General features: G+C 42.1%; 53 protein-coding genes and 1 riboswitch (2 of these 54 running past the window's edge). Of the genes, 10 read left to right on the top strand and 43 right to left on the bottom strand.

Translation table 11 applies throughout. The features are described 5' to 3' along the window. Both GOM47_RS09185 and GOM47_RS09190 read right to left on the bottom strand, forming a co-directional pair. Window positions 1–1,362, bottom strand: partial view of an alpha-mannosidase gene (locus GOM47_RS09185; RefSeq protein ID WP_235080610.1) — the 5' portion only. 1,284 nt of this gene lie to the left of the window's left edge; the window shows 1,362 of its 2,646 coding nt (coding positions 1–1,362); it begins with the start codon at window positions 1,360–1,362; its stop codon lies off the left edge, out of view. A gap of 90 nt (window positions 1,363–1,452) precedes the next feature. Continuing rightward, a complete protein-coding gene (locus GOM47_RS09190) occupies window positions 1,453–2,733 on the bottom strand; it encodes a glycoside hydrolase family 125 protein (RefSeq protein ID WP_235080611.1) in 1,281 nt (426 codons plus the stop codon). Window positions 2,734–2,904: 171 nt separating this feature from the next. On the opposite strand from GOM47_RS09190, the gene GOM47_RS09195 reads away from it, so the two are divergent. After that, a complete protein-coding gene (locus GOM47_RS09195) occupies window positions 2,905–4,992 on the top strand; it encodes a GH92 family glycosyl hydrolase (protein WP_235080612.1) in 2,088 nt (695 codons plus the stop codon). A gap of 36 nt (window positions 4,993–5,028) precedes the next feature. On the opposite strand, the gene GOM47_RS09200 is transcribed toward GOM47_RS09195, so the two are convergent. Next, a complete protein-coding gene (locus GOM47_RS09200) occupies window positions 5,029–6,708 on the bottom strand; it encodes an alpha-L-fucosidase (RefSeq protein ID WP_235081289.1) in 1,680 nt (559 codons plus the stop codon). A 742-nt stretch (window positions 6,709–7,450) separates the two neighbouring features. Here GOM47_RS09200 and arcA point away from each other — a divergent pair. From arcA to GOM47_RS09225, 5 genes are all read left to right on the top strand, one after another. Continuing rightward, complete coding sequence (gene arcA, locus GOM47_RS09205; protein WP_235080613.1) at window positions 7,451–8,680, top strand: arginine deiminase; 1,230 nt, start codon at window positions 7,451–7,453, stop codon at window positions 8,678–8,680. Window positions 8,681–8,736: 56 nt separating this feature from the next. Continuing rightward, window positions 8,737–9,753 (top strand): ornithine carbamoyltransferase, encoded by a 1,017-nt coding sequence (argF, locus tag GOM47_RS09210; RefSeq protein ID WP_061418624.1) that lies wholly within the window; start codon window positions 8,737–8,739, stop codon window positions 9,751–9,753. Between the two features lie 293 nt (window positions 9,754–10,046). Next, complete coding sequence (gene arcC, locus GOM47_RS09215; protein ID WP_235080614.1) at window positions 10,047–10,994, top strand: carbamate kinase; 948 nt, start codon at window positions 10,047–10,049, stop codon at window positions 10,992–10,994. 97 nt (window positions 10,995–11,091) lie between these two features. Then, complete coding sequence (locus GOM47_RS09220; RefSeq protein WP_235080615.1) at window positions 11,092–12,603, top strand: YfcC family protein; 1,512 nt, start codon at window positions 11,092–11,094, stop codon at window positions 12,601–12,603. Window positions 12,604–12,625: 22 nt separating this feature from the next. Continuing rightward, window positions 12,626–13,954 carry a dipeptidase gene (locus tag GOM47_RS09225; RefSeq protein ID WP_235080616.1) on the top strand — a complete coding sequence of 443 codons (1,329 nt, stop codon included), beginning with the start codon at window positions 12,626–12,628 and terminating at the stop codon, window positions 13,952–13,954. A 56-nt stretch (window positions 13,955–14,010) separates the two neighbouring features. Here the strand turns inward: GOM47_RS09225 and GOM47_RS09230 are convergent, their stop codons facing one another. From GOM47_RS09230 to GOM47_RS09290, 13 genes are all read right to left on the bottom strand, one after another. Continuing rightward, the gene (locus tag GOM47_RS09230; protein ID WP_235080617.1) at window positions 14,011–15,516 is read right to left on the bottom strand and encodes a zinc ABC transporter substrate-binding protein AdcA; all 1,506 of its coding nucleotides are present in this window, start codon (window positions 15,514–15,516) and stop codon (window positions 14,011–14,013) included. Between the two features lie 9 nt (window positions 15,517–15,525). Then, window positions 15,526–16,332 carry a metal ABC transporter permease gene (locus GOM47_RS09235; protein ID WP_235080618.1) on the bottom strand — a complete coding sequence of 269 codons (807 nt, stop codon included), beginning with the start codon at window positions 16,330–16,332 and terminating at the stop codon, window positions 15,526–15,528. After that, complete coding sequence (locus tag GOM47_RS09240; RefSeq protein WP_001269482.1) at window positions 16,325–17,029, bottom strand: metal ABC transporter ATP-binding protein; 705 nt, start codon at window positions 17,027–17,029, stop codon at window positions 16,325–16,327. The genes GOM47_RS09235 and GOM47_RS09240 overlap by 8 nt, the downstream gene beginning before the upstream one ends. Then, complete coding sequence (gene adcR, locus GOM47_RS09245) at window positions 17,029–17,469, bottom strand: zinc-dependent transcriptional regulator AdcR (protein ID WP_001249322.1); 441 nt, start codon at window positions 17,467–17,469, stop codon at window positions 17,029–17,031. The genes GOM47_RS09240 and adcR overlap by 1 nt, the downstream gene beginning before the upstream one ends. 140 nt (window positions 17,470–17,609) lie before the next feature. Beyond that, complete coding sequence (gene dltD / locus GOM47_RS09250) at window positions 17,610–18,878, bottom strand: D-alanyl-lipoteichoic acid biosynthesis protein DltD (RefSeq protein ID WP_235080619.1); 1,269 nt, start codon at window positions 18,876–18,878, stop codon at window positions 17,610–17,612. After that, window positions 18,871–19,110 carry a D-alanine--poly(phosphoribitol) ligase subunit DltC gene (dltC, locus tag GOM47_RS09255; RefSeq protein ID WP_000351970.1) on the bottom strand — a complete coding sequence of 80 codons (240 nt, stop codon included), beginning with the start codon at window positions 19,108–19,110 and terminating at the stop codon, window positions 18,871–18,873. The genes dltD and dltC overlap by 8 nt, the downstream gene beginning before the upstream one ends. A 12-nt stretch (window positions 19,111–19,122) precedes the next feature. Next, window positions 19,123–20,367: a D-alanyl-lipoteichoic acid biosynthesis protein DltB gene (gene dltB, locus GOM47_RS09260; RefSeq protein ID WP_235080620.1), complete on the bottom strand. Its 1,245-nt coding sequence runs from the start codon at window positions 20,365–20,367 to the stop codon at window positions 19,123–19,125. Continuing rightward, entirely contained in the window at window positions 20,364–21,914 is a 1,551-nt protein-coding gene (gene dltA, locus GOM47_RS09265) for a D-alanine--poly(phosphoribitol) ligase subunit DltA (RefSeq protein ID WP_235080621.1), read from the bottom strand. The genes dltB and dltA overlap by 4 nt, the downstream gene beginning before the upstream one ends. Before the next feature lie 20 nt (window positions 21,915–21,934). Beyond that, entirely contained in the window at window positions 21,935–22,066 is a 132-nt protein-coding gene (locus GOM47_RS09270) for a teichoic acid D-Ala incorporation-associated protein DltX (protein ID WP_025168981.1), read from the bottom strand. A gap of 231 nt (window positions 22,067–22,297) precedes the next feature. Beyond that, window positions 22,298–23,002, bottom strand: coding sequence for an MIP/aquaporin family protein (locus tag GOM47_RS09275; protein ID WP_235080622.1), 705 nt, complete (start codon window positions 23,000–23,002; stop codon window positions 22,298–22,300). Window positions 23,003–23,070: 68 nt separating this feature from the next. Beyond that, a complete protein-coding gene (glpO, locus tag GOM47_RS09280; RefSeq protein WP_235080623.1) occupies window positions 23,071–24,897 on the bottom strand; it encodes a type 1 glycerol-3-phosphate oxidase in 1,827 nt (608 codons plus the stop codon). A gap of 63 nt (window positions 24,898–24,960) precedes the next feature. Continuing rightward, window positions 24,961–26,469 carry a glycerol kinase GlpK gene (glpK, locus tag GOM47_RS09285; RefSeq protein WP_235080624.1) on the bottom strand — a complete coding sequence of 503 codons (1,509 nt, stop codon included), beginning with the start codon at window positions 26,467–26,469 and terminating at the stop codon, window positions 24,961–24,963. 156 nt (window positions 26,470–26,625) lie between these two features. Continuing rightward, window positions 26,626–28,053, bottom strand: a complete 1,428-nt coding sequence (locus tag GOM47_RS09290; protein ID WP_235080625.1) for a helix-turn-helix domain-containing protein — start codon at window positions 28,051–28,053, stop codon at window positions 26,626–26,628. A gap of 164 nt (window positions 28,054–28,217) precedes the next feature. Between GOM47_RS09290 and hslO the strand changes: the two genes are divergently transcribed. Both hslO and dusB read left to right on the top strand, forming a co-directional pair. Next, the gene (gene hslO / locus GOM47_RS09295; protein WP_235080626.1) at window positions 28,218–29,090 is read left to right on the top strand and encodes an Hsp33 family molecular chaperone HslO; all 873 of its coding nucleotides are present in this window, start codon (window positions 28,218–28,220) and stop codon (window positions 29,088–29,090) included. Further along, the gene (gene dusB / locus GOM47_RS09300; protein WP_235080627.1) at window positions 29,077–30,057 is read left to right on the top strand and encodes a tRNA dihydrouridine synthase DusB; all 981 of its coding nucleotides are present in this window, start codon (window positions 29,077–29,079) and stop codon (window positions 30,055–30,057) included. Before hslO ends, dusB begins: the two co-directional genes overlap by 14 nt. Before the next feature lie 65 nt (window positions 30,058–30,122). On the opposite strand, the gene GOM47_RS09305 is transcribed toward dusB, so the two are convergent. The 19 genes from GOM47_RS09305 to GOM47_RS09395 form a co-directional block, all read right to left on the bottom strand. Beyond that, window positions 30,123–30,806, bottom strand: a complete 684-nt coding sequence (locus tag GOM47_RS09305; protein WP_235080628.1) for a hypothetical protein — start codon at window positions 30,804–30,806, stop codon at window positions 30,123–30,125. A 220-nt stretch (window positions 30,807–31,026) separates the two neighbouring features. Continuing rightward, window positions 31,027–33,879, bottom strand: coding sequence for a GAG-binding domain-containing protein (locus GOM47_RS09310; protein ID WP_235080629.1), 2,853 nt, complete (start codon window positions 33,877–33,879; stop codon window positions 31,027–31,029). 97 nt (window positions 33,880–33,976) lie between these two features. Further along, window positions 33,977–34,504, bottom strand: a complete 528-nt coding sequence (locus GOM47_RS09315) for an isoprenylcysteine carboxyl methyltransferase family protein (protein ID WP_235080630.1) — start codon at window positions 34,502–34,504, stop codon at window positions 33,977–33,979. Between the two features lie 101 nt (window positions 34,505–34,605). Beyond that, the gene (locus GOM47_RS09320; RefSeq protein ID WP_235080631.1) at window positions 34,606–35,961 is read right to left on the bottom strand and encodes a sensor histidine kinase; all 1,356 of its coding nucleotides are present in this window, start codon (window positions 35,959–35,961) and stop codon (window positions 34,606–34,608) included. Then, window positions 35,958–36,611 carry a response regulator transcription factor gene (locus GOM47_RS09325; protein WP_235080632.1) on the bottom strand — a complete coding sequence of 218 codons (654 nt, stop codon included), beginning with the start codon at window positions 36,609–36,611 and terminating at the stop codon, window positions 35,958–35,960. The genes GOM47_RS09320 and GOM47_RS09325 overlap by 4 nt, the downstream gene beginning before the upstream one ends. 318 nt (window positions 36,612–36,929) lie before the next feature. After that, entirely contained in the window at window positions 36,930–39,362 is a 2,433-nt protein-coding gene (locus GOM47_RS09330) for an ATP-dependent Clp protease ATP-binding subunit (RefSeq protein ID WP_235080633.1), read from the bottom strand. Window position 39,363: 1 nt separating this feature from the next. Beyond that, window positions 39,364–39,822, bottom strand: a complete 459-nt coding sequence (locus GOM47_RS09335) for a CtsR family transcriptional regulator (RefSeq protein WP_235080634.1) — start codon at window positions 39,820–39,822, stop codon at window positions 39,364–39,366. A gap of 674 nt (window positions 39,823–40,496) precedes the next feature. After that, window positions 40,497–41,327 carry a hypothetical protein gene (locus tag GOM47_RS09340; protein WP_084856435.1) on the bottom strand — a complete coding sequence of 277 codons (831 nt, stop codon included), beginning with the start codon at window positions 41,325–41,327 and terminating at the stop codon, window positions 40,497–40,499. A gap of 3 nt (window positions 41,328–41,330) precedes the next feature. Continuing rightward, window positions 41,331–42,482: a phage major capsid protein gene (locus tag GOM47_RS09345; protein WP_414930277.1), complete on the bottom strand. Its 1,152-nt coding sequence runs from the start codon at window positions 42,480–42,482 to the stop codon at window positions 41,331–41,333. Between the two features lie 92 nt (window positions 42,483–42,574). After that, a complete protein-coding gene (locus GOM47_RS09350; RefSeq protein ID WP_001003898.1) occupies window positions 42,575–42,721 on the bottom strand; it encodes a DUF2292 domain-containing protein in 147 nt (48 codons plus the stop codon). Window positions 42,722–43,051: 330 nt separating this feature from the next. Then, on the bottom strand, window positions 43,052–44,506 hold the full coding sequence (locus tag GOM47_RS09355; RefSeq protein WP_235080635.1) for a virulence-associated E family protein: 1,455 nt from the start codon (window positions 44,504–44,506) through the stop codon (window positions 43,052–43,054). After that, complete coding sequence (locus tag GOM47_RS09360; protein ID WP_084856430.1) at window positions 44,499–45,014, bottom strand: hypothetical protein; 516 nt, start codon at window positions 45,012–45,014, stop codon at window positions 44,499–44,501. The genes GOM47_RS09355 and GOM47_RS09360 overlap by 8 nt, the downstream gene beginning before the upstream one ends. Next, the gene (locus GOM47_RS09365) at window positions 45,005–45,274 is read right to left on the bottom strand and encodes a hypothetical protein (protein ID WP_084856428.1); all 270 of its coding nucleotides are present in this window, start codon (window positions 45,272–45,274) and stop codon (window positions 45,005–45,007) included. Before GOM47_RS09365 ends, GOM47_RS09360 begins: the two co-directional genes overlap by 10 nt. 1 nt (window position 45,275) lies before the next feature. Beyond that, window positions 45,276–45,485 (bottom strand): hypothetical protein, encoded by a 210-nt coding sequence (locus GOM47_RS09370; RefSeq protein WP_084856425.1) that lies wholly within the window; start codon window positions 45,483–45,485, stop codon window positions 45,276–45,278. Continuing rightward, window positions 45,482–45,913 carry a hypothetical protein gene (locus GOM47_RS09375; RefSeq protein ID WP_084856423.1) on the bottom strand — a complete coding sequence of 144 codons (432 nt, stop codon included), beginning with the start codon at window positions 45,911–45,913 and terminating at the stop codon, window positions 45,482–45,484. Before GOM47_RS09375 ends, GOM47_RS09370 begins: the two co-directional genes overlap by 4 nt. A gap of 232 nt (window positions 45,914–46,145) precedes the next feature. After that, on the bottom strand, window positions 46,146–46,295 hold the full coding sequence (locus GOM47_RS09380; protein WP_180383029.1) for a hypothetical protein: 150 nt from the start codon (window positions 46,293–46,295) through the stop codon (window positions 46,146–46,148). A gap of 3 nt (window positions 46,296–46,298) precedes the next feature. Then, on the bottom strand, window positions 46,299–46,727 hold the full coding sequence (locus GOM47_RS09385) for a hypothetical protein (protein WP_084856421.1): 429 nt from the start codon (window positions 46,725–46,727) through the stop codon (window positions 46,299–46,301). Window positions 46,728–46,845: 118 nt separating this feature from the next. After that, window positions 46,846–47,094 (bottom strand): hypothetical protein, encoded by a 249-nt coding sequence (locus GOM47_RS09390; protein ID WP_084856419.1) that lies wholly within the window; start codon window positions 47,092–47,094, stop codon window positions 46,846–46,848. Window positions 47,095–47,108: 14 nt separating this feature from the next. Further along, the gene (locus tag GOM47_RS09395; protein ID WP_084856417.1) at window positions 47,109–47,309 is read right to left on the bottom strand and encodes a helix-turn-helix transcriptional regulator; all 201 of its coding nucleotides are present in this window, start codon (window positions 47,307–47,309) and stop codon (window positions 47,109–47,111) included. Between the two features lie 202 nt (window positions 47,310–47,511). Here GOM47_RS09395 and GOM47_RS09400 point away from each other — a divergent pair, with 202 nt between their 5' ends. Further along, on the top strand, window positions 47,512–47,970 hold the full coding sequence (locus GOM47_RS09400; protein WP_084856416.1) for a helix-turn-helix domain-containing protein: 459 nt from the start codon (window positions 47,512–47,514) through the stop codon (window positions 47,968–47,970). A gap of 150 nt (window positions 47,971–48,120) precedes the next feature. Continuing rightward, window positions 48,121–49,287: a tyrosine-type recombinase/integrase gene (locus GOM47_RS09405; protein ID WP_084856415.1), complete on the top strand. Its 1,167-nt coding sequence runs from the start codon at window positions 48,121–48,123 to the stop codon at window positions 49,285–49,287. A 156-nt stretch (window positions 49,288–49,443) separates the two neighbouring features. Here the strand turns inward: GOM47_RS09405 and GOM47_RS09410 are convergent, their stop codons facing one another. The 8 genes from GOM47_RS09410 to dnaB form a co-directional block, all read right to left on the bottom strand. Further along, complete coding sequence (locus GOM47_RS09410; RefSeq protein ID WP_235080636.1) at window positions 49,444–50,172, bottom strand: ABC transporter ATP-binding protein; 729 nt, start codon at window positions 50,170–50,172, stop codon at window positions 49,444–49,446. Then, window positions 50,172–51,179 carry an ABC transporter substrate-binding protein gene (locus GOM47_RS09415; RefSeq protein WP_235080637.1) on the bottom strand — a complete coding sequence of 336 codons (1,008 nt, stop codon included), beginning with the start codon at window positions 51,177–51,179 and terminating at the stop codon, window positions 50,172–50,174. Before GOM47_RS09415 ends, GOM47_RS09410 begins: the two co-directional genes overlap by 1 nt. A 38-nt stretch (window positions 51,180–51,217) precedes the next feature. Then, window positions 51,218–51,976: an ABC transporter permease gene (locus tag GOM47_RS09420; RefSeq protein WP_235080638.1), complete on the bottom strand. Its 759-nt coding sequence runs from the start codon at window positions 51,974–51,976 to the stop codon at window positions 51,218–51,220. Continuing rightward, window positions 51,939–52,229, bottom strand: coding sequence for an MTH1187 family thiamine-binding protein (locus GOM47_RS09425; RefSeq protein WP_235080639.1), 291 nt, complete (start codon window positions 52,227–52,229; stop codon window positions 51,939–51,941). The genes GOM47_RS09420 and GOM47_RS09425 overlap by 38 nt, the downstream gene beginning before the upstream one ends. Before the next feature lie 70 nt (window positions 52,230–52,299). Continuing rightward, window positions 52,300–52,402, bottom strand: a riboswitch (TPP riboswitch). A 103-nt stretch (window positions 52,403–52,505) separates the two neighbouring features. Next, window positions 52,506–55,139, bottom strand: coding sequence for a DNA polymerase I (gene polA / locus GOM47_RS09430; protein WP_235080640.1), 2,634 nt, complete (start codon window positions 55,137–55,139; stop codon window positions 52,506–52,508). Window positions 55,140–55,223: 84 nt separating this feature from the next. Beyond that, complete coding sequence (locus GOM47_RS09435; protein ID WP_235080641.1) at window positions 55,224–56,333, bottom strand: SH3 domain-containing protein; 1,110 nt, start codon at window positions 56,331–56,333, stop codon at window positions 55,224–55,226. A 90-nt stretch (window positions 56,334–56,423) separates the two neighbouring features. Beyond that, the gene (locus GOM47_RS09440; protein WP_235080642.1) at window positions 56,424–56,699 is read right to left on the bottom strand and encodes a Veg family protein; all 276 of its coding nucleotides are present in this window, start codon (window positions 56,697–56,699) and stop codon (window positions 56,424–56,426) included. Window position 56,700: 1 nt separating this feature from the next. Further along, window positions 56,701–57,671: the 3' portion of a replicative DNA helicase gene (dnaB, locus tag GOM47_RS09445; protein ID WP_235080643.1), read on the bottom strand. It continues 382 nt past the right edge of the window; only the last 971 of its 1,353 coding nucleotides appear in the window; its start codon lies off the right edge, out of view; its stop codon occupies window positions 56,701–56,703.

The following is a 57,671-nucleotide window of genomic DNA, read 5'->3' on the forward strand; positions in this document are numbered from 1 at the left end:
AGCGTGTCCTTCCAAGTCTTCGACACGGTAGTTTGGCAAGGTCAAAGCTGCCATCTTCTTATAGCCTTCTGTTGGGTGCAATTCCTTGAAATCACAAGTCGCCACATCAATCACTGTGCTGACTGTATCAACCTTGTCATGCAAGCCTGTGTTAATGACGGTAAAGAGATAGTCGCTTTGGGCTTCATGAGTTGCGATTTTGCCCTTCCATTCGTTGAGAAGATTGGTCTTAACGAAATTTCCAACTTGGTTGACCTTGGCAAAACGTGTTTCCATCTCACGGTGAACTTCGTCAATACTGCATCCACAGATACTATCATGGGGCGCATTTTGTAGAAGGACTTTCCAAGCATAGGTCAACTGGTCCTTGTGGTTGTGGCCACCAGTGATGACGGTCAATGGCTCCACTACTTGCTCTAGGAGGTTGCTATTTTCTTGGAAGGCTTGTTTGAGGTAAATGCGTGATGAAGAAGTGTTGGCAAGTGTGTACCAGCCATCTGTTTCCTGACTTGTCAACTCACCTGTAACCGTAGATAGTTGCTCAGGTAGAGCACTTTCTACTGCATGGACATAGTCGTCAAATGAACTATGCACAAAGGTCACATCTGGGAAGAGTTCATTAGCCACACGAATGGCTTCACTCAGATTGCGCTGTACAGGCTGGTGGTCACATCCGTTCATCATCAACCATTGGTTGGTCGAAGCGTAGTCACGCACGTCTGACAATTTTTGTTTCCAGAAAGTTAGGGCCTCGTCCTTATCAACTGGGATTTCATTCCCGTTACTGTACCAGTTGGCAAAGAGGATACCGAGGACGCGGCTTCCGTCCGCACCCTGCCAGTACATTTCTGAAAACTGGGAAGTAAACTGCTCATCTTCGAGAACTTGGTTGTCAAATCCAATCGGCTTGACACCACGCCCAAAGGCTGCTACATGAATGCCTGATTTTTGAAGGATTTGAGGCGCTTGTCCCATATTTCCAAAGGTATCTGGGAAGTAACCAATCTGAGTGGATTTGCCCCATTTTGCACATTCAGCTTGACCAATCAAGGTATTGCGGACGTTGGCTTCACTTGAAATCAAGTAATCATCCTGCAAGATGTAAAAGGGACCAATTTTGAGTTTGCCTTGGTCGATGTAACCTTGGACTTTGTCGCGATTTTCAGGGCGAATTTCCAAATAGTCATCGAGGACAATGGTTTGTCCATCTAAGTGGAAACTCTTGAACTCAGGGTCATTTTCAAAGAGATCAAAGAGATTGTCAAACAATTCCACCAACTGCATACGGTGGCTTTCAAAAGGCAAGTACCACTCACGGTCCCAGTGACTATGTGAGATAATATGTACAACAACATTTTCCATGAAGTAAAACCTCATTCTAAATTTAAATTTTAACGTTTTAAATGTAAAGGTGTGATTCTGACACGAATCGGTGAAACTAAAGTGAGCTCCTTAGCGGATATCCAAGTAATCCAAGACTAACTCACAGAACATCATGTTGGCCCAGGAGAACCATTCGCGGGAGTAGAGCGTTGGATCATCTACGTGGAAGCTTTCGTGCATGACACCTGTGCCACCATTGCAGGCAACGAGCTGATCGAGCAAGAATTTCTTCTCCGCCTTATCTCTTGTTGTCAAGCCTTGGATAGAAAGGGCGATTGGCCAGATATAGCGATAGAAGGTATGAGAACTTCCGAGACCGCTAGCGTATTCTCCTTGGTAGAAGTATGGATTTTCAGGGCTCAGAATGGTCCGACGAGTTGCTTGGTAAACCTCATCGTCAATCGCACAGTAACCAAGATAGGGAGCAGCCAGTAGACTTGGGACGTTTGGATCATCCATGATGCTAGCATTTCCTAGACCATCCACTTCAAAGGCGTAAATCTTTTCGCCCTTACTATTGGTGGTGTAGGCATAATTTTCGATGCCTTCTTGAATCTCTGCTTGGAGACGCTTAGCGTCTGCCACGATGTTATGGCTATCAGCTAGGTCTAGTTCTGCAAAGATTTCTTGCACATACCCCAAGACAACTACTGCAAACATATTGGACGGAATCAAGTAGCTATACTGGCAGCAGTCATCACTCGGTCGGAAAGCTGACCAGGTCATACCTGTCACTGCAAAGTCAGGTCCAAATCCATCATTTACCAAGGTGTCTTCCTTGCGGTCCGTATCACGGACAAAACGATAAGGAGAATTCTTGTGGTCTTGCTCCACTGTCCATAGATGAAGAATTTCCTTGGTCGCTGCGACAAAAGTCTCATCAAACTGACTGGTCTCGCCAGTCTCTTTCCAAAGGAGATAAGCCAACTGCAAAGGATAGCAAAGCGAGTCCACCTCATACTTGCGTTCCCAAATCCAACCATTAAGGTCGGTATGGTCAGTCTCGTGGTGGCCCTTCCAGTTTTCCTCAATGTTAAAGGAGTTGGCATAGGGATCCTTGAGGATCAAGGTCATCTGACGCTTAACCAAACCTGCAATGGTCTGACGCAAGAGAGGATCTTTTTTTGCCACATGCAGGTAGGGTCTGAGTTGGGCTGTCGAATCCCGAAGCCACATAGCAGGAATATCCCCAGTCAAGACAAAAGTTGAGCCATCTTCTAGAATCTCGACTGTATTGTCCAAGGTGTCTGTATAGCAACGCTCAAAGACATCCACCCACTCCGGATGGTCCTTAGCCCGCTCTGCTACTTCATCCAGCCATTCTCTAACAATTTCTTTCGAATAAACCATTTTTAATTTTTCCTCTTTCAAACAAGTTTCATGTTCAGTATATAGTTTTTGAGACAGAAAATACATACACAAATGATAGTCATTTTTCTACAAAATTGCTTACTTTCGAACCCCATCTCTAAAGGTCTCATTTTTCTGATATAATGTAGAAAAACAGCTAAAGGAAAGACTATGAAACCACTACTTGAAACCATCGATACCCGCTTTGGGACTGCTAGCAAGCATGCCTTTTCTCGAGGAAATACCCTGCCTTACACGGGCGTTCCTTTTGGGATGAATTACTTTGTGCCTCAGACCAGCGACCAGGAGGGAGCTTGGTTTTTCGATCCGCATCTGCCTATCTTTCAGGGGATTCGATTAACCCATCAGCCCAGTCCTTGGATTGGCGACTACTCTTGGCTCCTTCTGACACCTGTCACCGGCCAGCTTGGGGGTGACAGCCTCTTTCATCGCCAGTCTTCTTATGATATCGAAAAAGCCTCCTTCCACCCCCATTATCTGAAGATTTTCTCCCTGCGCTATCAGATTGAAACCCAGCTCACACCGACTTGCTATGGCGCTTCTATTCGTTTGGAGCAAAAGCAAGGCAAAGCCCTCTCCCTCTATCTTCACGCAGTAGATGAACTGACAGTAGAGCAAGTAGATAAGCGAACTCTTGCCCTGCGACAAGAAGGTAAAACTGAGACCAACAAAAATCCACTAACGATGTTCACATCCCTGAAAATGAACACGGATTTTCTTGCCATCAGCCAAGAAGGTGGAGACTGGCGAATTGACTTAGCAAGCAGTCATGCTGAGATTCAGCTAGCAACTTCTTTCATCTCGCCTTCTCAAGCTCTGCTTAATCTACCTCAAAAGGACTTTGGCAGCTGTAAAGCAAGTGCCCAGGCGGACTGGGAAAATCTCCTCCATCGTTTTGACATACTAGAGACAGGAGAAGCTGACCGAACCTTCTTTGACCACTGCCTTTACAGACTCTTCCTCTTCCCACAGACTTTTTATGAAGTGAACGAGTCAGGGCAAGCCATCCATATGGACCTGACTACTGGTACTGTCAAGCCCGGTGTCCTCTTTAGCAATAATGGCTTCTGGGATACCTTCCGCACCACCTTCCCCCTCTTTGTGCTTGTCATACCGGAACACTATCGTCTCTTTTTAGAAGGCTTTCTCAATAGCTACCGCGATACTGGATTCCTTCCAAAATGGCTAGCTCCAGACGAACGGGGTATAATGCCTGGTACCCTTTTAGATGGCATTATCGCAGACAGCGCCTGCAAGGACATGGCCCCCGACCTAGAAAAAGAACTCCTTCAAGCCATGCTTGAAACAGCCACTAAGTCCGACCCTCTCGGCATCAATGGCCGCCACGGACTAGCCCAATACCAAGAACTGGGCTACCTCTCTACCGACCACCACGAAAGCGTCAGCCATACCCTAGACTATGCCTATAGTGACTTTTGTATCGCCAGCTGTGCCGAAAAGCTTGGTCAGAATGACATCGCGGAAACTTATAGAACTGCGTCTCAAAATTACCGCCATCTATTTGACGCTGAGACAGGTTACATGCGAGCGCGAGACAGCCAAGGCAACTTCCGCCCTGACTTCTCTCCTTATAGTTGGGGACGAGACTACGCCGAATGCTCTGCCATTCAAGCGACTTTAGGCGTCCTCCACGACATCCCAGGCTTAATCCAACTTATGGGCGGAAAAGAAGCCTTTAGCAACTATCTTTTGAAAGCCTGTCAGGATGCTCCACTCTTTGAGACGACTGGCTATGGTTACGAGATTCATGAAATGAGCGAGATGGCTACTGCTCCCTTTGAACAAGTCGCCATCTCTAACCAGCCTAGCTTCCACATTACATATCTCTTTCGCTACAGCGACTACCCTGACTATACCGCTCTTCTCATCAAGACGCTCCGTCAGAAAGCCTTTCACCCAAGCTGGGAAGCCTATCCTGGCGATGAGGACAATGGTAGCCTCTCGGCTTGGTACATCTGGTCAGCTCTCGGATTCTATCCGACCTGTCCAGGCAAGCCCGGCTATGATCTCGGAATTCCTCTCTTTGATCACCTCCGTGTCTACCTGGCTAAGGAAAATAAATGGCTGGATATCCATGCCGAGCAAAACTACAGTCATTTCAACTTTGTAAAAGAATGCCGACTGGACAAGACCCCAGTATCTAGCATTCAACACCAAGACCTCTTGAAAGCTGAGCAACTGACCTTCACTCTCAGCTGGTTGCCAAGTCACTCATAACCAAAAGAACCTTTGCATCGCGCAAAGGTTCTTCTTTTATGAAACTTGGACCTGAAGCTGGTCAACCAGCTGCCCATCTACCGTCAGATTCAGATAAAAATCTAAGCTTTTATCTCCTGCAAAATACAAGGTTGGTATCGTCAGCCTTTTTTCAGTCTCGCCAACTTGAAACGCAAGGACTTGAATCTCGTCCCGATAAGCGACACCATGCACACCCGTCCCTGGTTGAATCGAAATCTTAGCTTCTAAAGGGCTGCTAGATTCTCTGCGTTTCACTGTATAGTGCACATTTTCTCCCTTGGTCACAGCCAGACTTTTTTCTGAGAACTCTAGTTGCTGAACAGCTTCTTTTTTCGACAAAGTAGGAGTTTTATAGAGAGAAATCTTAGTTAACAAAGGCAAAGTCTGGGCCTCTGTAATGATGACACGAATCTTCTGCGCCTCAACTACTGATCCTCGTAAGAGGCGTTTATAGCCAACAGTATAGCCGGATCCAAACTCCTGCCAGACACCGTCCAACTCTACCTGAACATGAAAAGCGGCGATGCGTTGCCCCAGCTTCAAATCTTCTCTTAACTCAATCACATCAAAAGTTTTAGGTGATCCTAAATCGAGCTCTAATTGGATTGGCAACTCTGCATCACTTGCCCAAGAACTGGTCTTCCGTCCATCTGTCAGATGATGACAGGCAAAGTCTGGTGATAGAGCCGGACCAGATACCTTGGCTCCCAGAGCCAAATCTTCTTTGTAGAACTCGTCACGGTAGGCAGCAAATTCATAGAGACGCTGGATATCCTTTTCGTCAAAGAGGCCATCTTGGTTCGGTGGGATATTAAGCAAGAGTGGAGTTCCCCGCCCTACCGAGTGAAAGTAGATTTCGACCAACTCCTCGAGAGACTTGGGATCCTGATCCTCATGGTAAAACCAGCCTGGCCGAAGAGAAACATCTGCCTCGCCGATTGAAAATAGCGTTCCAGAGGGGTCTCCGTGCTGTAGATAATCTAATTCCGCTTCTGTTCCTAACTGGCCTGGTTTGACTTTTTGCCACAAGGGATCCCCTGCATAGCCTCGTTCATTTCCAATCCAGCGAATACTGGTCCCTTCAGTTGAGAAAATCAAACAATCGCCCTGCAAGTCACGAATGGTTTCAAACCAAGTCACAAACTCATAGTTGACCTTCTGGGCCCCTTCGCCTCGAGCACCATCCATCCACACCTCAGCGAACTTCCCGACATTCCCATAGGCAGGATTTGACAAAATTTCCTTCAATTGAGCCAGATAGTAGGCATTGTAGTCCGCTTCTTTGTCCACGTGATAGAGGGGACTGTGAGCATCCCAAGGAGACAAATACACTCCCAAATCCATGTCAAGCTCAGTCGCAGCTTGAGAAACTTCGAGAAGCAAGTCCCCCTTTCCATCCCTCCAAGGACTAGCCTTGACCGAATAATCTGTATGGGCTGTTGGGTAGAGGACAAAACCATCGTGGTGCTTAACCACCAAAATCAGTTTTTTAAAACCCGTTTCTTTGAGCACTCGAACCCATTCACGCACATCCAACTTGGTCGGGTTAAAACGCATAGGATCCTCTTGACCACTTCCCCATTCTTGGTCATAAAAGGTATTGGGACCAAAATGGATAAAGGCAGCTAGTTCATCCTCTAAATAAGCTAGCTGGGCCTGGCTTGGTAATGGTCCATGCGGTTTTATTTTCGTCATCATCTCACATCTCTTTCTCTTGTTCACAAAGTTATCCACACGTTGTGGATAAGAAAACATGCCTAAAAACTAGCTTTTCTAGACTCCAGCTCTTTGACTTTGAACCTATCACCTTCAGCAAACTCTGCTCAAATCCCCACTGCACTAGGATTTCTACTAGAAAGCTGACCAGTTACTAGTTGCCGGTACTATTATTAAGAACCCTCTAGGATATTAGCTGAATGTCCTGCTCTCCCCAGACTTATCCACAACTTGTGAATAAACCATTCTTCCTAGTTGTTACCTCGTTGACTATAACAAAAAATCTAGGTACCGTCAATAAGACAAGGCTGTCTTCCTAAATACTCAGAAAAGATTCTATAATTTGTACAATATACATTTTATGCCATTCAAAAGAAAGGTTTTCAGATAGATTTCATATAATTTTCTAAGCGACTTTCAATCACTGCTCCTCTCAATTCCTCGTCAGAACTGAATTAAAATCTGGACATTTCTTCTTAAAATGTGAAATTTAGCATAATTTTTTCAAAAAATATTATATTCTTTTTAGTAGAAGTTTATACATTTATTTCCTGTAATTCCTTTTACTATCGTATAATAACATAAAATACTACTAAAACCTTGTTTTGTCCGAATTTTTAATCATTTTTTACTATTGACACGCCTCTGAGAATATGATATAACGTAAATGTAAGCGGTACCAAAAAGGTGCCACCGTGAAAATTTTTAAGGAGGAAAACACATGTCTTCACATCCAATTCAGGTATTCTCAGAAATTGGGAAACTGAAAAAAGTTATGTTGCACCGTCCAGGCAAAGAGTTGGAAAACTTGTTGCCGGACTATCTCGAAAGGCTTCTTTTTGATGACATTCCATTCTTGGAAGATGCTCAAAAAGAACATGACGCATTTGCTCAAGCTCTTCGTGATGAAGGAATTGAGGTCCTTTACCTAGAGCAATTGGCTGCTGAATCATTGACTTCCCCAGAAATCCGCGATCAATTTATCGAGGAATATTTAGACGAAGCCAACATCCGTGGTCGTCAAACCAAGGCGGCTATTCGTGAATTGCTTCACGGTATCAAGGACAACCAAGAATTGGTTGAAAAAACTATGGCAGGGGTTCAAAAAGTTGAATTGCCAGAAATTCCTGAAGAAGCAAAAGGCTTAACTGACTTGGTTGAGTCAGACTATCCATTTGCTATCGACCCAATGCCAAACCTCTACTTCACTCGCGACCCATTTGCAACCATTGGTAATGCCGTATCGCTTAACCACATGTATGCAGATACTCGTAACCGTGAAACTCTTTATGGTAAATACATTTTCAAACACCATCCAATCTATGGTGGAAAAGTAGAATTAGTCTACAACCGTGAAGAAGATACACGTATTGAAGGTGGAGATGAGCTCGTTCTTTCTAAAGACGTTCTCGCAGTAGGTATTTCTCAACGTACAGATGCAGCTTCGATTGAAAAACTCTTGGTGAACATTTTCAAGAAAAATGTTGGCTTCAAGAAAGTATTGGCATTTGAATTTGCTAACAACCGTAAATTCATGCACTTGGATACTGTCTTCACCATGGTTGACTATGACAAATTCACAATTCACCCAGAAATCGAAGGCGATCTTCGTGTGTACTCTGTCACTTATGAAGATGAAAAACTCAAGATTGTTGAAGAAAAAGGTGACTTAGCTGAACTTCTTGCGAAGAACCTCGGCATAGAAAAAGTTCATTTGATCCGTTGCGGTGGTGGCAATATCGTAGCAGCTGCGCGTGAACAATGGAATGACGGCTCCAACACTTTGACCATCGCACCTGGTGTAGTCGTCGTTTATGCCCGCAATACCATTACCAATAAGATCCTAGAAGAATACGGGCTTCGCTTGATTAAGATTCGCGGAAGCGAATTGGTTCGGGGCCGTGGTGGACCTCGTTGTATGTCTATGCCATTTGAACGTGAAGAAGTATAATCGCTGTTCAGTATTTGTCAATAAAAAATGTAAAAATAGAAAGAGGAAATAATAGAATGACACATTCAGTATTCCAAGGACGTAGCTTCTTAGCAGAAAAAGACTTTACCCGCGCAGAGTTAGAATACCTAATCGGACTTTCAGCTCATTTGAAAGACTTGAAGAAACGCAATATCCAACACCACTACCTTGCTGGTAAAAATATCGCTCTCCTGTTTGAAAAAACTTCTACTCGTACACGTGCAGCCTTTACAACTGCAGCTATTGACCTTGGTGCTCATCCAGAATACCTCGGAGCAAATGACATTCAGTTAGGTAAAAAAGAATCTACTGAAGATACTGCTAAAGTATTGGGACGCATGTTTGACGGGATTGAATTCCGTGGTTTCAGCCAACGCATGGTAGAAGAATTGGCAGAATTCTCAGGTGTTCCAGTATGGAATGGTCTAACTGACGAATGGCACCCAACTCAAATGCTCGCTGACTACTTGACTGTTCAAGAAAACTTCGGTCGCTTGGAAGGCTTGACATTGGTATACTGTGGTGATGGACGTAACAACGTTGCCAATAGCTTGCTCGTAACAGGTGCTATCCTTGGTGTTAACGTTCACATCTTCTCACCAAAAGAACTCTTCCCAGAAAAAGAAATCGTTGAATTGGCTGAAGGATTTGCTAAAGAAAGTGGTGCACACGTCCTCATCACCGAAGATGCAGACGAAGCTGTCAAAGGTGCCGATGTACTTTACACAGACGTTTGGGTATCTATGGGTGAAGAAGACAAATTCGCAGAACGCGTTGCACTTTTGAAACCTTACCAAGTCAATATGGACTTAGTGAAAAAAGCAAACAATGAAAACTTGATCTTCCTCCACTGTTTACCAGCATTCCACGACACTCACACTGTTTATGGTAAAGATGTTGCTGAAAAATTTGGCGTAGAGGAAATGGAAGTAACAGACGAAGTCTTCCGCAGCAAATATGCTCGCCACTTTGACCAAGCAGAAAACCGTATGCACACTATCAAAGCTGTTATGGCTGCTACTCTTGGAAATCTCTACATTCCTAAAGTATAAAACTTACTCGTATACACAACACAGGGGTTGAGACGAAAGCTATGATAGCTTATCAGTTCTAGCGAAAGAAAGCAAGGATCCTCTTTGACAAATTTGCCACCTTACTCTTGTCATCTTCCTGCTTCCTAGTCTCATTCTGATAAACGTCGGCTGTGCGTTCAGCCCCTTTTATTAGTAGCAATGACTAATTTGTCTTTTAAAAAGACGCTACCTCCACTTCATATTTTATCATCATACCTGCCTGTAGCTCTTGGAGTTCTGTCAGGTTTACCATATTAAAGAAAGGAGAGCTCATGTCTCATAGAAAAATCGTCGTTGCTTTAGGCGGAAATGCCATCCTCTCCACTGATCCATCTGCCCAAGCTCAACAAGCTGCTCTGGTGGAAACAGCTCGTCATCTGGTCAAGTTGATTCAAAACGGAGATGAACTGATCATTACTCACGGAAATGGTCCTCAGGTGGGTAACCTCTTGCTTCAACACTTGATGGCAGATTCGGAAAAAAACCCTGCCTTCCCCCTTGATTCTTTGGTTGCCATGACCGAGGGTAGTATCGGTTTTTGGCTACAATGTGCTCTTGATAACGCATTGCTCGATGTAGGACTTGATAAAAATGTCGCTTCTGTTGTTACCCAAGTTATAGTAGACAAAGAAGACCCTGCCTTTATCAATCCAACCAAACCAATCGGTCCATTCTACTCAGAAGAGGATGCCAAAGCTGAGAGCGAAAAAACAGGAGCAACCTTCAAAGAAGATGCCGGTCGTGGCTGGCGTAAAGTGGTGGCTTCACCAAAACCAATCGACATCAAAGAAATCAACAGCATCCGCACCTTGCTCGATAATGGTCAAGTTGTCATCGCAGCAGGTGGAGGAGGTATCCCTGTTGTCAAAAATGAAAACGGTTACTTACGTGGGGTCGAAGCCGTTATCGACAAAGACTTTGCGTCTCAACGACTAGCAGAACTCGTCGAAGCTGACCTCTTTATCGTCCTTACTGGCGTAGACTATGTTTATGTCAACTACAATAAGCCAGAACAAGAAAAACTTGAACACGTTACTGTCAGTCAACTAAAAGAATACATCAATCAAGGACAATTCGCGCCGGGTAGCATGCTACCAAAAGTCGAAGCTGCTATCGATTTTGTAACCAACCGCCCAGAAGGCAAGGCTGTTATCACTTCCCTCAGCAATCTAGGCGCCTTGATCGAGTCCGAAAGCGGAACAATTATTGTTAAAGACTAGCCATTTTAACCCAAGTACAAGCTCTAACTAGGAGTACTCAGGTAAACCAACATCATTCGTTTTTATACTTTGTGGCATAGTTTAGGAGGAAAAACAAATGAGTGAAAAAACAAAAAAAAGGTTCCAAATGCCTTCATCTTACACTGTTTTGATCATTATTATTGCTATCATGGCAATCTTGACTTGGATCATTCCAGCAGGTAAGTATGACACGAACGAAGCAGGTGGCCTCATTGCAGGCACCTATCAAACTGTTGACTCTAATCCCCAAGGGATTTACGATATTCTAATGGCTCCAATCCGGGCGATGCTCGGTCACGAGCCTACCAGTGCCGCTATTGACGTAGCCTTCTTCATCCTCATGGTTGGGGGATTTCTCGGCGTTGTCAATGCTACAGGCACACTCGATGTTGGTATCGCCTCTATCGTTAAAAAATATAAGGGTCGCGAAAAAATGCTGATCCTCATCCTCATGCCCCTCTTTGCGCTTGGAGGAACAACTTATGGTATGGGTGAAGAAACCATGGCATTTTATCCACTCCTTGTCCCTGTTATGATGGCTGTTGGTTTTGATAGCATTACTGCCGTTGCCATCATCCTACTCGGTTCACAAGTCGGCTGTCTTGCCTCTACTCTCAATCCTTTTGCTACTGTTATCGCCTCTGATACAGCGGGTGTATCATCTATGGACGGGGTTATCCTTCGTATCATCTTCTGGTTTGTTATGACAGGTATTAGCACATACTTTGTTTACCGCTATGCGGAAAAGATTCAAAAAGATCCTACAAAATCACTTGTTTATTCTCAACGTGAAGAAGATCTTAAACACTTCAACGTCTCTGAAAATGAGGATGTTCCAGCTGTCTTGAGCAAGAAACAAAAACATGTTCTTGCCTTGTTCATCTTGACTTTCATTATTATGATTGCCAGCTTTATCCCTTGGGTAGACTTGCATATCACTATATTTGAAGACTTCAAGAATTGGTTGATTGGTCTTCCTGTTATCGGTGGAGCCATCGGTTCATCTGCTCTACCATTCGGTAGCTGGTACTTCCCAGAAGGGGCTATGCTCTTTGCTGTGATGGGTATTCTTATTGGTGTTGTTTACGGTCTCAAGGAAAGCAAGATTATCTCTACTTTTATGGCTGGTGCAGCAGATCTTCTCACCGTAGCCTTGATTTGTGCAGTGGCTCGTGGTATCCAAGTTATCATGAACGACGGTATGATTACTGCAACTATTCTACACTGGGGTGAAGTCGGACTTCAAGGTCTCTCTTCTCAAGTCTTCATCGTTTTGACTTACCTCTTCTACCTTCCTATGTCATTCCTTATCCCATCTTCATCTGGACTTGCTAGTGCTACAATGGGAATCATGGCACCACTTGGTGAGTTCGTTAACGTAAAACCTAGTCTCATCATCACTGCCTATCAATCTGCATCTGGTGTACTAAACCTTGTCGCTCCAACTTCTGGTATCGTTATGGGGGCTCTCGCGCTCGGCCGTATCAGTCTAGGAACTTGGTGGAAATTTGTTACTAAACTCATTGTCGTTATTGTCATTGTGAGCATACTTCTTCTTATCCTAGGTACCTTCCTACCATTCCTTTAGAACAAAGTGTGAGGTAAAACGAATGACCGTCTACATCACTGACTCCATTAAACAGAGCTTTATACAGAGTCTAAAGACTCTCATCTCCTACCCATCTGTCCTCCAAGAAGGGGAAAATGGGACACCTTTTGGACAAGCTATTCAAGACGTTCTAGAAAAGACGCTGGAAATCTGCCGTGAACTTGGCTTTAAAACTTATATTGATTCCAAGGGCTATTATGGTTATGCAGAGGTTGGTGAGGGAGAACTCCTTGCCATCCTCTGCCACTTGGATGTTGTGCCTGCAGGAGAGTTGTCAGATTGGCAATCTCCTCCATTTGAAGCAACTATCAGAGAAGGCAAACTCTATGGACGAGGGGCACAAGACGACAAAGGTCCTTCACTCGCAGCTCTCTACGCAGTGAAAAGCTTGCTGGACCAAGGCATCCAATTTAAGAAGCGCGTGCGTTTTATCTTTGGTACGGATGAAGAAACTCTTTGGAGATGTATGGCACGCTACAACGCCCTCGAAGAACAAGCCAGCATGGGATTTGCACCGGATTCGTCATTTCCTTTGACATACGCTGAAAAGGGGCTCCTTCAAGTCAAGCTTCATGGCCCCGGTTCTGATCTTCTCAAGCTCGATGTCGGAGGTGCCTTTAATGTCGTACCAGATAAGGCAAATTATCAAGGTCCTCTTTATGAAGCGGTTTGTAGAGGTTTGAAGGAAGCAAATTTTGATTACCAAACCACAGACCAAACCGTGACCGTACTCGGGGTACCTAAACACGCCAAAGATGCTAGTCAAGGTGTCAATGCAGTCATTCGGCTTGCTAGTGTGCTCGCACCTCTCCAACCCCACCCTGCCCTCCATTTTCTAGCCGACAAAGCAGGGCAAGATGGTAGAGGGCTTGGAATCTTTGGAGAAGTTGCTGATGAACCGTCTGGTTCCCTTTCCTTTAATGTTGCAGGGTTGACCATCAATCCCGATCGCTCCGAAATTCGGATCGACATACGTATACCTGTGCTAGCAGATAAGGAGAAACTGGTGGCACAGCTCACTCAGTGCGCCAAAGACTACCAACTTGACTACCAAGAATTTGACTATCTAGCCCCCCTCTATGTCGCAAGAGATAGCCAACTTGTTGCTACCCTTATGCAAGTCTACCAAGAAAAAACCGGAGATAAAACTCCTCCTCTCTCATCAGGTGGTGCTACCTTTGCCCGCACCATGCCAAACTGTGTAGCCTTTGGCGCTCTTTTTCCAGGAGCACAACAAACTGAACATCAGGCAAATGAAGCAGCTGTCCTAGACGATCTTTATCGCGCTATGGACATCTACGCAGAGGCGGTTTACCGTCTCGCAACCTAACCGGATAATCGTTTCTCCCCAAAAAATCCCGCAGATTTGCGGGATTTTTTCTTACATCAATGCGCCAACATTTCTTGGGCGATTTCTTGACCAGATAGGTTATCTGGATAGTAGGTTGGCCAGTTATCCATCTCCTCAAAGAGAGCTTCTTGACTGGTGCCCCCAAAGAAGATATGGAAATGTTCTGCCTTGACTGGGGCGATATTGTGGTCGCTAAACTGAACATACTTGAATTGTCCAGCATCTGCATCTGTCGCTTCAAAGAGGAAGCGCACGCCACGATTGCCTTTCTTATAAGTCAAGATTTTCTTGCCGACATACTTGTAGGTGAATTTCTTGCTTTGGCCACCTTGAACAAATTCCATAGTGTTATCCGTAATGTTGATCTTAGTCACATCAGTCTGATAGCCTTTTCTATAGTAAGCCTTATACTCATCTTTGGTCATCTTGCCAGTCAATTTAGCCTTGTAATCAAAGACTTGATCGAAAGTCCCATCCTCAAGGAAAGGATAGACCGACTGCCAGTTGCCTGCATAGTCACTCAAGGTGCGGTCTTTGACATCTGCATCCTCAAAGTAACCATTGTGAACTGTCTTAGTGTTTTCTTCCTTCTCTGGCTCAATTTCCGGTCCTTCTTGATCTGTTGTCTGCTTGAGAGCCTTGAGGTTTTTCTCCATGATAGAGATATAGTCCTCACCAGCCTTGGTTGCTTCTTCGGTCAGACTTTCCAGCGGATTGAGCACATCTAGTTTGACACCCGTTTCTTTGGAAAGGGTATTGGCAAGGGCTTGGGAGGCATTTTCTTCAAAGTAGATATAAGAAATCTTGTTTTTCTTGATATACTCTGTCAACTCTGCCAAACGTGCTGCTGATGGTTCTGCATCTGGTGAGAGACCTGAGATGGATACTTGCTTGAGACCGTAGTCCAAAGCCAAGTATCGGAAAGCTGCGTGCTGGGTAACAAAACTCTTTTGTTTAGCTTGAGAAAGACCATCTGTATAGGACTTGTCCAAGGCTTGCAATTTTTCAATATAGGCAGACGCATTCTTTTCAAAAGCCTCTTTTTTATCAGGATAATCTGCTGACAAACTATCACGGATATGCTCTACCAGTTTGATAGCACGTGCTGGTGAGAGCCATACATGGGGATCGTAGTCATGATGGTGACCTTCACCCCCGTGATCATGACCTTCCTCTTCTTCCTCAGCTCCTGGTAAGAGCAGCATATTGCCTGTCGCCTTGATAGTCTTGACTTTTTTCTTATCCAAGGATTCTAGCAATTTGGGAACCCAGGTCTCCATGTTTTCATTTTCATAGACAAAGGCATCTGCGTCTTGGATTTTGGCAACTGCCTTGGCAGATGGTTCGTAGTCGTGGGGTTCTGTCCCAGCACCGATTAGAAGTTCTACATTTGCGGTATCTCCCGCGACTTGCTTGGTAAATTCGTAGACAGGGTAAAAGGTTGTCACGATATTTAATTTCCCATCTGCCTGTTTTTGATTGGAACAAGCCACTAAAAACAGGGCACATAGACTAGCCAGTAGTAAGCTCAGTTTTTTCATTTCATTCTCCTATTTGATATAACGCTTGAGTAGACTGACTGATAAAAAGACAACTACAAAGATAATGGTGATACTTGCACTAGCAGGAGTCTCCGCATAATAGGAGATGTAAAGCCCCGCTACCATTCCCAAAAAGCCAATCGCACTAGCCAGTAACATAACAGATTTAAAGTTTTTACCCAGACGAAGGGCAATACTAGCTGGCAAGACCATAATAGTCGACACCAAAAGGGCTCCTGCTGCTGGTATCATAAGGGCAATGGCCACCCCTGTCACCATGTTAAAGAGGATAGACATAGTACGAACTGGAAGTCCATCTACAAAGGCCGTGTCCTCATCAAAAGTCAGGATATACATTGGTCGCAAGAACAAGAAAGTCAAGAGCAAAACGACCGCCGCAATGGCAAAGAGGAAAATCACCTGCTCCTGGCTAATAGTCACAATAGACCCAAAGAGATATTGGTCCAAACTCATGGAACTCGAACTTTTACCCTTACTCATCACGATAAGGGACACTGCAAGTCCTGTTGACATGAGGATGGCAGTTCCGATTTCCATAAAGTTCTTATAGACTGTACGGAGATACTCCAAAAAGACCGCTGCAATCAAGACGATAGCAATGGTTGAAATAGTTGGAGAAATCCCCAAGACCAGACCAAAGGCTACCCCTGATAGAGAAACGTGACTGAGGGTATCGCTCATGAGACTCTGACGACGTAATATAAGGAAGGTCCCAAGAACTGGAGAAAAGAGACTCATGGCAATGACAGCCAAGAAGGCACGCTGCATGAAGTCATAGGATAACAAACTAAGCATGGTCCACCTCCTGGTCGCTTTCGTGAACGTTAAAACAACGCCACGGCGAGTCTTGATTGCGCACTAGATGAATATTGCGATCCGCATAGTCCTTGACCTCCTCAGGATCATGGGTAATCATCAAAACGGCCTTGCCATGATGGTGGGCACTATGGTGCATGAGTTCGTAAAATTCATTTTTGCTTCCAGCATCCATCCCTGTCGTCGGCTCGTCCAAGACAAAGATATCTGGGTCAGAAGCAAACATCCGTGCAATCACTGCTCGTTGCTTTTGCCCCCCAGAGAGGGAACCAATTCGTTTGTCACGGTGTTCCCACATACCAACTGAGTCTAGACTGGCCTTGATATGCTCCTCATCATGGGCGTTCAAGCGACGGAACCAGCCCTTTCGAGGATAGCGACCCGACTTGACAAATTCATAAACTGTACTTGGAAAGCCAGCATTAAAACTGGCTATCTGCTGGGGAAGATAAGCTATCCTTAGCTTTTTCCCATGAGTATTTGTCTTTGAGATGGTTACCTTGCCAAATCTTGGCTGCAAGATGCCTAGACTCGCCTTGATAAGCGTTGTCTTAGCAGCTCCATTTTCACCAGTCAGGGTGACAAACTCCCCACTATCAACACTGTAGTTGATGTGCTCGAGGACAGGTTCCTTGTCATAATAGAAAGACAAGTCCTCTACTGTAATATACCGCATTATTTGATTTCTCCTACTAAAGCAGTTAAAAACCGCTGGATGACTTCTTGTTCATTTGGAGTAAACTGATTTGCTACTTGTTCATAGGCTGAGAGCGTGTGCTCATGGTGGTGGTGGTGTTCCGCCGCTACTGGTCGAGCCAAATCAGTCAACTGATAAAAAATCACGCGCGCATCCTTTGGATCTCTGGATGTCTCTAACATCCCCTCTTTTACCAAAGACTTGATAGCCTTGGTCACTGCCGCCTGACTGACATTGAGGCGACGGGCCAACTCCGAGTTGGTTAGGGATTCTTCTGATAAGAGCATGAGGATGTGTTCCTGAGTATTGGTCAAGGCAACGTCACTCGTGCAATGCCCGATTAGAATTTCATGCTGGTTCTCAGATCTCAAGATCACCTCGTTTAAAAAGTTGTCGATTTCCTGTGCAAGCTGTCTCATGTGTTACTCCTTCCCTATCTATCTTTTTTGTAAAAAGCATAGATAGTCACCGATTCTTTACTGGTTAATTATATCACAAATCAAAAAAGAGTCAAGGGAGAACATGAGAGCACATTTCACACTTGAACTCTTTTTATTTGTTATTGGAAGTCTTTGATATTTCCATCATAGGTCGCCCAGTCCTTACTGAAGAAGCGGTCATTCATCTTATAGTCTGGAGCTGGTTTTGGATCCGTCAAGAAGGGATTCACAACCTTATCAAAAGCCAACCAGCCCAACCAACCTAAGTGGATGGTATCCTTGATAAAGTAAGGATCCCCTCCATTTTTCGAAAAGTCAGCAATGTTGGTAAAGCCTTGACTTTCTAACTGGTAACGAATTTTCTCCACTGCATGTTGATACATTTCTTCACTGAGTTCTGTGTATTCCATCCATTTCTTGTTGACGGGCTGGATAACAAAGAGCACATTGACTTTTGATTTGGCAAATTGATTGAGAACCAGCTGCAAATCATTGTATTCAGACGACTTTAGGAAGTTATAATTTTTTTGATACCCTTCCCATTTTTTTAAGTCTTTTTTGACCTCATACGTGTAGAAATGATTCTCCATCCCCATATCGTTATTGGTCGTATTTGCCTCTGCATCCTTACGGGCAATTTCTTCTAAAGCGTCATAGGAAAACTGATCAGGAAGATCTTTTAAATAGTTTTCTACATGTTCTTTGTACTTGAGTTTCCCCCGAATGGAAAATTGACCAAAAAGAGAGGACTGCTTTTCATTGAATCGTGCAAAGAGGTTGATGATAAGTCGATCAGCATCTGACAAGTCCTCTCCTTTTGAAAGCTTTTGAAGGATGCCTTTCAATGCCACACTCGGGTTCTGCTTCAACAAACGCGTCGCGGCATGCTTAGCCGAAATGTCCCCAGATTGATTTTCCAAAAAAGCTGTCAACTGGTCGCTATTAAAGAATCTCTGAAACGCCGCTGGCTCGTAATCCGTCTCTGTAAACCACTGAGGAGAGATGACAAACACCGCCTGCTTTTCCTCGATTTCTGGCAGAATCTGCTGCAAACCGAAATATTGATTAAGCGAGGCCGCTCCTGCCTGACCCATAAAGTAAGGGCGATAGGGACGATTGTATTTTTCTGCTAAAACAGCTGGATGGACACTATCAAATCGAATCCATTCACTTGACCCTAAAAAAGGGACAAAACGCATATTGGGATCCGTTAGCGCTCTCACTTTTTGACTTCTCTCTTTAAAACTTTCCCTACTGATGGAAGCAGCAGAGTATTTCTCCTCCATCAGATTGTGGCTTTGTTTACTAGGAAAGAAATAGATGAGCAAAAGAACCAAAAAAGCTGCAGCAAAGATGGGCCCGAAGATCAGCCACAAGCGTTTAAGCATTCTTCAACTCCGCAATACCTTCTACGATTTTATTAGCTGTATTCCAGTCATCACGACCGAACTCTGTCACTGGAACACGAATGTCAAAACGGTTTTCAATCTCAACAATCAACTCAACCGTTCCCATGCTATCCAAGACACCGGCATCAAAAAGATCTTCATCCATCATGTCAGAAACATCTTCCATAAACAACTCATCAATAATTTCAATAACTTCTGATTTGATATCCATTTTTATATCCTTTTATTTTTTAAACCACAAATCATTCAAAAATCCAGAAAAGATTAAGAATGAAACCATCACGACATGGAAGGTGACAACCATGCCAAGCAACTGAATCCAGCGATTCTCAGGTAAGGAAGCCTTCCCAGCTTTTTTCCGTTCTTTATTGAGCGCTTTTTTCTTACGAACCCAAGCGTCATTGATAACCAGCCCAATCCCATGAAAAAGTCCATAGGCGATGTAGTACCAGGTCACTCCATGCCAGAATCCCATAATCAGCATATTGAGAATATAGGCTACACTTGAGGTCACATTGCGATTTTTAAAGACCTTCTTTCTGGTCAACACCATCACCATCCGCATAAAGACAAAGTCACGGAACCAGAAAGACAGACTCATGTGCCAGCGATTCCAAAATTCCTTTAAATCCCTTGATAAAAAGGGCTTGTTAAAGTTGATGGGACTATGAATCCCCATCAAATTGGAGATGGCTAAGGCAAACATAGAGTAGCCCGCAAAGTCAAAGAACAATTCTAGACCAAAGGTATACATCACCGCCAGAGCATAATGATTAAAGAAACCGCCTGTCTGCAAGGCCAAATTTTTCAGCGGAGGCAATAATGTCTCTCCTAAAATATGCGCCAAGATAAACTTGTAGAGGAAGCCAAGCATGATATACTTGACAGCCTCTTCTAGCATATCCATCAGCTCATCCCGCTCAGGAATGGTCTCGTAATTTTCATTGAAACGTTTAAAACGATCAATGGGACCACTTGAGAAAGTCGGCATAAAAAGAAGAAAACGTAAGAATTGCCAAATCGTTAAATCCTTGATGACACCGTCTCTCAACTCAACGATAACCCCAACTGCACGAAAGGTTAAGTAAGAAATCCCTAAAAATCCAAACAAAGATTGAGGACCATGAATAGCAGGAGATACTTTCACAAAGACGATAGGCAATAGGGATAAAAAGCTAACTAGATAAAATATCCATTTACTATCCCGTCGTTTCCTGTACCTTTTGTAGAAAAATACAAGCAGTACTTGCCAGATAACATAAAGGATAAGAGCACTTATTTGATCGGTCTTTCCACCTACCAACATGGTGACGATAAAGAAGAGACTAACCAGTACCTCGTACCAGGCAAAACGTTTCTTGAAAAAGAGCCCGATAAATATCGGTAGAGTCGCAGCAATCACATACAAAAAATAATAAAGATTGCCATAAGGTTCCAAATGAGGTAGCTGTTTGTAAAGCTCCATCATCTATTGTTTACCTCGTTAATCAAGCCCTTGATGTCAATCTTGCCATTAGGCGTTAGTGGTAAGCTATCTCGATAGAGGAATTTAGACGGCATCATATAAGACATCATGATATCTGCTAGGTCTTCTTTGATAGCCTTGGTAATATCGATATCACGTTCAAACTGCTGACGGACACCGTCCTTTAAGATAACGTAGGCCAGTAGATTTTGCACCTTGTGGTCCTTGTTATAACGTGGGACAGCAACAGCCGACTCGATATAGCGAGATTTGTTGAGGTTTTGAGAGACATCTTCAAGCTCAATGCGATAACCATTGAACTTAATCTGGAAATCCATTCGTCCACCATAGAGAAGCAAGCCCTCATCTGTCATCGTTCCTACATCCCCTGTGTGGTAGGCCGGAAGACCTTCGAACTCAAAGAAAGCTTCTGCCGTTTTTTCAGGATTATTCATATAGCCTTTTGAAACAGCTGGCCCAGAAACTATGATTTCTCCCTGTTCACCATTTGGCAGTTTCTTACCTTCCTCATCAATGATAAAGGTTGGAGAATCAGCCTTGGTATAGCCGATTGGTAGGCGTTTGAGAGTCGCCAACATCTCGTCCGTCACGGCAACTGCTGATAGAGCCACTGTTGCTTCTGTTGGACCGTAAGCATTGATAATTTGGGCATTTGGGAAACGCTCGCGCAGTTTTTGAGCTGTTTTGACCGTCAATTCTTCGCCATCAAAGTAGAAATGCGTAATGCCTGGCATTTTCTCACTATTAAAATCTTCTGACAACATGGCCATATCTGCAAAGGAAGGCGTTGAGGTCCAGATAGCGATTGGCAATGAAAAGATGGTCGCAAATAGTTGCTTAAAGTCCTGAGTAATGGCTGAAGGAAGAGCGAAAAGCGTACCACCAAGTGCCAAGGTTGGCGCCCAGTACATGACAGATAGGTCAAAAGAATAAGGTGGCTGAGCCAGCATTTGTGGACGACTTGGCGTCGCAAATTCTTTGTCTGTAATCATCCAGTTGGTAAAACTGAGGAGATTGTCATGGGAAATCTGCACCCCCTTTGGCTTACCAGTCGTACCAGAAGTAAAGATGATGTAGTAGTTGTCATCTCCCTTGACTGGATGCGTAATCTCGTAGCTAGAAGCTTGAGCAAAATCTTCATGAACTTGCTCCAAATTCAGCATCGGTGTGCTAGTTTGCTCTAATGGAAAATCCGAGATGGCAATAATCAAACTTGGCTCTGCAACTTCTACGATAGCAGAAACTCGTTCCAAGGCCGAATGGCTGTCAATTGGAATATAGGCATGCCCCGACTTAGTCAGCGCTACAAAGGTAGCCAACATCTCATACTCCTGACCACCAAAAACGACGACTGGAGATTTCTCAGGCAAGCCAAGTCGATCAATAGCTGCTGCTAAACTATCTGAATCAGCCTTCAGATCACCATAAGTGTGCTCTTGACCTAAAACATTGTAGACAGGATATGTTGGCTGTGTTTGAGCAAAGTGCTCAATCGTTTCAATCATATCTTTTATCGGTTTATTAGACACAATTCATTTCTCCTTTAAAACTAGAACTCATTATAAATAAAGGTTCCTTGGCTCTGACCAAGGTAACTAAAAAAATAAAGCAAACCAAGTAAGATTACAAAATATAGGACGGTCTGTCCCAAAAACATATACAATTTTCTGTGTTTTCCCATAGTTAGTGTGTTCAATTTTCTATGATTTTTCAAAAAAGCTATGCAACTATGCATTTACTATCTTATCTTCCTAACATTTTACCATTTTATCAACCTTTTTTTCAACTGTTTACCATAACTTAAAAGTTCGTTTTAGCTTATTTTAAGATAAGTTAAAATATTAATGTTTTGGCCATCAAAAAAGAGCTTGAGATTTCCATCTCAAACTCTGTTGCCAATAACTCTTTTATCTTAGAAAAGTGAAAATACGAGAACTGCTAGGGTCGCTCCGAGGATAGGTCCTACAACAGGAATCCAAGCATAAGACCAGTCCCCATCTCCCTTGTTTGGAATTGGCAAGATGCTGTGCATGATACGAGGTCCAAGATCACGAGCTGGGTTCAAGGCATAACCCGTTGTCCCACCTAGTGAAAGACCGATACCGACAATCAACGTTCCCACTGCAAAGGTCCCTAAACCGGTTTGAAGGTCATAGAGCCCCAAGGCAAAGATTGTCAAGAGCAAAACAAAAGTTCCAAGGATTTCGCTAACCAAATTCGATACTGTGTTCTTGATGGCTGGTCCAGTACTAAAGGTCGCTAGGATATTGCCTGCGTTTTCTTCTGCCTCATAGTGTGGTTTGAATTGCAACCAAACCAAAATCTGAGCCACCATCGCTCCTGCGAACTGGGCTAGGATATAAGGGAAAACAGAAGCCCAAGAGAGCGTTCCTTTTAAGGCCATCGCAAACGTCACAGCTGGATTTAGGTGGGCTGGACTGAGCGTGCCAGATACAAAGGCCGCAACGGCTACAGCAATTCCCCATCCCATAGTGATGACAATCCATCCTGAATTGTTACTCTTAGTTTTGGGAAGAACCACACCTGCTACGACACCATTTCCTAGGAGGATAAGGATTAAAGTCCCCAAAAATTCTCCAAATAATTCTTTCATCATATCTTTGTCTCCATTTAAAAGAAGGAGAGACAGCAAGGAACGCTTGCCTCCCTCTCTTCTAGTTTTTCTTAATTTTTTAATGCTGCTAGATCGTTTTGAGCAAGAGCTGCTTCGACATCCGCACGGTAGGCTGCTTTTTCTTCTTTTGTCCAGTCATAGAATCGTCCCATTTCATCCAAAACTGGCTCAACGATGCTATCCAAACTATCACGCATGAAGAGCATGTGGTTGGTACGACGGAGGAGGAAGTCAACTGGGCTCAGAGCCAACTCATTGCGCATTGCATAGTGAAGGGACAAGGTATCTGCCAAGCTGAGTCCTGGCGCTTGTTCCAAGCTGTGAGCAAGGGCAAAGACCTTCGGTGCGTTCGAACCGTAAAGATTTGCGAGATAGTGAGCTTCCTTGCTATCCAATCCACGTGAAACTCCAAGTTGAGCAAAGGCTTCAATTTCTGAGTCCACATTTGCTGGGTTCAATTCTCCACCTGAAACAGGGTAAGTCTTAGAGTTGATCAGTTTAAAGCTACGGTCAAATTCGGCTTTGAGAATATCGACCACGCGCTCCATAGCTCCTTCAGCCATCTTACGGTAGTCTGTAATTTTACCACCAGCAAGGGTCAAAAGACCATTGTCATCACGATCCAAGCTAGAACCCCGAGAAACTGCAGATGGGTCCAAATGTTTCTCAGATGTGCTGCTTTCAAGCTTGCTAACAGCAGATTCAACATCTTCACGCGTCTTTTCTTTCGAGAGATAAGCTTCGACAGTCGCAATCAAGCTATTGAAGCTCTCATCGCTAATAGTTCCGTTATTTCCTCCATTGTAGTCAGAAGCGCTATTGCCTGCAATCAATGGACGAAGACCCGCCCAGCTGCTTTCGATATCGTCAATGGTAATGTTTGCTTCTGGGAAGCGGTTGTTGACAATACCAAGTAGATAATCTACATCTTCCTGCGTCACCTTTGGATGTTCCAAATCGCCTGTGTAGTCTGTATCCGTTGTACCAAAGTAAGTCTTGTTTTCACGTGGGAGAACAAAGACCATACGACCATCACCCAAACCTGTATCAAAATAAACTGGCTGTGAAACCTTGATCTTGCTTGAGTCCACTACCAAGTGCACTCCCTTAGTTGGACGCATTTGTGAGAATTGGGTTCCCTTATTGGACAAATTACGTACCTTGTCGCTCCAAGGACCCGTCGTGTTGATAACCAGACGGGCCTTGATTTCAAAGACTTGGTCTGTCAACAAATCACGAGCTACAACACCTGTAATCTTGCCGCTTTCATTAAAGAGGAAGCCTTCTGCCTTAACGTGGTTGGCAATGAGGGCACCGTCTTGGTTGGCACGTTTGATGTTTTCAATCACGAGACGCGCATCGTTGTTACGGAAGTCAAGGTAAACTCCACCTCCTACCAAACCTTCTTTCTTCAAGTTTGGTTGACGTTCCAAGACTTGATCCTTGCTCAAGACCTTGTTAGCAGCTGGCGTGTTGCTAACACCTGCCAAAAGGTCATACAAATCCATGGCTACTTTGAGACGGAAGAGGCTAAAGGTAGCTCCATCCTCATCGTAAACTGGCAAGAGCATTGGATCTGGTTTTGGAATATGTGGAGCGATTTGCTGAACCACTGCACGCTCAGAAACTGTATCTGACACCACTTCCACGTCAAATTGCTTGAGATAACGCAGACCTCCGTGGACCAATTTTGTTGAACGGCTAGATGTTCCTTCTGCGAAGTCCTGCATTTCAATCAAACCAGTGTCAAGACCACTGGCTGCTGCCTGCAAAGCTACACCAGCTCCTGTAATCCCTCCACCAATAATCAAGAGATCCAAGGTGCGTTCCTGCATTTTTTTAATTGACAATTTACGTGTTTTCTTTGAAAATTCCATATTTACACACTTTCTAACTGAGTCGTTTCATTCTTAAGCTGATAATTGCATCAAGAACCCGTATTAATCATCGATTTCCGCAAAGACTTGCGTTGCTTTCACAGCCTTCTTCCAGCCCTTGTAGAGTTGTTTCTTGCGCGATTCGTTCATAGATGGCTCAAAGAGTTCTCCTGTCTCATTCAAGAGTTTCAACTCATCCAAATCCTTCCAATAACCCACTGCCAAACCCGCTAGGAAGGCTGCTCCTAGGGCAGTTGTTTCCAAATTTTTGGCGCGGGCAATATCGATTCCTAAGATGTCAGCCTGGAACTGCATGAGGAAGTTGTTCATAGCTGCACCGCCGTCGACTTTGAGGACTTGAATAGCAGTCTGAGCGTCCACTTGCATCGTGTCGATGATGTCACGCACTTGATAAGCGATAGATTGCAAAGTTGCCTTGATAAAGTCTTCTTTGCTTGTTCCACGAGTTAAGCCAAAGACCGAACCACGAGCATTTTGGTTCCAGTATGGAGCCCCTAGACCTGTAAAGGCAGGTACGACATAAACTTCGTCATTGTTGTGAGAATTGAGAGCATATTTTTCAGACTCTGGTGAATTTTCAACCATGCGAAGTCCATCACGAAGCCACTGAATGGCACTTCCTGCGATGAAGATAGAACCTTCTAAGGCATAGTAAACCTTGCCGTTGATTCCGTAACCAATCGTTGTCAAAAGGTTGTTTTCAGACAACTGCATCTCTTCACCAGTGTTCATAATGATGAAAGAACCTGTTCCATAAGTATTTTTGACCATACCTGGTTCAAAGGCCAACTGACCAAAGAGGGCTGCCTGTTGGTCCCCAGCCATACCTGAGATTGGCACTTCTCCACCATAGAAATGGAATGGAGCTGTCTTTCCATAGATTTCAGAGTTAGAACGAACTTCTGGAAGCATAGCCTTAGGAATGTTAAGGATTTCCAAAATCTCGTCATCCCATTTGAGTTCTTTAATGTTATAAAGCATGGTACGAGCCGCATTGGAGTAGTCCGTCACGTGAGCCGCACCGTCAGTCAATTTCCAAACCAACCAAGTATCAATGGTCCCAAAGAGCAATTCTCCTTTTTCAGCTCGCTCTTGAGCGCCTTCTACATGGTCCAAAATCCAACGAACCTTGGTAGCTGAGAAATAAGCATCGATGATCAAACCAGTCTTTTCATGAAATTTTTCCACATAACCTTGGCTTTTTAGTTGCTCAGCCAAAGGTGCTGTCTGACGTGATTGCCAAACGATAGCGTGGTAGATAGGGAGCCCTGTTTTCTTATCCCAGACGACAGTTGTTTCACGCTGGTTGGTAATCCCGATGGCCTCGATTTGACTTGGTTTCACACCACTTTCGATGAAAGCACCAGCAATAACAGACTGGACGGAGTTCCAAATTTCATTGGCATTGTGTTCTACCCAACCTGCTTGAGGGAAAATCTGAGTGAACTCTTTTTGACTAGAGCTGACCTTTTCTCCTTTTTTGTTAAAAATGATGGCACGAGAACTGGTCGTTCCTTGGTCAATAGCCATGATGTATTTTTCTTGTGACATGTGCTGTCCTCCTGATAAAATCTTGAGGTGGTTCCTCTTTACAGTAACTAGTATATAAAATAAAGCGCTTTCTTGTTCATCAATTTTTTTAAAATTTTAAAAAAATGTGAGGAGATTGTGCGAATTTCACAAAAAAGACCTGAAAATTCAGGCCTTTTAAGCAAAGAGCATCTGACGAATCTTCGCCAAATCCTCCATATCCAAATCATTTTTTAAATAATAAACTGGTGTTTGTTCCTTCTTATGAATCGGGTTGTTGGTAATTAACAAATCATAATGTCGACTAGGATCATAGGCTTCTATGGTAATGAAACGATTGTATTCCAAATACCGTTTCAAAATGGCAGCCATCCTAGAAAAGACAAGGAAACCAGATGTCAAATCCAGACCTATCCTCATATGTTGACCACCATTTTCTGCCATATACTCTATCAACTGAAGCCATTCCCAGAGAATTTTCTTATCCAGGTCGGTCCCCTGATGAAAGGCTGGCAAGATATGAAAAATTCTCTCTGCAGTCCCTCTAAAATCATGTTCCATCAGCAAATAGGGATGGCGATTCTCTGTCTGGTATCTGTACTGATCTTGTAAAATATAGCCCTTGTATAGATAAACTTGACCACAGAGCTGGCTGAGTTCATAGGTGACATGGTCCTCTGTGTAGTCCCCCAGCAACTTCTCCTTCTTCATTTCTTGAATCAATTGCGTCAGCAAATCGGCTAATTGCCCTCCAAAACCAAGGATATACTCCATAGTATGAAGGGGCAAGATACGATGGGAAAGGAGAAATGAAAAGAAAATCATCATCTCACCATCCTCAGTTCCTAGAGGGATATGTTGCCCAGCAAAAAAGGACGGAGCCTTTCTCAGCAAACGAAGGTAGAAAATATTGTCATAATACCCCTGCATTTTTTCTTCTATGACTTGAAACTGACAGGCATTGACCCGAAGACGCTGTTGACTGATATGAGCCCAGAGAACCAAGTCCAATTTCTGACCCGAAGACAAGCTAGCACCGCAGATTTCTTCTAGTGTGGCAATCTCTTGCCTTCTCTCTTGCTTCTGCATGTGACCTTCCCATTCCTGACTCGACCAAACCTTGCGGAAAAGACAGAAATAGAAATAGCGAATCTGATGCTCTGGACCTCGCCAACGTCCATTTTGAATAGATAAATCAAATTCTGACAAAATCTGATTTAAACTAGCCAAATGGCGACCAAGCGTGGCCTCGCTAATCATCAATTCTTGAGCCAACTGATGAGCTAGAAACTGTTGGTGATAGAGAAGGTAAACCAAAATTTGGTACTTAATGGCATTGTCTAGAAACAAGCTCCGAATCTCTCTCCCCTTGGTAGCTGCACCAATCGACAAACGCAGATTTTCATCTTCCAAGTGGATGGTCAGCTCTAACCCTCTTTCCAAGGCATTTTCGTTAATCAGAGAGATATACTTGGTTAAGGTCGCCTTTGAAAAACCTGTTTCCTCCATTACAGCCTTGACGGTCGTCTGAGACTCTTGTAATAAAAAGGAAAGGACTAAAAATTGACCAAATTCGGCTTTTTCCATCAAATCACCTAAATACATTTGTTACCCCTTTCAATTTCTCCTACAAGCATAGCATAAATCTTTCAAATGCTGAAATAATCTGTTTCTCATTTTATTTTAAAGTTGATTTTCTCGTCATTATTCCTCAGAAACAGCAAACACACGGCTCCCCCTTTGGCCATTTTTATGCTAAAATAGTAGCTATGGATAAAATTATTAAAACAATATCAGAAAGCGGAGCCTTTCGTGCTTTTGTCCTTGATAGCACGGAAACTGTCCGCACTGCTCAAGAAAAGCATCAAACTCAAGCCAGCTCAACTGTAGCGCTTGGTCGCACCCTTATCGCTAGCCAGATTCTCGCAGCCAATGAAAAAGGAAATACCAAGCTAACAGTTAAAGTTCTTGGAACGAGCTCTCTCGGTGCCATCATCACGGTCGCAGATACCAAGGGAAATGTCAAGGGCTACGTTCAAAATCCTGGCGTTGACATCAAAAAGACTGCAACTGGTGAAGTCCTTGTCGGACCTTTTGTCGGAAATGGTCAATTTCTCGTTATCACAGACTACGGTACTGGAAATCCTTACAACTCCATGACTCCTCTCATCTCTGGGGAAATCGGTGAAGACTTGGCCTATTACCTGACAGAAAGCCAACAAACCCCTTCAGCAGTCGGGCTCAATGTTCTTTTGGATAAAGACGACAAGGTCAAGGTTGCCGGTGGCTTCCTTCTCCAAGTGTTGCCAGGAGCCAAGGAAGAAGAGATTGCCCGCTTTGAAAAACGCATCCAAGAAATGCCAGCTATCTCAACTCTTCTGGAAAGTGAAGACCATATCGAAGCCCTCCTCAAGGCCATCTATGGTGACGAATCTTACAAACGTCTATCTGAAGAAGAAATTCGTTTCCAATGTGACTGTAGCAAAGAACGCTTTATGGATGCTCTTGCTAGCCTTCCAGTCTCAGACTTAGAGGAAATGAAAGAGGAAGACCACGGGGCAGAAATCACTTGTCAATTCTGCCAAACAACCTATAACTTTGATGAAAACGACCTGGAGGAACTCATTCGTGACAAATCTTAATACACCTTTTATGATTGGCAATGTTGAGATTCCCAATCGTACTGTTTTAGCACCCATGGCTGGTGTCACCAACTCAGCCTTTCGTACCATCGCAAAAGAGCTTGGAGCTGGACTCGTTGTGATGGAAATGGTCTCTGACAAGGGAATCCAATACAACAACGAAAAAACCTTGCATATGCTTCACATCGATGAAGGCGAAAATCCCGTTTCTATCCAACTCTTTGGTAGCGACGAAGATAGCCTCGCACGCGCAGCAGAATTCATCCAAGAAAACACCAAGACCGATATCGTTGATATCAACATGGGCTGCCCAGTTAACAAAATCGTGAAGAACGAAGCTGGTGCTATGTGGCTCAAGGACCCAAACAAAATCTACTCTATCATCAACAAGGTCCAATCTGTCCTTGATATCCCCCTCACCGTCAAAATGCGTACTGGTTGGTCTGAACCATCCCTGGCCGTGGAAAATGCTCTCGCCGCCGAGGCTGCAGGTGTCTCTGCCCTTGCCATGCACGGCCGTACCCGTGAGCAAATGTATACTGGTCACGCTGACCTTGAGACCCTTCACAAGGTCGCTCAAGCACTGACAAAAATTCCATTCATCGCCAACGGTGACATCCGCACTGTTCAAGAAGCCAAACAGCGTATCGAAGAAGTCGGTGCTGATGCTGTCATGATTGGTCGCGCAGCCATGGGAAATCCCTACCTCTTCAACCAGATTAACCATTACTTTGAAACAGGAGAAATTCTCCCTGATTTGACTTTCGAGGACAAGATGAAAATCGCCTACGAACATTTGAAACGCCTGATTAACCTTAAAGGAGAAAACATCGCCGTTCGTGAATTCCGTGGACTCGCTCCTCACTACCTCCGTGGAACATCTGGCGCTGCCAAACTCCGTGGAGCTATTTCACAAGCTAGCACTCTGGCAGAAATTGAAGCCCTCTTGCAATTAGATAAAGCATAATAGAAAAAACCGTAACTCACTTGAAAGTTTACGGTTTTTTAGATCCTAGGAAAACCTAGATACTATTATTGAAGCAAGGCAACGCTCGAAACTTTACTATCCGCACCTGTTGTAATTTGGATGATTTTTCCTCCACCGACTTTGGCATTATACTTGCCATCATCAAGAGTGTAAGAATAACCTCTGATAGAATAGTTTTCTTTCTTTCCATCTGCAGTTTCTACTGTAAATTGGCCCCCTGATGAAACCGTAATAGTTTCGCCATTCGCTCCCTTCCAATTGCCTGCAGCTGCTGAGAAATCACCATCGACCATGGTTAAAACTCCCTTGTAGCGTTTGTTATGTTCTGCTTGCTTGTCTTGAAGTTTGCGATCAGTTGTTGGATCATAGCCTGACTGGTTAGACTGGGCTTGAGAGCCTTGCTGAGTTGATGGAGCTTGAGAAGGGGCTTGTTGACTAGGAGCTGCTTGCTCTTGTCTTGATTCAGGTGTCGGTTTCGCTTGTGACTGATCTGTCGTTGTAGAAGACTGACCAGAAGATGCCTGAGCCTTTTCAGATGAAGCTGATCTTGAAGATTTTTGAGTCTTGCTTTCTTTGCTAGAAGAAGCCGCTTTAGAACTTGATGATTGACTTGTTTTTGCAGAGCTACTAGTTTGAGTGGTTTCGTTTTTATTTCCACAAGCTCCCAGTAGCAAGGTAGAAGCCAATACAGTCGCTGCCATCAATTTGATATAGGTTTTCTTTTTCATCCTTCCACTCCTTTGTAATGCTTTTGAAATATTATGAAATATTTTTGTAATATAATTGTAACATTAGGCCTTAAATCTGTCAACTATTTAGAGAACCTATTTTAAAAATTGTTCCCTCCACTATTTCAATTCGTAATAAACAAGAAAAACAAGACAATCTTGTCCTGTTTTTCTTTTAAGCCGAATGCTTTTTACAAATATTTTTTGAACGAATCTGTCACTATTTCATTCTTTTCTTAGCAAGAATGGTTGCCCCCGCCAAGGTAAGAAGACCTGTAATTTCAAGTGCTAGATTTGAAATAGATCCAGTTGATGGCAATGACTTCTTCGGTTTATTTGTTGATGGACCTTGCTTCTTGTTTTCGTTTGTTGAAGCTTGGTTAGAAGATTGCTTGTCCTTGCTTAAATTATTTGGAGTTGATGGCTTCTTATCATCTGCTTGTGGCTTGCTATTATCTGGTCTAACCTCTGGTTTTGGTTTTTCTGGCTGCGGAGTTGGTTTTGACCCTGGGTTTTCCGGCTGTGGTTTAACCTCTGGTTTTGGTTTTTCTGGCTGCGGAGTTGGTTTTGACCCTGGGTTTTCCGGCTGTGGTTTAACCTCTGGTTTTGGTTTTTCTGGCTGCGGAGTTGGTTTTGACCCTGGATTTTCCGGCTGCGGTTTAACCTCTGGTTTTAGTTTTTCTGGCTGCGGAGTTGGTTTTGGCCCTGGGTTTTCCGGCTGTGGTTTAACCTCTGGTTTTGGTTTTTCTGGCTGCGGAGTTGGTTTTGGTCCTGGATTTTCCGGCTGTGGTTTAACCTCTGGTTTTGGTTTTTCTGGCTGCGGAGTTGGTTTTGACCCTGGGTTTTCCGGCTGTGGTTTAACCTCTGGTTTTGGTTTTTCTGGCTGCGGAGTTGGTTTTGACCCTGGGTTTTCCGGCTGTGGTTTAACCTCTGGTTTTGGTTTTTCTGGCTGCGGAGTTGGTTTTGGCCCTGGGTTTTCCGGCTGTGGTTTAACCTCTGGTTTTGGTTTTTCTGGCTGCGGAGTTGGTTTTGGCCCTGGATTTTCCGGCTGCGGTTTGACCTCTGGTACCAATTTCGCTTTAGCTTCTTTCAATTTAGACATGGCATCGTTCAATTTGGTTAATTGCATTGCCAGTTCATCCATTGTCACTGCTGTCTGTGATAGAAGCTTCTTGCTTTCGTCAACAACTTCTTTCGCATAAGTTCTAGTCTCATTATAGGCTTTTCCAGCTTCTCCTGTGAGTTTAGCCCCATCTGGAACAGTCTTTGTTTCATCGTCTAGTTTGTTCAAGGCTTCTTGGATGGCTACAATCTGCAGGATTTTATTGAAGGCTGGACGGAATTCTGTTTCAAAATAATCTTTTAAAACTTTCCCTTCTAAGGTACCATAATTCTTGTTCCACGTTTGCTTAATACCTGATTCAAACTCTTTTTCAAGACTAGTAATATTCGGATATTTTGCTCTATATGCAGCGACTTGTCTAGTCATTTTTTCGATTTGTGCATGGATTTGGTAGTAGATAAAATCATCTATAAATTTTTGCAAATCCTGCTCTGTGTAGCCACCCTTCTCCAACAGATTTTTAAATGCCTGCATTTTAGCAGGAGCAATCTGTTTAGATTCATCCCAAATATATTTTTTCTGCACTCTATAATCTGGATCATTCTCTGACAACTCAGGATATTGATTGACTTCAGCTAAAGCCTGCTCTAGTTTTTCAAGTTCTTCTAAGGCTTGTTTCACCAAAGCCGCTAGCTTTTTCGCTTCTTCTTCATTTGGTGTCTGTGGCTTTTCTTCCGTAGCTGGAGGGGTCTTACCTTCCGTTTCAGGGTCAGTTGGTTTCGTTAAACCTTTTTTGAAATTCTCTACAGTAGAATTTAATTCTCCTTTGGCTTTCTCTAGAATTTGATTCAGCTGGTCCTCTGTGCTAGCGTTAGTCAATTCGTCTCTATATTGATTGACAGTTTCTAAAACTTTCTTAACTAAGTCTTTGAATTTAGGTTCATCTTCCGGCTTCAGATCCTTCTCAACTCCGTTTAAAAGGTCAGTCATATATTTAGAAAGTTCAATATTAGCCTCTTCATAATTTTTGACTCTGCCCTTATCTTTTGTTTCCGAAGAATTTCTTCGTACTCTAGGTTTTGGCGTTTCTTTGGTTGATTTATCTGACGGTTGAAGTTTTGCAATTTCTGCGATAAGGTTATTTTTAGTCTTTAAAGCATCTTCGTTCTTCGTTGCACGATCTAGTTCGTTAAGAGCGTTTTTTTCTAGTTCTCGAAGCTGTTTGATATCTGCATCGTCTTCAGCTTCTTTCGCACTTAAACCTTTCTCTTTGATTTTCTCATCAACTTTTTGATTGACAAAGTTTTGAATTTCTTTTTCAATGTAGGCCTTATAAGATTGGAACAATTTACCTAGTTCTACAAGAACTTCTTTTTTAACGTCTTCAAGTGATTTTCCACCATCAACCTTAATATCCTTGTATGTTTTTTCTCTAATCTGATCAATTTTCTTCAGAAAAGCATCTTTGTCCTCAGTTGTAATTCCCTTGCTATTTGCCATCTTCTCAATTTGAGACTTTTGATAATTCAACTCTCGATCAATCTCATCTAATAGACTATCATTGATTTTTCTGTTTTCTTCGTTATATGTATTTCTTAGCTCCTCCAATTTATTGAAGTCATTCTCTTGCTCAATTTGCTTTGCATAAGCATCTTTTCTTTCTTTAGGTAAATTGGTTTCACTTAACTCTTTTTTCAATTCTGCCTTGTAAGCTGCAAATTGATCTTTCGCCTTCGACTTATTATCAGAAACAGTACTTACCTTCTTATCTACAGAGCTACTTACTTGCTTTACAGCGACATCTTTAGAAGTTGTTGCTTTCTGTGTTTTAGGTGTACTAGAATCTTCTTTTTTTGCTATCGTAGTCGTTTTTCCAGATTCGCTAGGATTTGCTTCTGTCGCATGTACGGCACTTCCTAAAAAGAGACTGGCAACTGCTACACTAGCGACTCCAACACTAAATTTGCGGATTGAATAGCGCATTTTTCTTTCATTTCTTGATTCAAACATATCTATTTCCTCCAATATTTATTAATCTAAATTAAATATAGTATATCTTACTTATATGAACTGTATATGAAATCTATGATATTATTTTTGATTATTTTTAACGTCTAATGCTTCCATTTGGGATAATGATTTCTTGCAAGATTTTTTCTTCCTCTGCAATACGTTGATACAAAATTACTGCATAAACAGGAAAAACCAATACAAAAGTCACGTAGGCATGGCTCAACAAAGCAAGTCCAACAAGCTCTGGCAAGATATTTAAAAAGTAATTGGGATGCTTAACTGTTCTAAAAATCACATGATCTACAAACTTATGGTCATTCACCAGCATAAGTTTCACTGTCCAGATATCTCCCAGCAGATGAATGACAAGCATTAACATTAGCATAGAAAAAACCAGCAACAACAAACCTACGAAACTCATATGATCAAAAGTTGTCTTATGTACCATTGCTTCTACAAAACAAGCTACATAAAAAACAATATGCGCCATCGTTAGTCGTTTCGTGTTTTCAACACCAAATTCTTGACCACCATTGCTAAGGATTCGTTTCTCGTTTTCAATTGAACGTTTTAAAAAAACCAATCGAATGAGGAATGTCAATAAAATAATAGCTAATACCATAAAAGAGGGTCCTTTCTGTTGTCTACTGCCACTATAACATTCCTATGTTAACTCAATATTAACTTTCAAAAAAAATAAAAAGAACGAAAATATTTCCGTTCTTATTCTTCCATCAAATGATCCGGTTGCAACCTGATTTTAAATTCCATTCCATGCTCGTAAGGTAAAAAACTATAAGACATTCGATGACTTTCTAGGATATTGTTGACAATGTAAAGTCCCAAGCCTGATCCTCCCACCTTGTCCGTCACGATTTGCGAGTGGTAAAAAATGTCAAACAAATGTTCCAACTCTTCCTCGCTTAGAGGATTGCAAGTGTTTCTGATAGAGAGATAGCCGTCTTGTTCAGAGATTATTACGCGCCCGTTTTCATCTGAATACTTGATGGCATTGCTGATTAGATTGGTCAAAACCTTGTCCAATGCCTTGAAACTCATAACAACTCTTGTACTATCTGTCAGCTGATTCTCAATTTCAATCCCTCTTGAAAATGCCAGTTCCTGGTAACGAGATAAAACATCTTTTAAGATGGTATTGACAGTCAAGGTCTCACTACACTCTGTCCACTCTTGAAACTTGGAGGATTCTAGAACTTCTTCCAATAGATGGCCCATCTGGTCAATCTTATCAATACTCTTTGCGATATATTTGGGGTGGTCTTTATAGTCACCGACATTATGTTGCATATTTTCTAGGATAATTCTAAGAGTAGCCAAAGGTGTCTTCAACTCGTGAGAAGCGCCACGGATAAAAGAAACCTTTTGTTTTTGCAACTTAAGGATTCGCTCATTTCGTCTTTCTGATTCATCAATCACTGTCAATAAGTTTTCATATACGTCATTGATTTGCTTTCCAACTTCTCCAACCTCATCTTTTCTTGTCTCATCGAAACGAATGTCATCATCAAGCTCCTGCATCTTACTTGTCACTTTTGAGATATAAAAGAGGGGTTCCAGTAAACGTTTAGTATAAAAGTAAGAAAAGATAAAAGCAAATACTATCGTTGCTAAAAATGTATAAGGAAGGTAAAGAAGCATGATGCGCGTCGCTTCTTTGTAGATATCAACTCCCTGTATAAACTGTACTGTAACGTTTTTACCATCGGCTGTAGTAATAGGACGATCAATCGTAACGATATAGTTGGCTAAATTACCTTCTTTAATTTCCAAATCATGTACGAGGGAGAGACGTTTATCTCGAATATCGTCTTTCAGATGGGCAGATATACGTAAGGATTTCGAATACGACTCCAACAAACTAGGCAACTCATCTGCTTTTTTTGTTTCTAGGTATTTGGTAAAAATCGTAGCACTCTCGTTAAACTTTTCTCCCTCTAGCTGAATATAGTAAAAAGGAAAGGTGAGATAGATGATAATGTGGATCACCAAACCAATGCCACCCAGAATTGTAAAACTTCTTAGAAAAGATTTTGTTAGTAGTTTAGGATTTTTGATCATAAGCTAATTTTATACCCTGCATTTTTAACTGTCACAATGCAATCCAGATCCAATTTTTTTCGAAGATTGCGGATATACACATCAACCACTCGATCCAAGGGGAGATCCGCAACATCGTTGGAAATAGCCTCCAATATCTGCTCTCTGCTCAATACCTGATTCTTATGCTGAATCAAGCACTTCAACACTAGCAATTCTTTTGGTTTAATTGGAACTTCCTCGTTTTTATAATGAGCACGATAGGAGGTGAAATCGACTGTCACATCATGATAATGCCACAAATCCTCTATCACATAGTAACGCCTGAGGAGGGCCTTGATTCTCTTTGCCAATAAAACCAAAGAAAAAGGCTTGGTCACATGGTCATCTGCATACAGGTCAAATACCTGTAACTGGGTCTCCTCGTCACCCAAGGCACTTAAAACAATCACAGGGATATCGTGGTGTCCGTTGATTTCCCTTAAGACTTCAAAACCGCTTCGTTTTGGCATCATCAGATCAAGAACTAGGAGATGGATGGGATATTCTCGAAATTTTTCCAAAGCCTCTTGTCCATCCTTAGCCAGAATCACATGGTAGCCCTCCTCTTTTAGAAAGGCGGCAATCCCTTCCCTGATCATTTCTTCATCATCTACGACTAAAATATTCATACATTTTCCTTTTGATTAAAAAACAACGAAAGACCTCTAGCTCTATGCACTGCATTAAAAATTAAATGCTGTAACTATAGGTTAGCAACGGCACTATCGTTAACTTTTTAGATTTTTTCTGTTTAAGGTGCAAAAAAAGAAACAGGGCTCTATTGAAATGGTGGAAATTTCAGGAAACTCTGCTCTTTTTCATTCTATACAAATCTTAATATCTATTTATTCTTATTATAACCAATATTTACATATTGTCAACTTATTTCCTTTGGTTTTATAAAAAAGTAGCAAAAAAGAATCAGGATTACTCCTGACTCTCCATTTTTAAGCAATATCAAATTTTAACTGACCTGCTTTGACACCAATCTTGAGGGTCTTGCCTGCTACCAGTTCTCCCTTAAGGAGGAGTTCTGCCAACTTGTCTTCCACTTCTGTTTGTAGTGTTCTGCGAAGCGGACGAGCTCCCATTTCTGGATCATAACCTTGGCTTGCTAGCAACTTCAACGCTGAAGCTTGCAGTTTCAAGTCGATGCCTTTCTCAGCAAGACTAGCAACCAATGGTTTAACCATGATCTTGACAATTTCCTGCATGTGTTCACTATCCAAACTATGGAAAACAACCTTCTCATCAATACGGTTGATAAACTCTGGTCGATAAGTTTTTTTCAACTCTTCAAAGATTCGTTTTTCCATATTTTCCTGATCAAAACGAATGTCCTTGGCCCCAAAACCGACAGTCTTGTCATCACGCAGGGCTGTCGCACCAAGGTTTGACGTCATGATGATAATGGTATTTGAAAAGTCAACCTTGCGACCCTTGCTGTCTGTTAGAACTCCATCATCCAAGACTTGCAAGAGGACATTAAAGATATCTGGGTGGGCTTTTTCAACCTCATCAAAGAGAAGCACTGAGTAAGGTTTATTGCGGACCTTCTCTGTCAATTCCCCACCTTCTTCGTAGCCCACATAACCCGGAGGCGCTCCGTTGAGACGGCTGGCTGCGAATTTCTCCATATACTCACTCATATCAAAGCGGATAAGGGCTGATTCGTCATCAAAGAGAACTTCTGCCAAAGCCTTTGCCAATTCGGTCTTCCCGACACCCGTCGGCCCTAGGAACATAAAGGAACCAATCGGACGCTTGTGACTGCGAATACCTGACTGGTTGCGGCGAATGGCACGGCTAATACTTGAAACAGCTTGATCTTGACCGATGACGCGTTTATGTAGTTCTGCTTCGAGGTTAAGGTATTTCTTAGCATCTGTTTGCGTCAGCTTTTGGACTGGGATACCTGACAAGCGGCTCAAGGTGGTCAAAATTTCAGATTCTGTTACCAAGTCTTTATAGACAGGCACTTCTTGTTCTTTTGCGATTAGCTGGGCCGCTTGTTTCCACTTGCCATCCATCAAGGCCTTGTCAGCTGGACTCAAGTCAGATTCGTCTGCTTTCACATGCTTGGATTTGTTTTGAACGGTTGCTGCCGCTTCATCTAAAAGGTCGATAGCAGAATCTGGTAAGTGACGACTGGTCAAGTAACGATGCGCCATCTTAACAGCTGTTTCGACAGCTTCATCTGTGATTCGCACACGGTGGTGTTTCTCATAGGTAGCCTTCAAACCTTGCAAAATGGTTATACTATCTGCCATACTAGGCTCTTCAATCGTCACTTTGGCAAACCGACGAGAAAGGGCAGCATCTTTTTCGATGTGTTTTTGGTATTCTTCCTGAGTGGTTGCACCAACCGTTCTCAGAGTTCCACGCGCCAATGCTGGTTTCAAAATATTAGCCGCATCCAGAGTCGAATCAATACCACTACCAGAACCCATGATTGTGTGGAGTTCATCGATAAAGAGGATCACTTTGCCATCTTCCTCGATGTCCTTGATGATATTGTTCATGCGCTCTTCAAAATCTCCACGGAAACGTGTTCCCGCAACGACATTCATCAAATCAAGCTCTAGAACACGCATCTTTGCCATTTCCGCAGGCACATCCCCACTAGCAATACGCTGGGCAAGTCCAAGTGCTAGAGCTGTTTTCCCGACACCAGCATCTCCAACCAAGACTGGATTGTTCTTGGTCTTTCGACTCAAAATCTGAATCATACGTGAGATTTCCTTGTCTCGACCGATAACTGGCTCTAACTTGCCAGAGCGCGCTTGCTCCGTCAGGTCATGCGTGTAGTCCTCTAGACCGCCACTTTGAGCTTGAGGCATGCCCATCATATTGGCCATGGAATTTTGCTTGTCAGTTACTGTGCGATGACGTTGACGCAAAGCCTTGAGATCTTCTCTTGTCCAACCTGCACGTTCCTCTAAATTGCGACGAAGAGCAGCTATTCTAACCTGATCTTTCTGGTCTTCATAAGAAAAGCCTGCTCTCTCCAAGATGCGAGTTGCCAAGGCATTGCCGTCATGCAAAATCGCATAGAGGACATGCTCTGTCCCTAGCACCTTTGCGTGGACCACTGAGGCTACATACTCTGCTTCTGCAAAGAGAACCTCCAAACGATGGGAAAAGGGTAATTCCGTAAAGGTTTCATCTTGGCTATAGTCCGTTTCAGTCAGTTCCAACGCAACCTCTTCTAAACGGTCCATCTCATATGGGTAATCATTTAGAGTCGCACCTGCCACACTGTAACTGTGATTGGACATGGCAATCAACAAATGCCATGACTCTAGGTAACGAGCTCCAAAATGGCTCGCAACCATGTAGGCACTTTCGATACATTCATTCAATGCTTTTGAATAGTTCATCTTACTTCTCTTTTCTATCTACCTCTTGTAATAGCTGTCGGAGTATATTGGCACGGACAACTGAGGATTCTTCCCCTAGGATACGATCTGTTGCTACTGAAGTCAGCAAGGTCATCTCCTGCTTGGTCATCAAGTCCTGCTCCACCAAAAGCTGGAGAATATCCTCATAAATCTCCTGACTAACTCGCTCACCAATCGAGTAAAGCAAATCGCGGAGCATCTCATGATGATTGGAAAACTCAATCCTGCCTATTCGAATGTAGCCTCCGCCACCACGCTTGCTCTCAACCAAGTAACCTCTGCTTTCCGTAAAGCGGGTCTTGATTACATAGTTGATCTGACTAGGTACAACCTGAAAGGTATCCGCCAACTGGCTCCGCTGCAATTCCACGATACCAGACTGGTCTAAAATCGCCTTGATATAGGCTTCGATATGATCTGATGTATTTTTAAATCTCATAGTAAATCAAACTCCTTCTTTGAACCTTGACTATCTTTGACTATACTATCATTTAACACTCTATAAGTCAAATTTTTAAGGCTCAACCATTGGAAATACTGACTTTTTTAAAAAACACTTTGGCATTAATTCGCCTTAGTTTTTCTTGAAAGTTCCTAAAAAAGTCCACAAAAAAGAGCCCTGAAAAGGGCGTAACATTGACGAGTTCAGCAGGCAAGAAACTAGCACGGTCAGACGTGCTTTTTTGTTTCTCTGTACCTGGTACAAGTATAACATAAAAATTTGCTCATTTTCTAATTTTAAGCAAGTTTTTCCCTCTTACCCCCCACTCCCTTAAAAAAAACGTTAGATATCTGGACAGTTACCCCCTCCCTCCGGTTCCCATTTCTGAAAATTTTCATGAATTTTCATAACGGGGGGTGTTTTACAATTTTTTTCTAATTTCTAAACCCTGTTATTTTGACAAATTGGAACTTAAAACAGCCTTCTTGTGTCTCTATAATCTCTTATGAATTCATTGTTTTACACATTCTATTGAATTCGCTTTGTGAGTTACTTCCTTACTCTATCAAGCGTTTTATAAGATACTGTTTTATGAGTTCACTGTTACCTTAAAACAAGGAATTCATAAAAGAATACAGAAAAAGATAGGCGCAAACCTATCTTCATTTTATTTATTGCCCAAAGAATTTAGAAATAATATTTTTCTTTTTCTCTGGTAGATCATTAAAGACTTCCCTTTGTTTAATAAGTTCTTGCTCTTTCCGATCTATAAAATCATCTACCACTCCAGAGATATACTCTGTAAATTCTTCAACACTATGTCCCTTGATTTTACCATCTTGTACTAACTCCTCTAAAAGCAAGTCACTCCATAAAACCATATCTGGAGAAAGATTATAGTGCTCCAATTCTTTAAGAATGGCCTGCTCATAGTATCGTTGTTGCCCTTTGTTAATGTAATAGTACTTGTCTTTAAACTTTCCTTCTAATAGCTTGATGCAATATTCTTCTGGCAGTTCACTTCTCAAAAAGCCTTCAGTGGTTACTGTAGAAGATTCCATAGTGTAAAAGCTCTGTAGTTCATTTAAAAATTCAAAGACAACAGAACGATAAAGTTTATTTTCAGCTTTTAATGTTTCTACCATATCAGCAACCAAGGGTAGAATTTTACTCTGAGAGAACTCCTTCCAGTCTTTAAAATATACTAATGACTTTTCCCTGATGGCTTTTTCTCGCTGCTTAAATTCATTTTCTAACTGATTTTCTTTTTGACGTGTTGTCAAAAACATATCGCTTAAAATCGAAGTGTAGTCTTGTTTATACTCTTCAATTTCGTTTAGTATTTCTTTTTTAACTCCCTCTTGCTTACTAAAGAATTCTGTAGCTTCTTGTTCATTCATTTTATGAAAAAGATTCTTCATGAGTTCATGAAATGGATTAACATAAACTAGATTATAGTCCTGATACAAAAGAAAGAGATTGATTACATCAGTGCTATTCATAGATTAACCTCCAATACCAGGCTCTTGATTTTTTGAGAAATCTAGCTCCCAGATTGCAGCTGACTTTTCATCATGAGACTTACCATAAGCAAATTGTTTAGCTACATAGAGGTCCATATCTTCAAGTGCTAGTGTATCCTGATAGCGTTGTAAGTTAATTCCTCCACCTACAACTGCATCATATCGCCCTTGAATGAAAGAAGTCGCCTTCCCTTTTTCTTGAGAGATTGAAGGAATGATTTGTAAATTTAGAGGTACCGCCTTGTTATAAGTTGCGCTATCTGTAAAGTTAATTAGTTTCTTCTCGATCTCCCAGATTTCTGAGGGATTCACAACAAGAACAATTTTATTGGTCGTATCTACAAAACTAACTCCATCAGCTTTTACAGAATGGAATTTAAAAATCTCTGATACCTGGTTTACAGTTTCTTTAGGATTTTCAAAAGTTAATTTTAAAGCTTGTTTTTCTTTTTTAGGATAAGTAATATTTGAACCTTGTGCCACTCCCGTCAATTGTCTTGTTAGTCCTAGAGGTTTATTATCACCATCACCGTTTAAAAACGCTTCTTCCAATGCTACTGCAAAAGCTTCTGTTAATTGAGTTCTTACAAAATTTTCAATCCAAATCGGTCCAAGTTCTTTAAAATCTTTCGGGATCACGATGAAAGCCGTTAACTTATGCTGGATTTCTTGTTTACTTCCAAAACTAGCTTTTAATTGCCCTTTGATTTCTCCAAAAACCTTGCCCCAAACTGCTCCACCACTACGCTCTGATGTCAAAAAGTTTAGGCGGATTCCTAGGTTTTTTAGTCCAATTTTTTCAAGTAAGGGGTGTTCTGATTTTATATCTTCAAAAATTCTGTCAATCGTCTCCTCTGGGAGAAGTTTTTCCACCCCTTTAGGGATATTCTTATCAAATTCATTAAAGAATACCATTTCATTGCCCTTTAAAGTATTAGGCTGTGATGTAAAGCCATCTCCTGAATATGATGCAGTTTTAGCTTCTTCAATCATATGTTCCTGCATTTTGTCTAACATATCACCGTAAAGTTTTGTTTGCTGATCTTGTGGAGCATTAGTTTTCACTGCATTCATAAACGCTTCTCTAGCTTGCATGTATTCGTTTTTTGTTTGTCCTTTAAGTCTCATAGTCATATTTTTTATTTCCTTTCATTTTTAAGCAAAAAAAGGCAGAACAAAAAACGTATTTACGTCTTATGTCCTACCTCTTGTTTTCAAGTCAGTATTTAAAATTTTTGTTGTGTTTTGGTTTCTACCATGGTCACAACACCATCTGCAATTATCAACCGAATGTCACCATATTCTGGTAACTTTACACTCTTAATTATACCACGGTTTAGGAAATAAATCCAACCTTTATGCAATTCATTCATATATCCTCCTTTCTCTAAAAAGGTAGTCATTTTGGGGTATCTAGTGACTACCACCTCCGCCCTACAGCCCCAAGGGGTTATAAAATGCGTAGTCAGGTAGTCACCTCGCTCCAAAAAAATAAATAATAAACGCCTTTAATCTATTTATTCTATATACTTTATAAATAATATAAAATAACTACTTTTTTATATAAAAGTCAATCATATCAAGGGTTTGATAGGGTAGTCAGTAAAATCTTAAAAACTACCCTTTTTATAAATCCTTTTTGTTTAAAGGTTCTAGCTCACCTCTAAAAGGTAGTCATTTTTTTGAGTTGGTGACTACCATAACTACCTTTTAGGTTTTGAATAACCAGGCTTAACACTTTTTCCAAATTTTAAAGATCGTTTGTGTTCCCATCCCTCTTTATTTTGCATGTACTTTTTAACCTTTGCTTTGTCCTTTGGTGGTGCTTTGTCAGTTAGATAGACCTCTTGAAAAAATAGGTTAATAGTCATCTTGCTCCTACCTACCAATTCGCCATATTTTTCTGTATCCAGTTCCGCCGTTCCACCTTCGCTATTTCTAAAATATCCTTCATTCATCATGTCATAGATATAATAGTATCTTGTCCGGTCTGATATTGGGTACTGATACATATTTTTGGGATAAGGTAAAGCTAAATAGCGCTCCAAATCCTCAAGGGTTTCATCAGCAAATTTGTACCTACTTCTTACCTCATTTACCAGGTTCTCTTGCTCGTCTGTCAGCATCAAAGACTGGTTAGACTTCCAAGCTACTACCATAGCCCCCCAAAAGGCTCTACGGTCTTTTTCCGTCCACTTCCTACCCTTATAAGTGGTATCCTTATGTACTTCAGCAACCAGAAAGCGCCTTTCCCCTGTCAAGTCATTTAAATAATCATGGTCATTAGTTGCTCTCACGATGATAAAACTCTTAGGTAGCCGTCTATCACTAGAAGCATAGGGCGGTCTATACTCTAGCTTGGTTTCAGTGATGAACTTCTTCAACTCTGAAAAACTAGCCTTTTTACTGGCCACCATTTCATCATCAAATACACACCAATTTCTAACCATTCTAGCCTTATCGTCTTTGTCTGTGAAAGTTTCAACGGTTGTAAAATACTTGTGAGTGAATAGTCCCTCAAAAAATTGAGTCTTCCCCACTCCCTGCCGTCCAGTCAAGTCCAGCACAAAGTCAAATTTAATAGAGGGGTCAAATACCTTAGCAATCGCCCCACGGAAAAACAAATCCATGATAATACGGTTATATTCGTCATCTTTGATATTCAGATAATGCCTCAGAATATCAAAAGGATCACGCTGATACACTAGCTTTTTATACTCGCTTTCGCATGATTCCAGATAGTCTTTTAAAGGGTTGTAGCTATGCTCTCCAGCCACCACTTCCAAAATATCGGCTATATCCCCTTTTTTATAATCTATCTTGTACTTTGTAGCAATATACGCCCTAATCTCTCTAATAATTAAGTCGTCAATGGTTCCGCTTAAGGTTCTACCGTTCAATTTTGTTGGTTTTGTCACGTCAATTTCATAAGTGAATGTATTGTACTGTATCGCCCCCTTCAGCTTGCTATCTCCACTTAAAATCTTCTTGAGATTGTCCAAGGTAACCGCAAAGCCTTTCCCTTTGGTTTTAGGCGTTAGATTCAGGCTATTGTGTTCCTCGTCGGTCTCTCTTGCTTTGGTCAAGTCCACCACGGTAGGCAGTATTTGTTGCTGATTCTCTTCGATGATTTTAGTTACAATTTCTTCACTATTCAAAAGCCACCTCCTTATAGAATTTTGTCGCTACTTCAAGGAAATAACTGGCCAATTCTTTCCGTCTGACAATAGTAGAAAACAAGTCCACTAACTGACTAAAACTGTAACCATTGACAAATAGCAAGCGGACTAGTGTAGCCGTCTCATATCTGGTATGGATTCCATTACAAATCAGGTCAAAAATCCACCCTTTCAGCTCCACGCCAAGCCCCTGCCGTTGCTCAGTCAACTTGTTCACTTCTAAATCCTTCAGGATCATCAGTAATTCAGGACTAGCCAAGGTAATTTCTAATGGTCTAGCTAGTTCCCAGCCTTTCCTATCGCTTTTTTCGTCTCTGATAGCCACATATAAGCCTTTATAGTGAAAATCCGTCACCCCCTCACCTATCGGCTCATAGTAGATAAACTTATAATAGTTTCCATTCTTCCAAACTTGAGTTGGTGTAGACTTGAGAAAGGAAAATAATGCTAATTTGTCAGCTGATAAAATCAACTCGATCACTCGCATTCTTCCACCCCCAAGAACTTCCAAATATCAGCCACTTTATAGTATGCTTTTCTAGTATCCTCTAGTGGGGGCTGATACCGTCTTAAACCTGCACCTTCCCACTTTTGGAGTGTCTTATACTTTATATCCAACTCTTCCATGGCTTCCTGGGCTGAGATTAGACCTGTAAACTTTTGTGGTACTTTTTCACGGCTTTTTAGGTAACGCTCGATAGCTTCTAATATTTTTGTTTTGAGTTCCTCAATCATTTTTTCAAACATACTAGCACCCCCACGGTCTCGCCCCTGCAAGCTGAATATATCGCCCATAGTCAGGGCTTAAATCCTCGCTAGGTGTTTCTATCGTCTGTTGGTTTTCTCGCTCGATTTGGGCGCTTTTTTTGTGGTCTCGATGGTTTAGATAAAGCAGCAAGCCAATCAATAGCATCATGAAGATAACCGCCTGTGTATTGGTTAAATCTAACTCATTCATTTCAATAGCCCCCTTTTTCGTAGATCAGTGGCTACTAAACTACGTAAATACGTCCAGGTTGAAGCAGTTGCGTGAACGATTCCATTACTTAAATTGTTTTCTTTTATTGCTTGATCTAAGAAATTGAATAGCAACCAGTTAGGGGCTTTGCCATGTATTTCTGTGCATTCGTCGTCATATTTTTTTAATTCCCCAAGCAAATTCTCAACATTGCTATTAAAGAAATCCTCATGACTTGCCTCTTGCTGTTTATATACCTCAGATAATTTGTAAAACTGAATCCATAACTGACTAATTGCCGTTCTACAATCTTCAGCAATTTCTGTTGCTCCATGGTGTTTCTTGGATAAATGCCACTCTGACAAAATATCTAATTTTTCCTCTACAAGTCCCAACTCTTTTTCTAAATCTTCAAAGTATGTGTCCATGTTTTTACCTCTGTTTCTATGTTTGTGTATTTGCCCTGATGGCTTTTCAATGATCGTTTCCTATACTGAATTATCACCACTCCAAACGCTGGGCGATTGCCCCAAGTTGGCGAACGCTTGTAGTGATGTTTCGTGGGTATTTACCCACCTTTTTGTTAAACAAGTGCCTAGAATTGCCGTGTCAGCACTCGTTTCAAAACCTTTTCTAATTGCTTGCCTGCTCTTCGGTTTTTTAGTTTGTCTTCGTTTCGTTTTCAATTTGATCGCCTAATCTTTTCCAGGCTCTATCAAATTCTTCACGTTGGATTTCTTTACTATGTAACTGCCTTGCTAATTCCATGCCTCTACGCATGAATCTAGCGAAGTGAGTTTTTACTGTCATCTGTTAGCCCTCCATCATGTCATATAATAGGGCGTAATGTGTATCTGGAATCCTATCTAAGGCTTTCAAACCATCATGTTCCGCTTTCTGCCTAGTTTCCGCCTTGATTGTGCTATCAAAGGCGATAGAAAAAGCGTTCAGCATTGCTTTGTAGCGTGCTACACTCTTCAAATAGCGCCCACGTTCAGAAAGTTTCTTGTCTTCCAGTTCCTCTTTTACCGAATTGTCCAAGAGTTCAAACTTACTATAGATCCCTTTTTCTACTTCAAAACCTAGTCGCTTGTTTTGTCTGAGATTGTAAAGATTAACCTTGCAGCTATCTAGGTTACGATAGCCTAGCACTCCAGCGATTTCTTCTAAGTTTTTGCCCTCTAGTTCAGGCAATTTTTCAGCAATATCCTTGAATTTTACTGATTGGTGTCTCTTTCCCATTGTGTACCTTGTCTTTCTATGTTATAATCAAGGTATAGAAAAAATATCTATACCCTAGATTTCGTCGCTTGCTTCGGTCGCCAAACTTTCAGCAAGTGACTTTTTTTGTTGTCTTGTTTCATGCTTTTGTCCCTGACTTGGGTTTATATAGCAAGTCTTTACTTTCGATAAGTTCCAGTATCCAGCTGATTCCCTGCTCAACCGTTTCAAGAAATGCGCCTAGGTCTTCACTTTCTAAGTCCTCATAGTTCATACAAAGATATTCGGCTAGTTGTCTATCTTTCTCAACTAGCTTTTTAAAATCCTTGAAATACTTGGGAATTTCTAACCCCTTAGCATTTGTAACTGTCTTAAAGTCATTCTCCATGAGTTCGCTCCTTTCTAACTATAAAATAGTTCGTCTATTGTTATGTCTGGTTCGATTTCTGCAACCATTGACTTGATTGTTAGGCGTTCTTTGTCATTGAATGGCGTTTTACCTAACTCTTTGTTGTTGTATGACTGCAAAGAAATTTTTAGTTTATCCGCCATTTGTTGCTGAGTCAATCCTAACATAACTCGATAACCTCTTAGTTTCCCCATAGGTTTCCTCCTCTCTAAAAATATCCCTCCATAAATAGATTGAAAGTGTAAAAGGTTGGAGAGAACGGACATTTTTGTCCTTTACATGTTTTATAATATCAGACATTTTTGTCTGTGTCAAGCGTTTTTTTAATTTTTTACAGACATTTTTGTCTTTTTTTAAAATAAATGTTATAATTAGCAACGAAAGGTATTATGAATAATGAATAGATTGAAAGAATTAAGAAAAGAAAAAAAGAAGTCTCAGAAAGAAATAGCCAACTTTTTAAAAATAAATGAAAAAACTATATCTCGGTGGGAAAATGGAGAAAGCCAAATTACCCTCAAAAATGCTGCTCAACTAGCTGATTATTTTGGTGTACCTCTTACTTATTTATTAAATCAGGAAGAAGAGCGGGAGAAACTTCAAGAATTACACCGAAAACTCCCAACTTTAGAAGAATTTGATGAACTCCTATACAAGCAACAAGAAAGCCGCTTTAAAAGATTTGTTCAATTTGTATCAGATGAAGAGATGAAAATCAAGGATAGAAACCTAGTTCTAATATTTAACTTGCTAGTCTCCTCTGATGAAACTTTCGGAGTAAACCAGATATATCCCTTTCCATTAGATGAAAAAGATGACTATCATTTTACAAACCAACAGAAAAGCGAAAAATAAGCCCCTTATCCGCCTTATTTCCTATTCTGGTACAATTTCCATCTGACTGCTTAAAATCGAAGAATAGGGGCATTCTCGTAGCTCCTCGCATGGTATAAACTCAAAACATTTTCTAATTGCTTGCCTGCTGATGGAAAAGGAGTTAAAACCATGAAAATTACAAAACACACGAAAAAAGACGGATCAGCAGTCTACCGCTCCAGTATCTATCTTGGCATTGATTCTGTGACTGGTAAGAAGGTCAAGACTACCATATCAGCACGAACAAAGAAAGAACTCAAAAACAAGGCCACTCAGGCTAAGGTAGAATTTGAGAAAAACGGCTCTACACGGAAACAACGCTCACATATAACAACCTATAGCGAACTTGTGGACTTGTTTTGGCAAACCTACCAGCATACCATAAAGACTAATACGCAGATAAAGATAAAAGGCTGCTTAAATAACTACCTCTTGCCCTCATTTGGTACTTATAAACTAGATAAACTTACACCTGTCATTATCCAAACTCAGGTAAATAAGTGGGCGGATGAGTACAATCAGGACGGAACGGGGTATAAAGAATACAATCACCTTCATGCCTTAAATAAACGTATTCTACAGTATGGAGTTTCTATTCAAGCATTAGACAATAACCCTGCTCGTGATATTGTCATTCCTAGAAAGATAACTAGAGATAAACAAGAAATTAAATACTTTCAAGATCAGGAACTTAAAAACTTTCTCTCCTATCTCGATAACCTGGAGAATACCTTTGTCAATTTCTATGATACTGTGCTTTATAAAACGCTCCTAGCTACTGGACTGCGCATCCGTGAATGTCTGGCCCTGGAATGGTCTGATATTGATCTGCAGAACGGAACGATTGATATTAACAAAACACTCAACATTTTAAACCAGGTAAACACTCCTAAGACAAAATCAAGCTATAGAGTTCTAGATATCGATCATAAAACAGTGCTCATGCTTCGTCTCTACCGAGCAAGACAAGCAGAAAATGGTAGAAACATTGGCTTAACCTATGAGAAAGTATTCTCTGATAGCTTTGACAACTATGTCAATACTCGAAAGGTTGATTACCGCCTACATAAGCACTTAAAAAACGCTAACTGTACTGATTTAGGCTTTCATGCTTTCCGACACACTCACGCTAGTATCTTGCTTAATGCTGGCCTGCCATACAAGGAGATACAGACACGGCTTGGCCATGCAAAAATATCTGTAACTATGGACACTTACAGCCATTTATCAAAAGAAAACCAAAAAAGAGCAGTCTCATTCTTTGAAACTGCCCTCGAAAAAATAAAAAGTTCTTAAAAAAGTCCACAAAATAAAAAAAGCGATACATAAAACCCTTATGTATCAACGATTATAGAATGATTTCGGTATAATTGACTATTATACCGAAATTTTTTTATTTTTAAAAGAAAAAGGGCGCTGGTAAAGAATAATCTTCACTAACTCCCAATTTTTCTAAGTATTTAAGCCCAATTCTGCTAATATTTGTCGTTTGTAGGCAATTTTTTGGACTTCCTTGTCCTCACCTTCAGACCAGTCTAGTTTAATTTCTGAAACAATTTGCCCGGGACGATTTTTCAAGATATAGATGCGGTCGCTGAGATTGAGGGCCTCTTCAATACTATGCGTAATGATGAGGGTCGTCAGTTGCAACTGCTTGTGAATCTCCAGATACCAAGCGTGAAGTTCCATCTTGGTCATCTCATCCAAGGCACTAAAGGCCTCATCCAAGAGAAAGAGCTTGTGTCCAAAAAGATAGGTGCGGAGTAAAGCTACACGCTGACGCATCCCACCACTGAGTTCATGAGGATACTTATCCCGTACAGCTGTCAGTTGGAAGGTCGCAAGGATTTCATCCGCTCGAGCAATGGCTTCTGCCTTATCGACCTTTTGAATCAAGAGGGGCAGGATGATATTGCCAAGCACCGTCTTGTGCTCCAAGAGGAGATCCTTTTGCAACATATAACTCACGCGCCCCTTGGGATTCTCCTCTCCATCAAGGACAATTCTACCTGACTGGACTTCTAAAATTCCAGCGATTAGATTAAAGAGAGTGGTCTTTCCAACACCACTGGGCCCTAGGATAGAAACTACTTCACCTGAAGTGACATGCAAGTTGATATCCTCTAAAATCTTTTCATTGTCGTAGGCATAGCTTACCTGTTCTAGTCTAATTTCTGTCATTATTTTACAAATTCGTTAGTGAAGCCTTTATCAGTCAAGTCTTCTTTGAGGATACCATTTTCTTTATCCCATTTGTAGAAGGCATTCCAGCGGTCTGCATCAAATTGTCCCCATTTTTCCTTGTCGCTTGCGTATTCTTTTGACAAGTATTTTTGAGATTCGATGACAAAGTCACGTTTTTCCTTGAGTTCAGGTGCATTCTTTATGAGGATATCTGCAGCTTCTTCTGGATGTTCCATGGCATATTGGTAGCCTTTTTTGATGGCTTGGATGACTTTACGAGCTTCTTCTTTGTTGTCTTTGAGATAGTCGTTGTTTGCGATGATAACGGGTGAGTAGTAGTCAAACTCCTTGACATAGTCTTTTAAGTACATGAAGTTAGCATCTACGCCTTGAGATTTGGCAAGGATACCATCCCAACCGTAGTAAATCCAAGCAGTGTCAAAAACGCCATTGGCAATTGGTGTGATAGAGTTTGAGTCGTTGTTTGGTACTTTTTCAACCTTCTCAAAGTCTCCGCCTTGTGATTCTACCAAGGTTTTCAACATAGCAAGCTCCGTCGGGTCATTCCAAGTACCGTATTTCTTACCAACCAAGTCCTTTGGACTGCTTACATTGTCAGATTTACGTGAGATGATCCCTGATGTATTGTGCTCAACGATAGCGGCAACGGCAGTGATTCCTGCCCCTTTTTCCAATTTCTTAGCCATGTAGTCTTGGAAATAGATAGCAAATGGTGCCTTGCCATTGATCACCAAGTCAGACGAGCTTTCTTCTGGTGGTAATTTCAAATCAACATCCACTCCAGCTTCTTTGAAATAACCTTTTTCCTTGGCAACATAAAGCCCCGTGTGGTTGGTATTTGGGGTCCAGTCTAGGATAAAGTCAATCTTTTTGACTTCTGCTTCTTTATTGTCCTTAGAAGCAGTTCCTTGGCCACAAGCCACAAGCACGACAGCTACAAAAGCCGTTACAAGCGTTAAAAACACTTTCCATGTTTTCTTCATTTTCATTTCCTCTTTTCTTTTTCTAAAACATCCTTATCTTAGGGACGTTTCCATTTAATCACATATTTTTCACTGATATCGACCAACTTCATACCGAGAAGGCTGATAATCGACACCAGAATAATAATGGCAAACATGGTATCATACTGAAACAGTTTCTTGGACTGAATCATGTAAACACCTAGTCCTTCAAAGCCTCCCAACCACTCAGATACCACTGTTGTGATAAAAGCGTAGGAGACACTGACTCTCAGACCTGCATAAAAGTAGGGCAGACTAACCGGGATTTTAAAATGCCAAAGGATTTGCCAAGGGTTAGCACGCATCAGACTAAACAAGGTCAGCATATCCTTGTCACAATGCCTAAAACCGTCTAAAATACTGACGATGATAGGGAAGGTTGTCGTCAAGATAATCAAGACAATCTTGGGCAAAATCCCATAACCTAGCCACAAGACCAAGATAGGGGCTATGGCAATGGTCGGGATAGTCTGGACAACCACCATCATAGGGTAAATCAAATCATTGAGCCAAGTCAGACTGTCCATAAGCACCGCCATAAGACAGGCAATCAAGACTCCTAAGACTAGTCCGAGTAAAGCCACTCTCAAGGTCGCCCAGCTATGGTGCCAGAGAAATTCTCTGTCACGAGCAAAGGCCTGGAGGATCTCAAGAGGAGTTGGCAGGATAAACTTGGGTAAAAGTTTGAATATTCCCGCTAACTGCCAGATTGACAAGACTCCTAGAAAGCCTAAAAGACTAATCTGTCGTCTCATCATACTTTTCAAGTTTCTCATCGATGCTTAAAATCTCTCCTATATTTATTTTGACATTGGCAAAGACATTATCTGCTTCCTGCCCTGCCACTTCTAGCGCTTCTTTGAGAATACGCATAAGCTCATCAAACTCCCCTTCCAAGACCGTTTCAAAGGGTGTCACCACCATGGTCACAGATTGAGCTTGCAGATAAGCAATAACCTGATCGATAATAGCAATCCGGTCAATCCCCTGTGATAGGGGCAAGACTTGCAAGGCAATGCTTGCTTTCATAAAAACCTCCTCTTCTCAGGCTTCCTTTTGACAAAAAGAAAACCCCTTCCATATACGGAAAAGGTGCAGAATTCGGCTAAGTATCCTTTCCTACGCTGGCATTACCCAGATCAGGTGCGGTCGAAGTTTAACACTTCCTCTCAGACTGTACACAGACTCCCGTATCTTATATGGACATATGATAACGCAAAACAAGTAAGATGTCAAGGAAACTGCTTACAGAAAATCTTGAAAAAGAGTTTGAAGGCAAGTACTTCAAACTCTATCATAGCTTTCTTATTTGGCCTCGTACCAGGTTGCTCCTTCATTTTCATCTGCGATGAGCGGGACACTGAGCTGGATGGCTTCTTCCATGGTTTGTTTCACCAGTACTTTGACGGCTGCTAGTTCTGATTTCGGAACTTCAAGGACAATCTCATCGTGCACTTGCAACAGCATCTTGGTCTGATAGCCACCTGCTACTAAAGCTTTGTCTAGCTGGATCATAGCAATCTTGAGAATATCTGCTGCTGAGCCCTGGATAGGAGAGTTAATGGCTGTACGCTCTGCAAAACCACGAATGTTGAAGTTGCGCGAATTGATATCCGGCAACTCACGACGACGCTTGAAGAGGGTCTCTACATAGCCCTTATCACGCGCCTCACGCACCACCTCATCCATGTAGTTTTTAATACCTGGGAAGCGTTCAAAGTAAGTATCAATGTAGGCTTTTGCTTCCTTACGGCTGATGCCTAGATTATTAGACAAGCCAAAATCTGAAATTCCGTAAACCACTCCGAAGTTAACCGCCTTAGCATTACGACGGTCGTTTGGAGTCACATCCTCAGGGCGTTCAATTCCAAAGACCCGCATGGCCGTCGAGGTATGGATATCTGCTCCCTCTTGAAAGGCCTTAATCAAGTGCTCATCTTTAGAGATATGTGCCAAAACGCGCAATTCAATCTGCGAATAGTCCGAGCTGAGCAGCACGCTATCCTCCCACTCAGGCACAAAAGCCTTACGAATGAGACGGCCTTGTTCCAAACGAACAGGAATATTTTGCAAGTTTGGATCTACACTAGACAAACGCCCAGTCTGAGTCAAATCCTGCACATAGCGCGTGTGGATCTTGCCATCATCCAAGATCCAGTCCTGCAAGCCAATCACATAGGTAGACTGAATCTTAGCAATTTGACGGTAATCGAGGATTCTCTTGACGATTGGTGCAATAGGAGCTAGACGCTCTAGCACATCCACGGCTGTCGAGTAACCTGTCTTGGTTTTCTTAGTGTACTCTAGAGGAAGACCCAGTTTTTCAAAGAGAAGCACCCCCAACTGCTTAGGAGAATTGATATTAAACTCCTCACCAGCTAACTCGTAGATTTCTTGAGTGAGTTGCTCAATGACGACCTCATTTTCAGCCTGCATCCCAAGCAGAGTTTCTTTTTTGACCTTGATCCCAGCAATTTCCATCTTAGCAAGGACAAAAGCCAGAGGTTGCTCCATGTCATAGAGGAGATCTAACTGTCCATGTTCACTGAGTTTTTCAAGCAAAACAGGCTCTGTCTCAACCAAAACAGCAACCTTGCGAGCCAAGTGCTCCAAGAATTTCTCTCGTTCAGGGATGGCTTTCTTGACCCCCTTACCGTAGAAAATCTCATCATCAGCCAAATAAGTTTGGCCATAGAGATTCGCAATGGTTGAAATTTCATTGTTCTCGACTGTTGAGAGTAAGTATTTGGCCAAGCGACTATCAAAAGCAGGGGCCTGCAGGTTCAAGTCCAAACGATTTAAAAGAACCTTCGCTTTTTTAAAGTCATACACTTTCAGAGGTGTTTTTTCTAAAAATTCCTTGAGAATCGGCTCCTGCAAGAGCTCAAGTTTGTCTGTAGCGTAAAGTTTATCTCCACAGGACCAGGCAAAGCCAACCAAGTCATCTGTATGATAGTTTTCCCCAAAAAGTTCAAAGTGGAAGATAGAGTCCGCACTCAGCATGTCTTGACTGACGTGGTCAACGATAGTGAAGTCCAACCTCTCAGCCACATCAGCTGACGAAATATTTAAAGCTTGTTTGAGCTGTTTGAAGCCCATCTCATCGTAGAATTTCCCGAGATTTTCCACATCTGGACCATTATAGACCAAATCATCAAGGCCAATCTCAATTGGTGCCTGAGTCTCAATGGTCGTCAACGTTTTAGATAGAAAGGCTTGTTCCTTGTCATTGATGAGATTTTCCTTCATCTTAGAAGCCTTCATCCCATCGATATTTTCATAAATACCCTCTAGCGAGCCGTGTTCTAGTAAGAGCTTGATACCCGTCTTTTCACCAATCTTAGTGACGCCTGGGATATTATCTGATTTGTCTCCCATCAGGGCCTTGAGATCGATAAACTGAGCTGGTGTGAGGCCCATCTTTTCCATGAGGTAATCTGGTGTAAAGGCCTCAAACTCAGCCACACCTTTCTTGGAAATCTCAACCACCGTATGCTCATCCGTCAACTGGATCAAATCCTTATCTCCGCTAACGATTGTCACATCAAAAGAATCCTTCTCAGCCAAGCGACCTAGGGTCCCGATGATATCATCTGCTTCATACTGGGCCAACTCATAGTGGCGAATCCCAAGATGATCTAGCAACTCACGAATGAAGGGAAATTGCTCACGAAACTCATCTGGAGTTTTAGCACGACCACCTTTGTAGTCTGCATACATCTCTGTTCGGAAAGTCGTCTTACCTGCATCAAAAGCTACCAAAACATGACTGGGCTCAACACGCTCCAAGACGTGATTCAACATGAGTTGAAAGCCATAGATTGCATTGGTATGAAGTCCATTAGCATTTTTAAAACGATCCAACTGCTGATAGAGCGCAAAAAAAGCTCGAAAAGCAACTGAAGATCCATCAATTAATAATAATTTTTTCTTGTCCATACACCCATTATAAAGGAAAGAGGGGAAAAATACCATCGGAAAGAATAGGCAAATGGTAGTGAAGTCCTCTTTTTTATATTCTTTCTAGATTCTAGCTCCATTACTATCCACTCGATAGCCATCCACAGTAGTATTCACTGCTAAAGCCCCTGAAGCATTGACGTAGTAAGATTTTCCGCCTACTTGGAACCACTGGCTAGACTTCATAGCCCCTGAACTCTCCAAATAATACCATGTTCCATTTTCCTTGAGCCATCCTGTCTGCATCTCCCCTGATGTCTTTAGATAGTACCAATGCGAGTCATCCTTTACCCAACCTGTTGACATAGTCCCGTTTTCTTTGAAGTGATACCAACTGCCATTTATTTTCTTCCAACCAGTTGCGAGTTTCCCGTTCTCACGGTAATTCCAAATACCGTTTTGCTTCTTCCAACCATTCTCCACCGATCCTGTTTCCGTATACTGGACGTATCTTCTCGTTCCACTATAGGATAGGTAACTAAGCCACTTATAACCTTCCTTTTCTACGATTTGATCGTAGCTAACATTTTCACCAGGATAGTAGTAGTCAATAACTTGTGCTGTACTTGACGGCTGGTTTCGAATGGCAGACTTTTGAGTAAACGTATGAGTCCCACTAGACGCCAACCCTGACCTGATAGGATTTCCAGTTCTACCACCATTCCCTACCAAGTCCTTAAAATGGATAAAGCCTGTCATAGAGCTAGCTTTTACGCTGCGACGATTGTATTTCTCCCTAACTCCATAGTTATACTCTTCGATCTCAATCGTATCCCCTGATACATTTGATACCCAGGCCACGTGCCCATAATAACCTTCTGTCGACCAAGCAATTGAACCAATTTCTGGCTTGCTGTCAACACGGTAGCCTTCTCGCCTTGCGCGGTGCCCCCATTCATTTGCATTTCCATAAGCAGGCGGGATCTCAAAGCCATTCACACTACTCAAACGAAAGGCTGCAAAAGACGTACACTGGCGAGAGTACATTCGCCATTGATCGATTTCAACACTACCATTTTTGTAGTGAAGCGGATAGTCATCTCCACGCGCTACACTGTCGGCCTGAACCGATTCCCCACCAAACAAAAAGGTACTCGTAATGAACAAAGTAGCCAGCCCTACACTCAACTGAGTACATCCACTCTTCTTAACTCCTGATTTAAAAAACGTCATTCATTCTCCTTAATAATATAAATTTCCGAGGTTACCCTCGTTTATACTATTCGGGAGAAAAAGAAAAAAGTGAGCAAAGCTCACTTCATTTTAGGATTCTTCGTCTAGATAGCGAATCAAGTTCTTTTCTGTCAAGATATCTGAGTAGGTGAAGGATTCAACGTAAACATTAGCTTGTTTATCTCCCTCAACATCCCCAAATTCAACGATAAATAGGGATGGATAAACCTCAATTAACTTACCCAATCTATTTTTTTGGCGCTTACGGCCATTCTCCAAAGTCATTTCAACGACTTGTCCCTCATGCGCCTTGATCTCTTCTTTGATTTTTTTCATCTTGGCTACATCTGTAAATGCATCTGACATCTTATGCCTCCCTCTTTGAGATACTTGAAAATTTATTGTATTCTTTTTGGAAAATCAATTCCACTGTTCCACGAGCTCCACTACGGTTTTTCTCGATGATAACCTCAACCTTGTTATTTGGAATTCCTTCCTCTTCTTCACCCGCACGATCGTAGTAGTCGTCACGGTATAGAAAGGCTACGATATCCGCATCCTGCTCGATAGAACCCGATTCACGAATATCAGACAAGACTGGTCTCTTATCCTGACGCTGTTCCACTCCACGAGATAACTGACTAAGAGCAATGACTGGAACCTTTAGCTCCTTAGCTAGAATTTTTAACTGACGGGAAATTTCAGAGACTTCTTGTTGGCGGTTCTCACGACCAGTTCCTGTAATAAGCTGTAGGTAGTCGATCAAAATCAAACCAAGATTGCCTGTTTCTTGAGCCAGTTTACGTGAGCGCGAACGAATTTCCGTGATCCGAATCCCTGGTGTATCATCGATATAGATACTCGCGTTGGCTAGATTCCCTTGAGCAATGGTATACTTTTGCCACTCCTCATCAGTCAATTGACCCGTACGGATAGAATGAGACTCCACCAAGCCTTCGGCCGCTAGCATCCGGTCTACTAGACTTTCCGCACCCATTTCGAGCGAAAAGATAGCAACCGTCTTATCCAACTTAGTACCAATGTTCTGCGCAATGTTCAAAGCAAAGGCTGTTTTACCGACCGCAGGACGAGCTGCTATAATAATCAGTTCCTCCTCATGGAGACCTGTCGTCATATGGTCCAAATCACGGTAGCCTGTAGCAATACCTGTAATGTCAGTTGTTTGTTGTGACCGAACTTCTAGGTTCCCAAAGTTGATATTTAGAATATCACGGATGTTCTTGAACCCACTACGATTGGCGTTTTCACTAACATCAATAAGCCCCTTTTCAGCTTGAGCAATGATTTCATCTACAGGCTTAGAAGCCTCATAGGCTT

This window comes from Streptococcus oralis, from assembly GCF_021497945.1.
Classification (GTDB): domain Bacteria; phylum Bacillota; class Bacilli; order Lactobacillales; family Streptococcaceae; genus Streptococcus; species Streptococcus oralis_BR.

Excerpts from the sequence above, each read along its gene's own strand:
- GOM47_RS09190 (WP_235080611.1), bottom strand. The coding sequence starts at position 2,733 with ATGGTTTATTCGAAAGAAATTGTTAGAGAATGGCTGGATGAAGTAGCA.
- GOM47_RS09195 (WP_235080612.1), top strand. The coding sequence starts at position 2,905 with ATGAAACCACTACTTGAAACCATCGATACCCGCTTTGGGACTGCTAGC.
- GOM47_RS09200 (WP_235081289.1), bottom strand. The coding sequence starts at position 6,708 with ATGACGAAAATAAAACCGCATGGACCATTACCAAGCCAGGCCCAGCTA.
- arcA (WP_235080613.1), top strand. The coding sequence starts at position 7,451 with ATGTCTTCACATCCAATTCAGGTATTCTCAGAAATTGGGAAACTGAAA.
- argF (WP_061418624.1), top strand. The coding sequence starts at position 8,737 with ATGACACATTCAGTATTCCAAGGACGTAGCTTCTTAGCAGAAAAAGAC.
- arcC (WP_235080614.1), top strand. The coding sequence starts at position 10,047 with ATGTCTCATAGAAAAATCGTCGTTGCTTTAGGCGGAAATGCCATCCTC.
- GOM47_RS09220 (WP_235080615.1), top strand. The coding sequence starts at position 11,092 with ATGAGTGAAAAAACAAAAAAAAGGTTCCAAATGCCTTCATCTTACACT.
- GOM47_RS09225 (WP_235080616.1), top strand. The coding sequence starts at position 12,626 with ATGACCGTCTACATCACTGACTCCATTAAACAGAGCTTTATACAGAGT.
- GOM47_RS09230 (WP_235080617.1), bottom strand. The coding sequence starts at position 15,516 with ATGAAAAAACTGAGCTTACTACTGGCTAGTCTATGTGCCCTGTTTTTA.
- GOM47_RS09235 (WP_235080618.1), bottom strand. The coding sequence starts at position 16,332 with ATGCTTAGTTTGTTATCCTATGACTTCATGCAGCGTGCCTTCTTGGCT.
- GOM47_RS09240 (WP_001269482.1), bottom strand. The coding sequence starts at position 17,029 with ATGCGGTATATTACAGTAGAGGACTTGTCTTTCTATTATGACAAGGAA.
- adcR (WP_001249322.1), bottom strand. The coding sequence starts at position 17,469 with ATGAGACAGCTTGCACAGGAAATCGACAACTTTTTAAACGAGGTGATC.
- dltD (WP_235080619.1), bottom strand. The coding sequence starts at position 18,878 with ATGCTTAAACGCTTGTGGCTGATCTTCGGGCCCATCTTTGCTGCAGCT.
- dltC (WP_000351970.1), bottom strand. The coding sequence starts at position 19,110 with ATGGATATCAAATCAGAAGTTATTGAAATTATTGATGAGTTGTTTATG.
- dltB (WP_235080620.1), bottom strand. The coding sequence starts at position 20,367 with ATGATGGAGCTTTACAAACAGCTACCTCATTTGGAACCTTATGGCAAT.
- GOM47_RS09270 (WP_025168981.1), bottom strand. The coding sequence starts at position 22,066 with ATGGGAAAACACAGAAAATTGTATATGTTTTTGGGACAGACCGTCCTA.
- GOM47_RS09275 (WP_235080622.1), bottom strand. The coding sequence starts at position 23,002 with ATGATGAAAGAATTATTTGGAGAATTTTTGGGGACTTTAATCCTTATC.
- glpO (WP_235080623.1), bottom strand. The coding sequence starts at position 24,897 with ATGGAATTTTCAAAGAAAACACGTAAATTGTCAATTAAAAAAATGCAG.
- glpK (WP_235080624.1), bottom strand. The coding sequence starts at position 26,469 with ATGTCACAAGAAAAATACATCATGGCTATTGACCAAGGAACGACCAGT.
- GOM47_RS09290 (WP_235080625.1), bottom strand. The coding sequence starts at position 28,053 with ATGTATTTAGGTGATTTGATGGAAAAAGCCGAATTTGGTCAATTTTTA.
- hslO (WP_235080626.1), top strand. The coding sequence starts at position 28,218 with ATGGATAAAATTATTAAAACAATATCAGAAAGCGGAGCCTTTCGTGCT.
- GOM47_RS09305 (WP_235080628.1), bottom strand. The coding sequence starts at position 30,806 with ATGAAAAAGAAAACCTATATCAAATTGATGGCAGCGACTGTATTGGCT.
- GOM47_RS09310 (WP_235080629.1), bottom strand. The coding sequence starts at position 33,879 with ATGTTTGAATCAAGAAATGAAAGAAAAATGCGCTATTCAATCCGCAAA.
- GOM47_RS09315 (WP_235080630.1), bottom strand. The coding sequence starts at position 34,504 with ATGGTATTAGCTATTATTTTATTGACATTCCTCATTCGATTGGTTTTT.
- GOM47_RS09320 (WP_235080631.1), bottom strand. The coding sequence starts at position 35,961 with ATGATCAAAAATCCTAAACTACTAACAAAATCTTTTCTAAGAAGTTTT.
- GOM47_RS09325 (WP_235080632.1), bottom strand. The coding sequence starts at position 36,611 with ATGAATATTTTAGTCGTAGATGATGAAGAAATGATCAGGGAAGGGATT.
- GOM47_RS09330 (WP_235080633.1), bottom strand. The coding sequence starts at position 39,362 with ATGAACTATTCAAAAGCATTGAATGAATGTATCGAAAGTGCCTACATG.
- GOM47_RS09335 (WP_235080634.1), bottom strand. The coding sequence starts at position 39,822 with ATGAGATTTAAAAATACATCAGATCATATCGAAGCCTATATCAAGGCG.
- GOM47_RS09340 (WP_084856435.1), bottom strand. The coding sequence starts at position 41,327 with ATGAATAGCACTGATGTAATCAATCTCTTTCTTTTGTATCAGGACTAT.
- GOM47_RS09345 (WP_414930277.1), bottom strand. The coding sequence starts at position 42,482 with ATGACTATGAGACTTAAAGGACAAACAAAAAACGAATACATGCAAGCT.
- GOM47_RS09350 (WP_001003898.1), bottom strand. The coding sequence starts at position 42,721 with ATGAATGAATTGCATAAAGGTTGGATTTATTTCCTAAACCGTGGTATA.
- GOM47_RS09360 (WP_084856430.1), bottom strand. The coding sequence starts at position 45,014 with ATGCGAGTGATCGAGTTGATTTTATCAGCTGACAAATTAGCATTATTT.
- GOM47_RS09365 (WP_084856428.1), bottom strand. The coding sequence starts at position 45,274 with ATGTTTGAAAAAATGATTGAGGAACTCAAAACAAAAATATTAGAAGCT.
- GOM47_RS09370 (WP_084856425.1), bottom strand. The coding sequence starts at position 45,485 with ATGAATGAGTTAGATTTAACCAATACACAGGCGGTTATCTTCATGATG.
- GOM47_RS09375 (WP_084856423.1), bottom strand. The coding sequence starts at position 45,913 with ATGGACACATACTTTGAAGATTTAGAAAAAGAGTTGGGACTTGTAGAG.
- GOM47_RS09380 (WP_180383029.1), bottom strand. The coding sequence starts at position 46,295 with ATGACAGTAAAAACTCACTTCGCTAGATTCATGCGTAGAGGCATGGAA.
- GOM47_RS09385 (WP_084856421.1), bottom strand. The coding sequence starts at position 46,727 with ATGGGAAAGAGACACCAATCAGTAAAATTCAAGGATATTGCTGAAAAA.
- GOM47_RS09390 (WP_084856419.1), bottom strand. The coding sequence starts at position 47,094 with ATGGAGAATGACTTTAAGACAGTTACAAATGCTAAGGGGTTAGAAATT.
- GOM47_RS09395 (WP_084856417.1), bottom strand. The coding sequence starts at position 47,309 with ATGGGGAAACTAAGAGGTTATCGAGTTATGTTAGGATTGACTCAGCAA.
- GOM47_RS09400 (WP_084856416.1), top strand. The coding sequence starts at position 47,512 with ATGAATAGATTGAAAGAATTAAGAAAAGAAAAAAAGAAGTCTCAGAAA.
- GOM47_RS09405 (WP_084856415.1), top strand. The coding sequence starts at position 48,121 with ATGAAAATTACAAAACACACGAAAAAAGACGGATCAGCAGTCTACCGC.
- GOM47_RS09410 (WP_235080636.1), bottom strand. The coding sequence starts at position 50,172 with ATGACAGAAATTAGACTAGAACAGGTAAGCTATGCCTACGACAATGAA.
- GOM47_RS09415 (WP_235080637.1), bottom strand. The coding sequence starts at position 51,179 with ATGAAGAAAACATGGAAAGTGTTTTTAACGCTTGTAACGGCTTTTGTA.
- GOM47_RS09420 (WP_235080638.1), bottom strand. The coding sequence starts at position 51,976 with ATGAGAAACTTGAAAAGTATGATGAGACGACAGATTAGTCTTTTAGGC.
- GOM47_RS09425 (WP_235080639.1), bottom strand. The coding sequence starts at position 52,229 with ATGAAAGCAAGCATTGCCTTGCAAGTCTTGCCCCTATCACAGGGGATT.
- polA (WP_235080640.1), bottom strand. The coding sequence starts at position 55,139 with ATGGACAAGAAAAAATTATTATTAATTGATGGATCTTCAGTTGCTTTT.
- GOM47_RS09435 (WP_235080641.1), bottom strand. The coding sequence starts at position 56,333 with ATGACGTTTTTTAAATCAGGAGTTAAGAAGAGTGGATGTACTCAGTTG.
- GOM47_RS09440 (WP_235080642.1), bottom strand. The coding sequence starts at position 56,699 with ATGTCAGATGCATTTACAGATGTAGCCAAGATGAAAAAAATCAAAGAA.